The following is a 48,550-nucleotide window of genomic DNA, read 5'->3' on the forward strand; positions in this document are numbered from 1 at the left end:
GATCAAACTCTCCAATAAAGTTAGTTTGTCTAGCATCTAAAAATAAAAATTGACGTTCACGTTGTTTGTTTCGTTCAGTTTTCAAAGAACTACTTAGTCGCTCATTTGCGACTTCCTTATGTTAACATCTTCATTTTTCGATGTCAACTAAGTTTTTCAATTTCTTTTTTGTCGTTTTCTGCGTTTCCGCATCAGCGACGGTTATTAATATATCATGTAGAAAAATGAAATGCAATAGTTTTTCTAATAAAATTTTTAACTTAGTAAAAAAGCATAAAAACAGCACCTCTCTTCTATATAAGTATAGTTTTTTTAATCCAGCATCCATTTAACGAGTAATAATCTCGCGTTCCTTTTAATAGAAGGTTTCTCTCCCCTCAAATAAAGAAATAAAAAAAGCTTTGGAGAAATCTCCAAAGCTTAGTCTTGTTTATGGCGCATAGCTGGGAATAATAATACGTCACGAATAGATGGTGCGTTTGTTAATAACATAACAAGACGATCAATACCGATTCCTAACCCGCCCGTAGGAGGCATACCGTACTCAAGAGCTTCGATATAATCATCATCCATCATATGAGCTTCGTCATTACCTTGCTCGCGCTCTTTTAGTTGAGCTTCAAAACGTTCTTTTTGATCGATTGGATCATTTAACTCAGTGAATGCATTTGCATGTTCACGTGCAACGATAAATAACTCGAAACGATCTGTGAATCGTGGATCTTCGTCATTCTTTTTCGCAAGTGGCGAAATTTCTACCGGATGACCGTAAATAAATGTTGGTTGGATTAATTTATCTTCTACTTTTTGTTCGAAGAACTCATTAATAATATGACCAACTTCCATTGTATTCTTAATTTCCACATTATGTTCTTTTGCAAGTTCACGCGCTTCTTCTACACTCATTGGATTCCAGAAATCTGCTCCAGAGTGTTGCTTAATTGCATCTACCATATGAAGACGTGTCCATTCTGGCTCTAAATTAATTTCATAATCACCATATTGGATTGTTGTTGTACCCAATACTTTTTTCGCGATATGAGCAACCATATTTTCTGTCAGTTTCATAATATCATTATAATCAGCGTACGCTTCATATAATTCAATCATCGTAAACTCAGGGTTATGACGAGTTGATACACCCTCATTACGGAATACACGGCCGATCTCATAAACCTTTTCTAATCCACCCACAATAAGACGTTTTAAATGAAGTTCAATTGCGATACGCATATATAATTCCATATCTAACGCATTATGGTGTGTAGTGAAAGGACGAGCAGACGCTCCACCTGCAATCGCGTGCATCATAGGCGTTTCTACTTCAAGATAACCGTTGTCATCTAAATATCTTCTCATTTCACGAATGATTTTACTACGGGTAACGAACGTTTCACGGCTTTCCATACTTGTAATTAAGTCCAAGTAACGTTGACGATAGCGTTGTTCAACATCTTTTAATCCATGGTATTTATCCGGTAATGGACGAAGGGATTTCGTTAAAAGTGTAAATCCTATTGCTTTTACTGAAAGTTCTCCAACGTTTGTTTTGAACACTTTACCTTCAATACCTACTAAGTCACCTAAATCTGCTGTCGTAAATAACTCGTACTCTTCATCTCCAACAGTATCTTTACGAACATAAATTTGAACTTGCCCCTGTAAATCTTGAATATGCGCAAATCCCGCTTTTCCTTTACCGCGTTTTGTCATAATACGACCAGCGATAGAAACAGTGATTTCTTTCTCTTCTAATTCTTCTTTAGAGAATTCTCCATATAGACTTACTAAGTCAGTTGTTGAATTTGTGCGTTCAAATCGTTTACCGAACGGATCGATTCCTTGCTCACGCAAATTATGTAGCTTTTCACGACGAACAAGCAATTGGTCGTTTAATTCTTCGTGGTTCATGTTATCCATGATATTAATATCACTCCAGCTCTATTAATTTTTACAATATATACAGTATAGCATTTTCTACTCAACTAGAAAAACTGCCAGCAACTAACTGGCAGTTCTTCTTTCTTTCACGTAATTATAGGAAGTGTATAGAAGAATGTCAATCTCCTATGCCCCCTTATTAACCAACATAAATTGTTTGTTGTTTCGCTTCTACTTCTTCTACAAATGCACCTAATACATTCGCAAGGTCTTCACGTGTGTCGCAAGTATTGATACCATTACGCACACTCGCATTACCACGAACACCTTTTAAATACCAAGCTGCATGCTTTCTCATCTCTCTTACGGCAACATTTTCGTTCTTTAAATCGATAAGACGATCTAGATGCAACATACATACATCAATTTTCTCACGCACTGTTGGTTCCGGCATTAACTCACCTGTCTCTAAATACTTTACCGTACGATAAATCATCCACGGATCTCCAAGAGCAGCGCGACCAATCATAACACCATCTACACCAATTTCATCAAGCATACGCTTTGCATCTTGTGGTGTTTCGACATCACCATTTCCGATAACCGGAATATTTACAGCCTGCTTTACTTGTTTAATAATATTCCAATCCGCTTTACCTTCATACATTTGTACTCGTGTACGCCCATGAACCGCTATCGCTTGTCCACCAGCACGCTCAACAGCTCTAGCATTTTCTATCGCGAAAATATGTTCTTCATCCCAACCAATACGCATTTTAACTGTAACTGGCTTTTCAACAGCATCTACAACCGCCGCTACCATCTCATATATTTTATTTGGGTCTAAAAGCCACTTTGCTCCTGCATCACACTTAGTGATTTTCGGTACTGGGCACCCCATATTAATATCAATAATGTCTGCTGTCGTATATTTATCTACGTATTTCGCAGCATCCACAAGGGTTTCTTTCTCTCCACCAAAAATTTGTAAGCTTAATGGCTTTTCTCTCTCATCGATATATAGCATATCTAATGTTCTTTTGTTATTAAGTAATATTGCCTTATCACTTACCATTTCGGCACAAACTAAACCTGCACCAAATTCTTTTACTGTCAAACGGAATGCAGAGTTACACACTCCCGCCATCGGTGCTAATACAACCGGATTTTTCATCTCAATATTTGCAATCTTTAACACTCGATTTACTCCTTCCTTCATAGTCACTTCGGCATTAGTTCATCTATCGAGACCTTTAATGCTTTAGCAACTTCTACTACAAAATCTTGGGAAGGCGATCGATTCCCTCTCTCAACTTCACCTAAAACAGATACAGATACCCCTAATTCTTTCGCAAAACCTTCTTGTGTATAGCCTTTTAGCTTTCGAAAAGCACGAATGCGTCTTCCCCATTTTTCTGCTTCCATACCGTTACTCCCTCTCGCCTTTTCATTTCTTCTACTTGTGAACGTGAAATGTCTTGTTTTATATCTTGATTGATTTCTAACAACGGAACGATAACAAAAGCTCTTTCGAACATCCGCGGATGCGGAACAATAAGATTCTCTGCTTCAATATTTTCTTGATTATATAGTAAAATGTCAAGGTCGATGGTCCTCGGGCCCCATCTAATTCCCCTTTTTCTTCCTAGGTCATTCTCTACCCTTTGTGTTACTTTCAATAATTCTTGCGGTGATAAATTGGTAGAAATTTTTATAACTAAATTTAAAAAGCAATTTTGGTCAGTATAGCCAACCGGATCGGTTTCATATACAGACGAAACATCATCAACTTGGATATGCTGGTTTTTATTTAAAAACTGAATTGCTTCAGTTAAATAAGTATAACGCTCCCCAATATTGGAACCTAATGCAATGTACGCTATATTATTCATGGACGCTCTCTCGTAATTTCTACCGCTACAGCACGATAATGTCCTGGTATCGGCGGATCCGGTTTAATTACCTTAATTGTACACCGTGAAATACTCTCATATTGTTTCAATATATCTGTAGCGATATTTTCAGCGATACTCTCTACAAGCTTATAAGTTTTATCTTCAACAACTTTTCTACACAGCTCAAAAAGTTCCCCGTAATTGACAGAATGCTCTAAGTCGTCACTTTCTCCTGCGCGTTTTAAATCCAACTCCACCGTTAAATCTACTTTAAATCTCTGACCTAATTTATTCTCTTCTGGGAATACACCATGATAACCGTAAAACTCCATATCATGGATATAAATTTTATCCAATTACTTTACCCCCTTACCAATCATCGCATCCATCATCTTAGCCATACGCGCCATTTCTTTCACATCATGAACACGGATAAATTCACAGCCCTTTTCAATACCAAGACAAACGGTAGCACCCGTTCCTTCAAGACGCTCCTCCACTGGTAAATCTAATACATGACCAATAAAGGACTTTCTTGAAGTACCTAAGAGGACTGGATAACCCAGTACATTTAACTGTTCTAAATTACGCATCGCTTCTAAATTTTGTTCAGGTGTTTTCGCAAAACCGATACCTGGGTCTAAAATAATATTCTCATCTCGTACACCAGCATCTTTAGCAATTTTAATACTTTCATACAAATCAGCAATCATATCAGCCATTAAGTTGCGATAGTTCATATTATCTCGGTTATGCATTAAGATAATAGGTACATCATAATAGGCTGCAACTTCAGCAATCTTCGGTTCCGCCTTCGCTCCCCAAATATCATTAATAATATGAGCACCAGCTTCAATCGCTTGTTTTGCAACTTCAGCTTTATACGTATCGATAGAAATAGGTAATTTCGCTTCTTTCGAAACCGCCTGAATCATCGGAACGACTCGCTTTATTTCTTCTTCTACCGAAACTTTAGCAAAACCCGGGCGGGTAGATTCACCACCGATATCAATAATATGAGCACCTTCATTTTTCATTTCTTTCGCATGTCGCACCGCAGCATCTACTTCGTTGTAACTCCCACCATCAGAAAATGAATCTGGCGTTACATTTAAAATCCCCATAATTAATGTCTTTTCATTTAAGTTCAATGTATATTCGCCGCAGCGCAAATCATAATCCCACTTCAAACTACACATCTCCTCTTCGCAATTCATTTCTGCTCCACAATTTCTCTCTCTGCACTCCATAAAGATCCATAAGTCTTTTTGTAACCACTCCCACTTTACCCGGGAAATCTTTCTCCTCTATACGATAAAGGGGGACAATCTCTTGAATAGAGTTCGTTACGAACACTTCATCCGCTGAAAGCAATTCATCTTTTGTAAAGAAACCTTCCTTTACTTCTATATCTAGCTCTTCAGCAGCCTTTATAATAAACGCACGAGTGATTCCGTTTAAAATCCCTGTTTCTAATGAAGGAGTATATAAAATACCTCCTTTAACAAAAAAGAGATTCGAAACAATACCCTCTGCAACATAACCTGTTTCGGTAAGAAAAATACCTTCCTTATTCACAACATTTCCAATTTCGCGTTTCCCTAAAATATTATTTAAATAATGATGGGACTTCAAGCGAAATGCACCCTCAGGTGTATTTCTCACTTGCTTTAAAATAACTCCTTCTTTTTCCACTACATTCCCTGGAGCTGCTAAAGGTTTTATAAAAACAATAACAGACGGTTCTTCATATACTTCCGTTTGTAATCCTATTTCATCTATACCCGCCGATACATTTAAGCGCACATACGCATGCTTTAACTCATTCTTAACAAGTAGATTCTTTAAAATAAGCATCACTTCATCTTTTGTCATTGTCCATTTGATTTGCAATATATCGAGCGCATCCATTAAGCGTTCATAATGATCATCCAATAAAAAGGGATGACCATTATAAATACGAAATGTCTCAAAAACCCCAAGCCCATATAGGTAACCGTGGTCATAAGGAGAAATTTTCGCTTCACTCGCTTCTACATACGCGCCATTTACGTAAATTAACACGATGTCACACTTGGGCTATATTTGCGAATGAAATTCTGTAGCAACTCTTTCCCGTGAGAAGTCATAATAGATTCCGGATGGAATTGTACCCCTTCAATCGGCAACGTTTTATGACGAAGCGCCATAATTTCACCTTCTTCAGTCCAAGATGTTATCTCTAAACAATTCGGTAACGTCTCTTTTTTAACAATAAGAGAGTGATAACGTGTCGCGGTAAATGGATTTGGGATATCAGAAAAAATCGTCTGCCCATCATGATGCATTAAAGATGTTTTTCCATGCATCAAACGCTCTGCCCTGACAACATCCCCTCCAAATACTTGCGCAATTGATTGATGTCCAAGACAGACCCCAAAAATCGGAAGCTTACCTGCAAAATATTTAATAACATCCATACTGATTCCCGCCTCATTAGGACTACATGGACCTGGCGAAATCATTAAAAAATCTGGTTTCATATTCTCAATATCCGAAATAGTCACTTCATCATTACGCTTAACAACAAGCTCTTGTCCAAGTTCTCCAAGAAATTGCACTAAATTAAATGTAAAAGAATCATAATTATCAATCATTAATATCATTTCTCTCACCTAACCGTTTCTTCGCTACTTTCTTTTGCACGCCATAAAGCGATTGCTTTTTTTAACGACTCTTTATATTCATCTTTTGGATTTGAATCAATTACAATACCCGCTCCAGCTTGCACATGCGCTTGTCCATCTTTAGCAAGTAGTGTTCGGATTACAATATTCAATTCCGTATCTCCAGAATAACCAATCCAACCAATTGAACCCGTATAAATTCCTCGGCGAACAGGTTCTAATTCTTCAATAATTTCCATCGTACGTATTTTCGGGGCACCGGTAATTGTCCCACCAGGAAATACAGCCTTCACCAAATCGAAAGCATCTTTATCTGCTTCCACCTCACCACGCACATTAGAAACAATATGCATAACGTGTGAGTATTTTTCAATTACCATAAATTCATCTACTTCAACAGTGCCATATTTACAAACCCGGCCCAAGTCATTTCGTTCTAAATCCACAAGCATTACATGCTCTGCTCTTTCCTTTTCATTTTCAATTAATTCTTTCGCTAATTCTTCATCCTCTTGCTCACTTGCTCCTCGAGAGCGCGTACCAGCAATCGGTCTTGTACTGACTTCTTTTCCTTGCTTTTTAATTAGCAATTCAGGCGAAGCACTAACAATTTGAAAATCTCCAAACTCCAAGTAACCCATATATGGAGATGGATTAATTTCACGAAGACTTGTATATATTTCTAATGGATGTGTTTGTAATGTTCTTTCTTGTCTTGTCGACAAGTTTACTTGAAACACATCACCCGCTCCAATATATTCTTGAATACGTTCAACGGCCTTCATAAAGCCCTCTTCCGTAAAAGCGACTGCTTCATTTTTCTTTTCAGGACATTCAAACGGCATAATCACTTCAGGAGCTTCTTTCATCCAAAGACCCTTCCATTCACTTAATCGTTCTTCTGCCTCTTCACACTCATCTACATAATGCGTAATAATCCATAATACTTTCTCCTGTTGATCATACACAAACACGTCATCAAATAACAAAAAGAATATGTCAGGTATATTAATATCATCCTCTGCAAGAGAAGAAAGTTTTTCAATATAACGGATACAATCATAACTAAAGTATCCAATTGCCCCACCCTGAAAAGGTGGGTACTCCGGATTATAATCCGTTTTCCATTTCTCCATATACGCTTGCATTAAATCTAATGGATTCCCTCGCTCTATTGTTTCCTTACCACTTTCGCTTATATGTAACGTCTCATTCTTACCCTGAATTACCGCTATTGGATCCAGCCCAACAATGTTATAACGACCACCACGTCCACTTTCTAACAAAATATGTTGCGGCTTATCCTGAGAAAGAAATTTATATTGCTTAAAGAAATCTAACTGATATGGAATAGAAAGCGCTAAAGATTTTCTTCGTTGCATATCAACACCCCGTCTTCTGTTATCCCACCCTCTTAAGCCAATCAACTCAAACTACATAAAATTATTTATATAGAGAATGATTATACTTGAGGGCTAGTGAAAATAAATTAATTATACTACTTCTTATTTTACATGAAGTTTTCTAGTCATTCACTCTTTTCCTTTTTCCAATCAAAAAAGAAAAAGCATCCTTTTTTAAGGATGCTTTTCAAATCACATTCAATTATGACTCAAATTGATAAAGTGGTGTACTTAAATAACGTTCACCGTTACTTGGGATAATAACAAGTACCTTTTTCCCTTTACCTAATTTCTTCGCAACTTCTGTCGCTGCATAAACGACTGCTCCCGAAGAGATACCAACTAAAATACCTTCTTCTTTAGCCACTCTTCTCGCATATTCGAACGCTTGCTCCGTTTTCACTTGAATAATTTCATCATATACCTCTACATCCAATGTCTCCGGAACAAACCCCGCTCCAATTCCTTGGATCTTATGTGGTCCTGGCTTTCCACCAGATAATACTGGTGAATCCGCAGGTTCTACCGCGTAAATTTTGATATCTTTATAAGCTTCTTTCAGCACTTCACCGGCACCTGTAATTGTTCCACCTGTACCAATACCTGCGATAAACGCATCTAATTGATCCCCCATCTGTTCAACAATTTCTGGACCTGTTGTTATACGATGGATTTCTGGATTCGCTTGATTTTGGAACTGTTGTGGTATAAAGTACCCATGTTCTTCTGCTAATTCAGTTGCCTTTCGAATTGCTCCGCCCATTCCTTCAGGTCCTGGAGTCAATACTAATTCAGCACCGTAAGCGCGTAATAAATTACGACGCTCAATACTCATTGTTTCTGGCATTACTAAAATTGCCTTATATCCTTTAGCAGCTGCTACCATCGCTAAGCCAATACCTGTGTTACCACTTGTCGGCTCAATGATTGTATCGCCCTCTTTTAATAATCCTTTATTTTCAGCATCTTCAATCATAGCTAACGCGATACGATCTTTAACACTGCTTCCTGGATTCATAAATTCTAATTTTAAGTATACATCTGCGCTGTCTGATTCTACGATGCGGTTCAACTTAACGATCGGCGTTTTCCCGATTAATTCTGAAACTGATTGTGCCACTCGCATTCCTGTCACTCCTAACACCGAGTATTTTTATTGGTTTTATCTATATTTAGATTTTGTCAGAAAATTCCCTGTTTGTCAATCTATTCGGGCGGCTGATTCTCCGCCTAAACTTCTTTATTACAGGTTCTCAATTAGACTTGTAATATCTTCTTTAGCGAATTTATGTCGTTCATTACAGAAGTGACAGTGAACTTCCGTCTCTTCTTCTTCTGCACGAATTTGTTCTAGCTCCGCTTTACCTAAACTAATTAGCACGCTTTCAATACGCTCACGTGAACATGTACAATTAAATTGAACATCCATTGTTTCTAGCACTTTCACTTTATCTTCTCCAAGCACTTCATACAGTAATTCTTCTGGAGAAAGACCTTGTTCGATTAATTGTGATACTGGCGGGATTTGTTGAAGACGCTCTTCAATAAATGAAATTGTTTCTTCCTGCGCACCTGGCATAATTTGAAGAATGAATCCACCCGCCGCTAATACGCTATCATCTCCATTTACAAGAACACCAACACCTACAGAAGAAGGCGTCTGCTCAGAAACCGCGAAATAATATGTGAAATCTTCCCCTAGTTCTCCTGAAACAATGGGAGATTGACCAATAAACGGTTCACGCATACCGATATCTTTAATTACCGTTACAAATCCTTCTGTACCTACCGCTTGATATACACGTAATTTTCCTTGTTCCGTTCCTTCAAAATCAACATGCGGATTCGTTACATAACCACGTACATCCCCATTTGCATGAGCATCGACTAAGATAGGACCAATCGGGCCGTTACCCTCTACTTTAATCGTTAACTTCTGCTCGCCTTTTAACATAGCACCCATCATTGTACCCGCAGTTAAAGAACGACCAAGTGCCGCTGAAGCTGTTCTCCATGTATCATGACGTTTTTGCGCCTCACTTACTGTATTTGTTGTACGTACACTATAAGCACGAACCTCTCCATTAAACGCTAACGCTTTTACTAAATAATCTTTCATACTTATTTATTCACCCTTCTCATGTTGTAAATTTGCATTACGCTCATATAACATATACAAACCTTTTAACGTTAAAAACGGATCTACAATATCAATTACATTTGATTCTTCTGAAATTAATTTTGCCAATCCACCTGTTGCAATAACTTTCGGTTCTTGCTTAGCTTCTTCCTTCATACGCTTAACAATACCTTCCACTTGTCCAACGTATCCATAAAGAATACCTGATTGCATTGCACTTACTGTATTCTTCCCGATAACACTACCCGGTTTTGTAATTTCAATACGAGGAAGCTTTGCTGCCCTGCTATATAAAGCTTCTGCCGAAATCATAATTCCTGGCGTAATAACGCCACCCATATAATGCTTCTCTTCGTTAATATAACAATATGTAGTAGCCGTACCAAAATCAACAATAATAAGCGGACTTCCATATAAGTGGATTCCTGCTACTGCATTTACAATTCGGTCCGCGCCTACTTCACGTGGATTTTCATATTTAATATTCAAGCCAGTTTTTATCCCAGGCCCCACTACAAGCGGTTTAATTTTAAAATACTTTTCACACATACGCTCTAAAGCGAACATAATTGGCGGTACGACTGAAGACACAATAATACCTTTCACATCTTCAAAAGAAAGACCTTCATGCTCAAGTAACTGCTTTACAAGCATCCCATACTCATCTTCTGTTTTATGACGATCTGTTTCCATGCGCCAATGCTGACGAAGTTCCCCCTCTTCAAACACACCTAGTACCGCATTTGTGTTCCCTACATCCAATACAAAAATCATATTCTCACCACTTATCTTATTTAATCTATATTTGCGCAGTATGTATAAAACTTATAAAAACATCATATCACACATACTTATATAATCAGTTTTTCTATACTCATCATTGTACAAAAAGATTACTCTCTATTTCAATTTTAAATAATAGTTTCATTCAATTTTTTTTGCCACTTAAATTCATTCCACAAAAAAAAGGAGTGACTATTGTCACTCCTTCGTTTCTTACTTATCTTCTGTATCTTCATCGTCTTTCTTCATATTGATGTTTACTTTCACATCATCTGAAGATGTTGGACGCTCAGGTAATCTGCCATAATCATATAAATGATTAATTTGCTCTGCATCTAATGTTTCTACTTCAAGTAACGTTTTCGCGATAATATCAAGCTTATCTCGTTTTTCAGTAAGAATTTGTTTCGCACGAGCATAACAGTCTTTAATAATTATTTGCATTTCCACATCAATTTCATGCGCGATTGCATCACTGTAGTTTTGTTCTGAATGGAAGTCTCTTCCTAAGAATACCTGACCACCTTGTGAGCTACCAAATTGCATCGGTCCAAGCTTATCACTCATTCCGAATTCTGTAACCATACGTCTTGCAATACCAGTCGCACGTTGGAAGTCGTTGTGAGCACCTGTACTTGCTTCACCAAATACAATCTCCTCAGCTACTCGACCACCAAGTAAACCAGTGATTTTATCAAGTAACTCTGGTTTTGTCATGAAGTAACGATCTTCCTTCGGAAGCATTACCGCATATCCACCAGCTTGACCACGAGGGACAATTGTTACTTTATGAACGATATCTGCTTCATCAAGGACAACACCAATTACAGTATGGCCAGCCTCATGGAATGCAACGATATTACGTTCTTTTTCAGAGATAACGCGACTTTTCTTAGCTGGACCTGCAATAACACGATCCGTCGCTTCATCGATGTCACTCATATCAATTTTCTTCTTATCTTGACGCGCAGCTACTAAAGCAGCTTCGTTTAATAAGTTTTCAAGATCGGCACCAGAGAATCCTGGTGTACGAGTTGCAATTGCTCTTAAGTTGACATTCTCATCAAGCGGTTTATTACGAGCGTGTACCTTAAGTACAGCTTCACGACCATTTACATCTGGACGATCTACTGTAATTTGACGGTCAAAACGACCTGGACGTAATAACGCTGGATCAAGAATATCAGGACGGTTTGTCGCAGCGATGATAATAATACCTTCATTTGCACCGAATCCATCCATTTCAACAAGCAATTGGTTCAACGTTTGTTCACGCTCATCATGACCACCGCCAAGACCCGCGCCACGTTGACGTCCTACTGCATCAATTTCATCAATGAAAATGATACAAGGAGCATTTTTCTTTGCATTTTCAAATAAATCACGTACACGGGATGCACCGACACCGACGAACATCTCTACGAAGTCAGAACCACTAATAGAGAAGAACGGAACGCCTGCCTCACCTGCAACAGCACGTGCTAGTAAAGTTTTACCTGTACCTGGAGGTCCCACTAATAGAACACCCTTCGGAATACGGGCACCAACTTCAGCGAACTTACGAGGGTCTTTCAAGAATTCAACTACCTCAACAAGTTCTTGTTTCTCTTCATCCGCTCCAGCAACATCTCTGAAACGAATTTTTTTCTTTTCATCATTGTATAGCTTTGCCTTACTTTTCCCGAAGTTCATAACACGGCTACCGCCGCCCTGAGCTTGGTTTAATAAGAAGAAGAATAAAATGAAGATAATGACAAACGGAATGATAGAAGTAAAGAACGTTACCCAAGCACTTGTTTCTTCTGCTGGTTGATACTTAACTTCAGCCCCTTGCGCTTTATCATTAATTTTCTTTTGTAATTCCTCAGTATTTGGTGCATAAGTAACAAATTGTTCTCCTTGGCTAGAAGTCTTGAATTGTCCCTTTACCTCAAACACACCATTTTTCGGTTGAAGCTGCACATTACGCACTTCACCTTTTTCAAGTTGAGTAATGAATTTATCGTAGCTAACTGATGTCGTTTTTTGCGTCGAACCATTAAAATAGCTCACGATTCCAATTACTACTAAGAATATCAGTAAATAAAAGATGGTATTACGGAAGATACGATTCATTCCTAACCTCCTCTCACGGCATAAACACTATAGTAAATCGTAACATAAAAAAAATTTCCTATACAATTGTAACGCCTATATTTAATTAATTTGAGTAAACACTTGGTTTTAATACTCCTACATAAGGAAGATTACGGTACTGCTCTTTATAATCTAATCCATATCCTACAACAAATTCATGAGGAACAGTAAATCCAACATAATCTGCTTTCAGATCAACCTTACGGCCTGTTGGCTTATCTAATAAAGTAACAATTTTTACAGATTTCGCTTTACGATATTTAAACAGATCCACTAAATAGCTTAGTGTAAGACCGCTATCAATAATATCTTCAACGATTAAAATATCGCGACCTTCTACCGAAGTATCAAGATCTTTTAAGATTTTTACTTCGCCTGTCGAAACTGTAGAGTGACCGTAGCTAGATACAGCCATAAAATCCATTTCAAGATATGTATCTGTTCTCTTTAATAAATCTGCCATAAATGGCATTGCACCCTTTAGTACACCAATCGCAAGAGGTACTGTATTTTTGTAATCCTCTGCAATAACTGCACCTAGTTCGTGCACCTTTTCTTGTATTTGTTCTTCAGAAATTAATACTTTTTCGATATCTTGATTCATCATTTCATTATCCTCCCGGAAGACTCCTTGCTTTTGTAGTGAATAATCATGTATTTACCCTTCTTTGCTAGCTCTTTCGAAGTAGCAAACGCAGATCGTTTCAACAAGGGTACCCAAATAATATTTCCACTTGCGTCACAAACGATCGGCCATTCTTCTCTTTTTTCTTTTGGTACTTTTGCTTCGATAAAAACAGCTTTTATCTTTTTTGTACCATCCATACCTTGCATTGACATGCGATCTCCATTTTCCCTAGACCGAATACGAAGTGGATACGATATATCATTATACTTAGCAACAAATACTGTTTCATTCATGTTACTCGGTATATCTTCGCTCACCTCTGTTACAAGTTTATCCCCATTCGGCAATATAATTGTCCCAGGTACTGATAAATCTTGCGAAAAAGGAGAAACAATTTCTTGTTTAAATCCAAAACCACATTCTTCGTATGTGCGAACAATTTTCAAACCACCTGGAAAATCTAGTGAACCTGAAGGTTGTGCCCGCTTAAAAAATTCAATCACCTTGTCAATATGTATAGAAGAAAGCGAAGATGGAATCTTATATTCATAAAGATAGTTTAATATTAGTTGAATCCCTCTTCTTTGTAAAGGCATAGACATGGATTCAAAGGCAGGAATTGATAAGCTAATTTGTTTATCGCTTTTTTTTGTAATTACTTTATTCATTTTCTCAAAAGCTAATTCCTGCAAATAAGCCTCATCCTCTTGCATCTGCACGCTAAATTTTTGAAATTTCTCATGCATTTGTGGATTTTCTTCTTTCAAATAAGGAAGGACATATTTACGTAATCGATTCCTTGTATATACTTCTTTTTTATTACTCGGATCTATACGCGGAATAACTTTTAATTTATTACAGTAATCAACAATTTCTTCCTTAGTTACCCCAAGTAACGGCCTAATTAAATATCCATTATGAAAAGATCGCTTCACTGCAATTCCTGCGTATCCTTTCGGAGTACTCCCTCGTACAAGGCGCATTAAAATCGTCTCTACTTGATCATCTCCATGGTGACCAAGAGCTACATAACTCGCATCATATTTCTTCATTATTCTTTCCAAAAATGCATATCTGCATTCTCTAGCTGCAACTTGTGCATTCATTCCATATTGCTGTTGATATTGCGACACATTAATCCTTAGCGTTTCACAAATAACTCCTAGCTCTTTGCAAAGACCCTGTACAAACTGTAAATCCTCATAAGATTCATTACCTCTAAACATATGGTCCACATGTGCTACTACAATTTCTAGCTGTTTTTCTGCCCTTTTTTCTAACAAATAATATAAAAGAGCCAAAGAGTCAGGACCACCAGAAACCCCTACAACAATTGTTGAATGTTTCTTTAATACATCATGCTGCTTTACAAAGTCATCTACTTTTTCAACAAATGCATCTTTCAACTTCGCAATCACCTTTCATTAAACAAGAACAACAACATTAGTTACCTTGTATATAATGGTACAACTTTTACAAACATTGTGCAAAAAAAAGATGTACAAAATCCATATTTTTATCTTACATCCCTCCTGTATATTTAACAAAGTAATCACATTACCTTTTTAATCAAAAAAACCTAGGCATCTACCTAGGTTTTTTGATTATTTTATTGCGCCTGCATTCCTACTATTGGAATCGTAGCCCACTTCGGCATATTTTTCTTTACTTTCGCCACCACAATAGTCATATCATCATTTATATAACCATCACCAGAGCGAATTACTTCTTCCATAATAATATCAGCGATTTCCTGTGGGTCCTCTGTTTGTAGTTCTTTAATTTTACGTTTTATCCATAATTCATGATTCTCCACATGTTGCGCTCCCTCAAAGATGCCGTCACTCATCATGATAAGAAGATCACCCGTTTTTAATTGCTCACCAACCACATCAACTTCAACATCTTCAATGATTCCCATCGGCAAATTACTTGCCTCAATTTTCAAAATATTATTTCCGCGTTTAACAAAACTCGGCGTCGATCCAATCTTTAAAAACTTCGCACTCGCATCCCTTAAATCTACCATAGCCAAGTCAAGCGTTGTATACATCTCCTCTGTCGTCCTTAAAGAAAGAATCGAATTGATGGACTTAATCGCTATTTCTTCATCAATACCTGATTGAAGTATCTTTTGTAATAATTTTACCGTTTCCCTACTCTCCATATGAGCCCTTTGTCCATTTCCCATACCATCACTAATCGCAAGTGCATATTTACCAACGCTCAAATCCATCATCGCGTAGGAATCCCCTGAAATAAACCCACCACCTTTTGCAGCTGTGGCCAATCCTGTATCAAGAGAATACGTCTTCGCTGAACCAAATGATATTAAACTGTGCCCATTTGGATATGAGGATTTCTCTTCATGCTTAACGACGATATTCTCTTTTAAAATATCTGAAAGCATTGGAGCAACCAACTTCTCACATTCCCCATGTTCATTAGATGCAGCCGGAATCAACATTTCAATATCAATACTTCCTCTATCTAAACAATAAATATCAACATGCTCCACTTCGACACCAAAATCACGAAACGCTTGTAAAATTTGCTCCTCCTGCGCTTGATGGTTCTCTCTTTCTCGTTGTATCTCCTTAGCGAAATCCTCCATCACTTTTGATACACCTAGTAATTGCTCCGCTACAATTCTACGATTTTCCTTCATTTGTTTTCTTAATTTCTGCCCCTCATAGAAGTGATCTAATTCACCCGCTACTAAATCCGTTACTTTCTTCCCTCTCACACAATGCTTGTCCCATTCACGAACTAACTTCCGATTATGCTGCAGCGTTCCTTCTTCTGTTTCACTCATTATTTGTTTCATATAATCGTATGTTTTATCAAAATTAACTACCCAACATTGATCCTTCTTAAAGCATGTTTGACATGTTTTTGCAGTAATTGTACTTAAAAATAAATCAGCTTCTGTTTCTTTATCTTCCTCCTCCACATACCCGTATACAGAAAAGCTATTAGACAAAGCAGCAAATACATTAGCAAATTGATTGATTTTGTTTGCTGTAACATCGCGCACTCTTCTTAAATATTGTTGTTGATCCTGTGAATGTTCCTGTGTACCCGGCATAAATTTAGCAATACGATCCATAACAAGCTTCGGTGTTAATAAGAAGAAAACAATCGCTACACCAGATTCAATTAAAGTTGTTACAATACTTGTTTGCTTGTCTACATATAATGTAATTAAGCTTGTACCAATTAATAAACCTAAACTAACTCCTATACGCTTCCCTTCTTTTAACAATCCCCCAAGCAATCCTGAAAAGGCAAGGAGACTAAGTTGAGACAAGCTCGCCACATTTGCTAAACTTAATATTAACCCAGTGACAACTCCTACCGTGGACCCTGTAGCTGCCCCTGCAATAAAGGCAAATACTAATACTAAATATCTAGTGAAAATATGTTGAATAGAAGCATCATAAACAAACCAATCCGTTGTGCCCGTTAAAACAGATGCTAGTAATATAATTAAACAAACAATTTCTTCTGTTTCTAACGCTTGTTGCTTCCCTTTCCTTTCCACTAAAAGCGGAACACTTTGTAAAAATATCATCGTTAATACGAAGCTAAGCCCCGCTTCGATCGTACTGACGAGCAGATCATACATGGTGACGGTTTGCTGTGCAAAATATACAACAACTAAATGTGCGGTTAATGCGGAGATAAATACTTGGAATGGTACAAGTCCAACAGTTTTACGTGTAAACCGACTAAAGAAGATATTATAAATAAAGAAGGTAAAGATAGATGCAAAAGTAAAAAATAAATTATCTATTGAAACTGAAAGTGCTCCCCCCATTAGGGCTAAGAACGCGAGCGGCATTTTATCTCGCTTCATAACATAAACAGCAGCAAAAAACGGCAATGCAAACGGTAAAATGTTTGTTAATATATATGCTCGTCCCAAAAGAAAACCAATAACAGCAATAATGAATCCCCATCTAAAGAAAACTTTTTCAAACTTCATTCGCAACTTACTCGTCCACTTTATTGTTCCAAGCTGACTTTCATTCATCGCCAATGCACTTGTATTCATAGTATTCCTTCCTGCTTTAGGCATATTTTTAACACCACCTGCATAGTTTAATTACTGTTATTATAAAAGATGATTATTGGTTTTTTTGTCAAAACAACAGTTTTGACTTTTATAATCGTTCGACTTTTTATTCGAAATAAATCTACATATATACATAGTATTTAATTTATTTAAAGAGAGTTGAAAGAATGTTCAGAAAATATAGGGTGATTTTGTAGAAGTATTGTACGTCTTAATTTATATTTAACAAAAAAAGACCATGCAAATTTGCATGATCTTTTTAGATGACCCGTACGGGATTCGAACCCGTGTTACCGCCGTGAAAGGGCGGTGTCTTAACCACTTGACCAACGGGCCGTTAAATTAAATATAGCGGCGGAGGGGATCGAACCCCCGACCTCACGGGTATGAACCGTACGCTCTAGCCAGCTGAGCTACACCGCCATGTCGTCGTATTTAACGGACAATTAGTATATTACATCAGATATATTTTAAAGTCAATACATCTCAAAAACTTTTTTAAAAATATATTCTCTCACATAAAAAAGTACCCGAGTAATTACTCTGGGTACCTCTCTATATGTTAAGAATTAAACGGACTTATTATCCGCGACGTGCGCCACGGCCACCACGTTTAGATTCTGTGTTACGCTTTAAAGAAGTTAAACGATCTTCACTATCTTTTAAAAAGCGTGCCATCTTTTGCTCAAATGTTTCTTTTGGAGCTCGTTCGTTACCGCCACCGCGGTTATCTCTGTTGGAAGAACGATTATTATTACGTTGTGGACGTCCAGAACGTTGTTGATCACCACCACGTTGGTATTCACCACGCGGACGATCTCCTTCTGTTTTTTCACGTTCTTTCGCTTTCTTAATAGATAGGCCAATTTTGCCATCTTTTTCAACATTGATAACTTTTACTTCTACTTGGTCGCCTACTTTTAAGTGATCGTTAATATCTTTCACATAATTATCAGCAACTTCACTAATATGAACAAGACCTGTTAAGCCTTCTGGCAGCTCCACAAAAGCCCCAAAATTTGTAATACCTGTTACTTTACCCTGTAACTTGCTGCCTACCTCGATTGACATAAAAAAAATGCTCCTCCTTAGTGGTTAAAAAGTCAAATTTTACTTTATTATATATAATCCTAAAATGTAGTGTCAATAAGACATACTCTACTTAGAAACAGGAAAAATTATCTCCCCTTTTCCGGAGAAGAAATAATCCCTTCTAGCAATCTTTAAAACGTACTCTTCATCATTCAACTTTTGAACTTCATCTTTTAGATTCTTTTCTTTTTTCGTTAATGAATCCAGTTCTTTTTTCATGTCCTTAACTTTTGCTTCTTTTGCTTTAATGGAACTGTTTTGTTGATAAAACGTCACACTAATACTAGCAATAATTGTAAAAGCAAAGACAAGAAAAACCGCTAAACGGCGATAAAGTCGCTTCCTGTTCTCATCCGTTTGTATTATATGTTCTTTAACAGGATTTGGACTCTGTTTTTCGATTGTTCTTTGTCTCAGTTCCCTCATTTCCGAGGTCCCCCTAACTTCTTTTTTATACGCACCCATAATTGGAAGATATGTCCCTTCAATTTTGCTACATATTGCAGGAACCCTACATGCTTCATTATAAAAAGTTTAACACGATTAGGGAGAAGTTTCCATATGAGCGAAGCAATAAACCGAACAGGCGAGAAAAAAACTTTCCATATGAAAAGTAATATCCAAATCACCATTTTCCATAACACATGTCCAATTGAAAGCAGTATACGAAATAAGAATAATATAAATGCAATAAATAGCTGTGCTATAATAATAACAGGTTTTATCATGAGTAGCTGTATAATTCGAACAAAAAATTGTGTTGTTTGTACAAAAATATAGATGAGAAAATTTAACATCTTCATGTATAGTACTTTCAATAAGCTTTGATATGCTGCAAAACCACATAGTAACGCCAAAAATACATATATACGTAGTTCGGCTTCATTTACACGCAGTAATACATAAAAAACGAATAATGCTTGGACAATCCAAAATAGTATATCATGTATAAATACAAGCCAACGTTTACGCTCTTGGCGTTTTAAAAACCGTTGGTATGTATCTAAAGAAGCACCAATCCAAGCACCCATTCCAATCATCGAAAGCATTGTATACAACTGAATTGTTAGGCTCATTTAAACAGCTTACTAAAGAAGCCTTTAGTTTTCTCCCCTTGGTTCTCATCAATATACAGCATTTCATGAACTTTCCCTTTAATTGATACAACACCCTTTTCTACATCTAAATTCTTCATTTGCAAATTTTGACCACGAATTGTTAAAAAACCCATTACAGTCTCGAGTAAAAACTCTTCGCTATCAAAACTCTCTACTTGCTTTACACCAGTAATATCGATTACACGCCTGCCACGCATGATAATATCATGCTCTACAGAAACATTTTGTTGATTAGAAGACATAGGTGAGTAACCATTATTCACGAAAATCCCCCCATAGCTTTATACTAGCTAATAGTAATGTATGAAGGGCGAACCTATTTTAGAACAAGCCTTCTTCCGCTTTCACTTTTTCCTCACGAACAAGACTATACATGTTTGCTGCATCTTCTTTTTTAGTTGTTTCTTTCAATTCATTTACTTTCACAGTTACTATTTTTTGCCCGAAACGAATTGTTAATTCATCCTCTACCTTCACATCTGAACTCGCTTTTGCCACTTGGCCATTAATCGAAATTCTTCCTTGGTCAGACACTTCTTTTGCTAATGTTCTTCTTTTAATTAAACGTGATACTTTCAAAAATTTATCTAGACGCATATCAAATCCCCCTATTAACGCTCTGTTTGTTTTGCCTCTTCCCATAAAATATCTAACTGTTCTAATGATAAATCTTGCATTTCCTTATTCATTTCAGCTACTTTTGCTTCCATGTATAAAAAGCGAGCCATAAATTTCTCATTAGTTGAACGTAACGCTTCTTCTGGATCTAATTTATAATGACGAGCTATATTAACAAATGCAAATAGTAAATCACCAAATTCACCTAGCATCTTTTTCTCATCCATGTTTACAACTTCTTGTTGGAATTCTTGCCATTCTTCTAAGGCCTTCTCTATCATCGGCTGCACATCAACCCAATCAAATCCAACCTTTCCAGCTTTCTTCTGAATTTCATAAGCACGCATTAGTTGTGGCAAGCTTTTTGGAATACCCGCTAAAACAGATTCTTTCACGAATCCCTTTTCTTGTTTTTTAATTTCTTCCCAATTTGCAATCACTTCATCAGCATTATTTACATCCGTATCCCCAAACACATGCGGATGACGACGAACCATTTTCTCAGCTAAAGTCCGAATAATGTCATCTATAGAGAACCAACCTTCATCCTCTCCAATTTGGGCATGAAGCATAACTTGTAATAATATATCACCTAGTTCTTCTACTAAATGATCATCATCCTCTTCATCAATTGCTTCTAGCACTTCATACGCTTCTTCAATTAAGTATTTCTTTAAAGATTGATGAGTTTGCTTTTTATCCCATGGGCAACCATTCGGTCCACGAAGATCAGCAATAATTGCTCTAAGCACATCAAACTGCTGATATAAGGACGCACGTTCCTTAACCGGCGGTACATACACACTCGTTAAATTATTTAATTCTGTTTCGTGATCTAACATGTATAACGATACCTTTTTCACTTGCTCGAATGAAGTCCCTGCAGCTGTTACGATATACACTTCGTAATCATCTGGCAAAATCTCCATTAACGTTAGCTTCACATCTGAAGCGACGAATGCATCATACACTTGGCAAAAGATTAAATGTTGACGTAATTCTAATTGCCCTCTTTCAAATGATGTAGCATCAATTAATTGGAACCCTTCAATCGGATCAATTTTTAGACTTGCAAACATCGGATCAAGGAAACTTTGTCCACCTTCAATTCGCACTTCAATATTTGCTACTTCTCCTTTTTCCAAAAGTAGCTGAACTGTTCTTTCTGCTACAAGCGGATGACCTGGAACAGCATAAATAATTTCTGCGCCTTTAGCTTGTTCTAGCAATGTATTCGCAATTGTTTCATATACGATTTCAAATGTATCATGTGCCTCATATACATTATCAAAGGCCGTATACTTTATAGCTTCTTTCTCCAATTCTTCTATAACTGGGTGTTCCTTCGTTCTAACAAACATATGGTCTGCTTCTTTTATCTTTCGATATACACCCATCGTTAACTGATCTAACTCACCAGCACCTAATCCTAAAATAGTAATGATTCCACTCACAACCAGTCACCTCTATCCACTCTTCTTCAATGAACCTTCTTTTTTCTCTTGTTTCATAACGGTTCCTAATTCTTCTTTTGTAAATACACGTAATTTTAAAATTAAAAACATATATGCTAATCCACCGATAGCTACACCTAACAGCGCTTCAAGCGTCGCAATTCCTCTATGTCCTGTATCAATTACTAATCCGGACATTCGCAACATACGCATAAAGATTATTAATACAAACCCCATACCGATACCACTAATAGCTACACCTAACATATTCCGCCTATCAATAAGCGGCTCCGATACAGCTCGCATAAGTAACACACTATTTAGCAAGGCAATTACAATAAGCGCAACTAAAGTTGCAATTGCAGCTCCCTTTACACCAAAATACGGCATTAATATATAGTTTAAAACTAACTTCAAACAACCTCCAAATACAACGAATATTGCTGGTTTTAATGTTTGTCCCACTCCTTGCAAAATGGAAGCAGTTGTAATTGACAATGAACTAAATAAAATAGATAAAGATAAAATCGATAACACATCTGATCCATCACTATTTTCAAACAACATAATATTTGTAGGTTGAATAATACAAGTTAATCCAATAGCAGCTGCAAATCCAATAACAAATGTTATTTTCATTGCTAACTTTACCTTTTCTTGAATAAATGAAAGATCTCCTCTTTCTTTCGCCGCTGTAATAATAGGAATAAGTGACAATGAGAAAGAAGTTGTCATAACAGTACCTAATTGCATAAGCGGGATACTTCTATCATAAACACCTTTTAGTACCTTTGCATTTTCAACTTGCTCTCCCGCACGAATAAGCAAAGTATACAAGGAAATAGAATCCGCCATTTGTATAAAAATAAGGACTAAATTACTAACACAAATCGCTAATCCCTGCCAAAAAAGGATTCGAACAATCCTTTTTTTATTTCCAATTCCCTTCCAACTTTTGAAGAAAATAGCATGGAAATCATGACGCATATAAAGTAAAAGTACGATAATCCCAATAAGCCCGCCTGCAATTGAACCTAGCATGGCACCCGCACCAACTGTATATAAATCAAATCCATGAGCAATAAGGAATAGTGATAAAAATACAATAATAGAAACACGAATCGTTTGTTCAATTACTTGCGAAACAGCCGTCGGCATCATATTATTGAATCCTTGAAAATATCCTCTCGCTACAGATAAAAATGGCATTAGTAGGAATGAAAACGAAATAACGCGTAATAGTTTATCTAAATGTATATCGCCCATAGCCGATGCAATTGTTTTGGCCCCAAAGAATAATGTGAAAAATCCTATAAAGCCAATTCCTAATAAAAACCAAAAAGATACACAAATAATTTCTTCTGCTTCTTTTTGTTTTCCTCGTTCTAATCTTTCTGCGACCATTTTTGAAATAATAATGGGAAACCCATAAGTAGCTAAAATCAAACAAAATCCATAAAACGGATAAATTTGTTGGTAAATATAAAAACCAACATCACCCGCTATATTTTGATATGGAATACGGTAAAAAGCGCTTAATACCTTCGTAACAAAACTTGCGATTGTTAATATAATAGCCCCACGCCAAAAGGCTTGGTACTTCTTCGCTTCCATACAAGAAAACTCCTTTTTCTATTCTCACCCCTCGTATTATATCACAAAGAAAAACTGGCTCTCCTTCATATTCCTTACATTCACTGACTTCTTTCAACAGCAAAAATATTCAATGAAAAAAGGTAGCAAAGCGCTACCTTCGTTCAATATACTTATATCTCCAAATAGTTAATTTCTCAAATAGAAATATCATAATTAGGAAAGATTGCTACTTATAGAAATTACACTTCGCTACTGCTCCATTTGTTTCGCTAAAAAGCTTGCAGCTGTATTTACTGATTTATGCTCCACTTCACTTATAATAGCCTCTTTAGAGAAGATAACGACAGCTCCGATTGGATCTCCATTTGCAATAATCGAGCCAATTGTATAAGAGCTCACTTTTTCTGTTACTCCATCAATAATTGAAATTTCGCTTTCATCTGTCATAATTACAGACTTACGCTCTTCCATTGTCTTCTCAATTAAATCGCCAACACTTTTATTTAAGTATTCTTTTTTAGATGCGCCTGCTACTGCGATAATAGAATCACGATCGCATACAAGCACATTATGTCCTAAGCTATCGTATAAAGCTTCCGTATATTCCTTTGCAAAATTACCTAGTTCACTAATTGGAGAATATTTTTTCAAAATCACTTCTCCATCGCGATCAACAAATATTTCTAGTGGATCTCCCTCACGAATACGTAAAGTTCTACGAATTTCCTTCGGAATTACTACCCTGCCTAAATCATCAATTCGACGTACGATTCCAGTTGCTTTCATTCTAATGCTGCCTCACTTTCTACTGATGATCAAAGTGGTGAATTTACCTGTTCATGTAAAAATCACCAACTATTAAACATAGTATTTTACACATTAGTTCTTCTATGCACGTCGAATTGTATTTTTTATCTTATATTAGGCATTTATTACTTCTTTTTTTACATCTGGCAAGCCTTTTAATAAATTTTCAGCAATTGTTAACCATTTCGACGTCTCTAATCCATTCGTTTTCATCACAATTTTCAATTGTGACCCCTCCATACCAAGACCGATCATACGGCCAAAACTACTTCCTAGCATGAATAATTTTCCACCATCTATATTTTGGCTCGCTTGTTCAGAAAACAGGAATGTTACTTCAAATTTATTTTGCTTAATTAACTCAATTTGTTCTTTCATTGCCAACACTTTAATGTTTGCAATTTGTAATAAATAACCAACTTCTTGTGGATAATCACCAAATCTGTCGATCATCTCTTCCTGCAACTCTTCAATATCTTCAATTGCAGAAATACCTCTAAATTGTTTATACATCATAATTTTTTGTTTACTATCTGAAATGTACGCATCCGGTAAATATGCATCTACTTCTAAATCAATTTCAACATTAACGGTATTTTCAACTCCGTCTGTTCCTCTACGTTGCTCAATTGCATCTTTTAACATTTGAGAATATAGATCAAATCCGACAGAATCAATAAATCCATGTTGTTCTGCCCCTAACAAATTACCCGCACCACGAATTGATAAGTCTCTCATCGCAATTTTGAAACCAGATCCAAGCTCTGTAAACTCTTTAATTGCTTGCAGACGCCTCTCTGCAACTTCCGATAACACTTTATCACGTTTGTATGCAAAGTATGCATACGCGACACGATTAGAACGTCCAACACGACCACGAAGCTGATACAACTGTGATAATCCCATACGATCTGCATCAAATACAATTAATGTATTTACATTCGGAATATCTACACCCGTCTCAATAATTGTTGTACTTACAAGAACATCATGCTGCCCTTCTAAAAACGATAGCATAACAGACTCTAATTCACCTTCATTCATTTTCCCATGTGCGTATGTTACACGAGCATCTGGAACCAACATCGAAATTTCATCTGCTTTTCTTTCAATATCCTCCACACGGTTATATAGGAAGTAAATTTGACCGCCTCTTGCCAACTCTCGCTCTATCGCTTCTCGCATTAACGCCGGATTATACTCTACTACATATGTTTGTACTGGGAAACGATTCTCTGGTGGTGTCTCAATAACAGATAAATCGCGCACACCAAGCATAGACATATGAAGTGTACGTGGAATCGGAGTTGCCGTTAATGTTAACACGTCAACATTTGCTTTCAATTGTTTAATTTTTTCTTTATGTGTAACGCCGAATCTCTGTTCTTCATCAATAATAAGAAGTCCTAAATCTTTATAAGTAACATCTTTAGATAAAATACGATGCGTTCCGATTACAATATCCACCGTTCCATCTTTTAAACCTTTAATCGTTTCATTTTGTTGTTTTCGTGTGCGGAATCTACTTAGTAACCCTATATTAATCGGGTAATCTTGAAAACGCTCTCGAATTGTTTCATAGTGTTGTTGTGCAAGGATTGTTGTTGGTACTAAAATCGCAACTTGTTTTTCATCCATAATTGCTTTAAATGCCGCACGAATAGCTACTTCAGTCTTTCCATATCCTACGTCACCACAAAGAAGCCTATCCATCGGACGTCCGCGTTCCATATCTTTCTTAATCTCTTCAATAGAACGTAATTGATCCTCTGTCTCTTGATATGGGAATAAAGATTCAAACTCTTGTTGCTCTGCCGTATCTGGTGTATATGCATAACCTTTTGAGGCTTCACGCTCGGCATATAATTTAATTAGGTCATCTGCAATGTCTTGTACAGATTTTTCAACTTTCGTTTTGACCTTCTTCCAATCATTTCCGCCTAATTTATAAACTTTTGGTTCCTTACCTTCAGACCCTACGTATTTTTGCACTTGATCAATTTGTTCAATTGGAACGTATAACTTATCATTACCTTGATATTTAATATTTAAATAATCTTTATGAACACCATTAATCTCTAATGTCTCAATGCCTAAAAATTTACCTATACCATGATTTACATGAACTACATGGTCTCCAACTTTTAATTCCGAATAACTTTTAATACGTTCAGCGTTAGATAACTTTTGCTTACGTTGTGATTTTTTAACCTTCTTATGAAAAAGCTCCTTTTCAGTAATGACAACAAACTTTTGCATCGGCATTTCAAAGCCTGCATGTAAATCACCTACAGCAATTTGTAACCTTCCGGGCAATAAGATATCTGTCGCCTCTACAATGTCTGCATCAATATCATAATCACTTAAAATATGTTGTAGTTTTTTTACACGTTCATCATCTGTTCCAAGCACAACGGTCGTAAAATTACCTTCATTCCATCTATCAATTTCAGTTTTTAACAAATGCATCTGTCCGTGGAAATCTTGCATCGTTTTACATGTCACATTCACAATATTTTGAGGATGTGTGTGTGCTATATGGCGTAAGAATAACGTTAAATATACAAACCTTCTTTTTTTATTATGAAGAAACTCCTCAAACGAGTGGGAGAAAGATAAATCCTGAATAATTGTTCCTTCGCCAAGAAGTGAGATATACCATTCCGCTTCTTCTGTTTCAAGATGTGATGCTGTTTCTTGAATACGGGAAATCTCATCTAAAATCACAACACCATTTTCTGGTAAATAATCTATCAGACTAGCAGGTTCTTTATAGAAAATAGATAAATATTTAAACATTTGTTCTATACTTTGCCCGTTTTTCAACATTTCAAGTTCATAACTAACCGTCTCAAGCACAGTAGTCTTTAATTTATCATCGGAAAGCTTTTGCATCGTCTTAGTCAAACCTTCTTCAAGATGCTTAATTCCCGATTTCAATTCTTCCTGTGAAAATAAAAACTCTGTTGCCGGACCAAACCGAACACTTTCCCTTTTATCTTGAGAGCGCTGTTCTTCCACATCAAATAATCGAATAGAATCAACCTGTGTATCAAAGAATTCAATACGAAATGGTAATTCTTCAGTTAATGGGTAAATATCTAATATTCCCCCGCGTAGACTAAAATCTCCTGGAGCTTCTACCATCGACTTACGCTCATAACCAATATGATGTAAGGTATGCAAGAGTGCATCTAAATCAATCTCTTGCCCTAGATTGATTTCAATTTGCCTTTGCTTCCATAATTCTTTTATTGGTAAAAACCTACGCAGCCCTGCAACTGGCGCTACAATAATCCCATTCTCTCCTGCAGCTAAGCGATTTAACACTTCAATACGCTGTGCCTTCAATTCTGGACTTGCAACACCAACCTCCGATGCTATCAATTCATTTACCGGATATAGCCAAACATCTTTTTCACCAAGTAACGCCACTAAATCTTCATGTACTTTTTGTGCTTGGTATAAATTGTGCGTCACGATAAGTTGTGATTGCTTTGTCTTTTTATATAAAGCTGCCATTAATAATGAACGAGAGGATGTTGCCATACCCGATACAAGTTGTTCTTTCAACCCATCTTCTAGCCCATTAATAACCGATTGTATTTCTTCATTTTTATAAAATTGCTCTAATAAACCTATCATTTTCAAAACTCCTCTCAACATAAAGAGCAAGTTACTATATTTTATGCAAATATTTTGGAAAAAGAAAACAGAAAAATGCTTTGGACACGCCAAAGCGACAACATTTTATTGCAGAAATTTTTCATATTCATAATACTCAGGATAAGATGCGAGCGTTTCTTGACACGATTCACAAATCGTTTTTATATATATATTTCCATTCTCATGAAAATGAATCATATCCACTACTTCTTGCTCTGTTAGTTGAAACAAAACGTCGCTATATACTTTTTCTGCGATAATGGAGCCCACATTACTTCCACAATGTCTACAGTAATAATAACCTTCCATACTAGCCTCCTAAATATCCAATTGCTACTAGTATGGGATAAAACAAAATAAAATATTCCAGATTGTGCGCTTAACTATTAAAAGTATTCATGATTTGGAGAAAAGGTTTATTTAACCATTCCTCACATGCATCTGCTGCATTTTCAATGGATTGATTAACGCCAGATATTTCTTCAGATGTAAAACGTCCTAATACGTAATCCACTACTTTTATCCCATTTTTCGGACGATCGATTCCCATGCGGATACGTTGAAATTCTTGTGTTCCTAAATGTGAAATTGTTGACTTCACACCATTATGTCCACCCGCACTACCTTTCATGCGAAGGCGTAATTTACCTACAGGAATATCTAAATCATCGTACATAACAATGAAGTCCTCGACATCAATTTTATAATAATCCATGAGTGGACGGATACTTTCCCCAGATAAATTCATATATGTAAGTGGCTTTAGTAAGATTACTTTTTCCCCATTAACAAAACCTGCGCCAAATACCCCTTTAAACTTTTGTTCATTCAAAGAAATACTCCAACGTTTTGCAAGTTCATCGATTGCCATAAATCCAATATTATGCCTTGTTAATTCATATTCTCTACCTGGGTTCCCAAGTCCTACTATTAATTTCATTCTTGTACCACTACTTTCTTTTTTCGATACGAAAAGACGTAACCAAGCTTGGTTACGTCTCATTCTATCCAATTAATTGAATAATACACTTACAGATTCTTCTTCGTATACACGAATGATTGCTTCTCCGATTAATGGAGCAACTGAAAGTTCATGTACTTTATCAATTTTCTTCTCTTCTGGTAATACGATAGAGTTCGTTACAACTAACTCTTTAATATTCGAATTTTGAATACGCTCAATTGCTGGACCAGATAATACTGGGTGTGTACAGCAAGCATATACTTCAGAAGCACCGTTCTCAACAAGAGCGTTTGCCGCTAATGTAATTGTACCAGCTGTATCAATGATGTCATCAATTAAAATTGCTGTTTTGCCTTCGATGTTACCGATAATGTTCATTACCTCAGATACATTCGGACGAGGACGACGCTTATCAATAATAGCGATTGGCGCTTTTAGGCGATCCGCCATTTTTCTAGCACGCGTTACACCACCGTGATCAGGAGATACGATTACGATATCTTTAAGGCCTTTTGCTTCAAAGTAGTCTGAAAGAATCGGTACACCCATTAAGTGGTCGATCGGGATATCAAAGAATCCTTGAATTTGCGGAGCATGTAAATCTAGAGTGATTACACGAGTTGCACCTGCTGTTTCAAGCAAGTTTGCTACAAGTTTCGATGTAATTGGTTCACGAGAACGCGCTTTACGGTCTTGACGCGCATAACCATAGTAAGGAATAACGATATTAATTGTTTTTGCAGATGCACGTTTTAATGCATCAATCATAATAAGTAATTCCATGATATGTTCGTTTACTGGGAAGCTTGTAGATTGAATAATGAATACATCGCAACCACGGATACTTTCTTCAATGTTAATTTGAACTTCTCCATCACTAAAACGATCAACAGAACATTTTCCTAGTCCTACTCCAATGTGCTTTGCGATTTGCTCAGCAAGTTCCTTATTAGAGTTTAAAGAGAATACTTTCAAATTAGAATTTAGATATTGAGTCGACATCTAGATTAACCCTCCACATTATGATTTTTTCTTATTCAGCAATTGATCAACATAGTCTTCTTTGTTAACTTGACGTGCACGTGCTACTGATAATGCTTTTGATGGAACATTCTCTGTTATTGTAGAGCCTGCTGCCACATAAGCACCATCTTCAACTGTTACAGGAGCAACAAGGTTTGAATTACATCCAATAAATACCCCGTTACCAATTACAGTTTTAAATTTATTCTTGCCGTCGTAGTTCACCGTAATTGAACCACAACCAAGATTCACGTCTTCTCCAACTTGTGCATCCCCGATATAACTTAAGTGTGAAGCTTTACTTCTATTACCAAAAACAGTTTTTTTGATTTCTACGAAGTTTCCAACGCGCACTTCATCTCCAATAACTGAATCTGGGCGAATATGTGCAAATGGACCAACTGATACTTCTGTACCAAGTTTGCTGTCATGTACAGTAGATTGACGAATTACCGTACGATCTCCAATTTCACTATCGCGAATTACTGTATGCGGTCCAATTTCACAATCAGAACCAATTACAGTGTTCCCCTCAATAACCGTTCCTGGGTGAAGAACTGTATCACTACCAATAATTGCATCCGCAGAAATGTATGTGTTACTTGGATCAATAATTGTAACACCATTTACCATGTTCTTTCTGTTGATACGATTTTTCATAATAATTTCCGCTTGCGATAGAGCGACCCTGTCGTTAACACCTAACGTTTCATCGAAGTGCTCTGTTTGATAAGCTGATACAATATGACCTTCATTTTTTAAAATTTCAATAACGTCCGGAAGGTAATATTCGCCCTGTACATTATCATTTGAAACTTTAGAAAGTGAAGCAAATAAAGCTTTATTATCAAAACAATACGTACCTGTATTGATTTCTTTAATAGCTAATTCTTTTTCATTCGCATCCTTATGCTCAACAATCTTTTCAACATGACCATTCTCATTACGAACGATACGGCCATATCCAGCAGGCTCTTCTATGTACGCTGTTAGTACCGTCGCCATTGCTCCCGCTTCTTCGTGTTGCTGAAGTAATGCTTCCATCGTTTCAGCAGTTATTAGAGGTGTATCACCACAAATAACTAAAGTTGTTCCCTCTTCATTTGCAAGTACACTTGCAGCTTGATCGACAGCATGAGCTGTACCAAGTTGTTCTGCTTGTAATGCAAACTCACTTACGTTTCCTAGCTGTTCTTGTACCTTTTCAGCACCATGTCCAACGACTGTTACAAGTTTCTGCAATCCTAATTGAGATACTTCATTGACTACATGTTGTACCATTGGTTTTCCACATACAGGATGCAGCACTTTGTATAGCTTGGACTTCATACGTGTGCCTTTACCTGCAGCTAGAATCACTGCAAATCTGTTTGACATATAGACCCTCCATCGCAACCTATTTATCCATTAACGATATTATCCTAAATCATCATATATTTCAAGAAACACATTATAACTATTAAATTTTACCATAATTCTTATAAGATGTTTTACTCTTTAGTATCTTTTTTAAGGAATAAGCTATACTATTTTAAATAAAGATGAAAAAATTAGAAGTTTTTCATCTTTATTTTTTCAAAATATGAATTTTTATAATTAGAAACGTGTATTATTCAAAAAAAAAACAAACTCCTGTAAATGCTTACAGGAGTTTGCTACAAAATTATAAGACTTTCTTTCAAAAGCCCTTTTCATTCGAATTTTACGAAGCGCCTGCTTCTTCAAACTCAACCTCTTCTAACTCGCCTAAACGATGATACTCTGTTAAAACCGCATCTTGAATTTTAGAGCGTGTATTAGAATTAATTGGATGTGCAATGTCACGGAATTCTCCATCTGGAGTACGTTTACTTGGCATTGCTACAAATAATCCATTATTACCATCAATTACACGAATATCATGAACAACAAATTCATGGTCTAGAGTAATAGAGGCAATTGCTCTCATGCGGCCTTCTGTGTTTACGCGGCGTAATCTTACGTCAGTCACTTCCATCTTGTGTTCACCACCCTTTTCTAAATAAGCGATATATTTGTATAAATTCCACAAAATTTCTATTTTCCCTTTAATTTTTTAAAAATTTTTAAGATAAAAATTTTTATTGTAGTTGAATATAAGGATTAGTAGAGGTTATCGCTTACAAAGAGTTACTTAACTAGGGCAATTACTTCGATTTCAACAGAAACATCTTTCGGTAATTTTGCTACTTGTACACAAGAACGCGCTGGTTTATGAGTAGAGAAATAAGAACCGTATACTTCATTAACAGCATTAAAATCATCCATATCCTTCAAGAATACTGTTGTTTTTACCACCGTATCAAATGAAGCACCCGCTTCTGCTAATACCGCTTGTAAATTTTCAAATACTTGCTCTGTTTGTACTGTTACATCTCCTGTTACAAGTTCTCCACTTGCCGTTAACGGAATTTGTCCTGAACTATAGAACATATTATTTACAATAATCCCTTGTGAATATGGTCCGATTGCCTGTGGTGCTTTGCTTGTTTGAACAACTTTCATACTTTTCACCCTTTTATTATTTATTTTTACTCTTTAAAAATAGTGTACCAAAGGCAGTTTGTCCATCTATTTTGTAATTTATAAATAGGAATAAAAAAAGGTAAAGCTATCTGCTTTACCTTTTTACTCAGCCTCTACAAGCCCTTTATCAAATGGTGCAAGTGCATAATTCCCCTTTTCCACTTGAATCGCTTTTTCTTTCACATCAACTTCTGACAGACGAATTAATGATACAAAGTTATTAATAAGTCTTTCTTCAATATCCGTAGACTCTACTAATACGCCAATCCCAACAACATTAGCTTTAAACTCTTCTAGCATGCTCATCATACCTTGAATGGTTCCGCCAGCTTTCATAAAGTCATCAATAATTAAAACATTGGACCCTTCTGGAAGGCTACGCTTTGCTAAAGTCATCGTTTGGATTCGCTTAGAGGAACCTGATACATAGTTAATACTAACAGTGGGGCCTTCTGTTACCTTATTATCTTTTCTCGCAATTACTACCGGTACATCTAAGTAGTTCGCTACTGCATAAGCAAGCGGAATTCCTTTTGTCGCTACCGTCATAACCGCATCAATTGGTTGCCTAGCAAAAACAGAAGCAAATAAACGACCTGCGCCATTAATCTGGCGAGGATTACTTAAAAGATCCGTCATATATAAGTAACCGCCAGGCAAAATACGGTCTGGGTTTTCAAATAAGCTACAAAGCTCGTTAATAATCAGATTTGCCTCTTCTTCACTTATATAGGGAATATATTTCACTCCTCCTGCTGCTCCTGGTACCGTTTGCAATGTGCCGACACCTTGTTGTTCAAACGTTTGCTTAATAATAACTAAATCTTCACTAATGGAAGATTTAGCCGATTGATACCTTTCAGCAAAAAAAGTGAGAGAAACTAGCTGACGAGGATTTTGTAACAAGTAATACGTCAGATCGACCAATCTTGTACTTCGTCTAATTTTCATACTCTCACCTCAAATCACGAATATTCTAAACAAATCATAACGTATTATACGTCTTTATTCAAGCGTTTCTCGCTCTCCTAATAAACGCACTGCATATACTTGCTCGCAAAATCCTTTTAACCCGTTATATATGCGGTGCATTCGCGAATCATGGTGTACAAGACCAAATACAGTTGGGCCACTTCCACTCATTAATACGGCATCTGCCCCAAAGCGTTTCATCTGTGATTTAATACGTGCAACCTCGGGATGCATCGCAAACGTCACATCTTCTAAAACGTTACCAACAGTATCACAAATTCCTTTATAATCGCCATGGTTAATGACTTCAACCATTTTATCTACATTTGGATGAGTAACACGATTTAATTTTAAATTTCCGTACACGTCAGCAGTAGATACACCAATGTGGGGCTTTGCTAAAACAACCCAACAAGAAGGCGGAGTCTTTATATGTTCAATTTCTTCTCCTCTTCCAGTGGCAATAGCAGTTCCACCATATACACAGAACGATACATCTGACCCAATTTCTGCGCCAAGCTTTGCTAATTCATCGATTGTTAGCCCTAAATTCCATAACTTATTAAGGCCACGTAATGTCGCTGCTGCATCACTACTTCCACCTGCTAATCCAGCGGCTACTGGAATCGTTTTTTCAATAGTAATAGACACACCTTTTTTTACATTAAACTTCACTTTTAATAATTTCGCTGCTTGATAAGCTAAATTGCGTTGGTCGTCTGGGACATACCGATTATGGGACAAAATTTCAATACGGTCTTCTGCTAATTCCGTTAGCTCTAAACGATCTGCCAAGTCGATTGTTGTCATAATCATTTTCACTTCATGATATCCATCTTGTCTTTTTCCCAGTACATCTAACGACAGATTAATCTTTGCTGGTGCTTTCACTAGTAGCTTCAATCTATTCACCCACTCTATGTACTCAATCTTTTATCGTTTATTTTACCATAAATTTATAGTAAGACGATGACACTTCCCTAATTATATCGAAAAGCATTCAGAATGAAACTACTTATGTCAAATGATGGCACCTTTTAGCGTGCAAAAAGCCGAGGAATCTCTCCTCGGCTACCGTAGCATAGAAAGTATCTTACAACTACTGGTTTCGTTTCATTAATTGCTGTTCTGCAATTTCTATAGCACGTTTCACCATATTACCAGCATCTTTCGCACGAATTCCGCCCCATCCTTCTTTCTGAACAACATCATAAAAGCCAAGCTCTTTTGCAAGCTCTTCTTTAAATTGATTTGACATGACTCCTCTTCGTCTACTCAATGCAGAGTCCCTCCTTATTTTGCTACGGTATAATTAGTATGCAAAATAATATAGCTTTTCATTTATGGGAATATATGTAACAAAAAATACATTAATTATAAAATACTTCATTTTGAGATTCATCGTAAAATGTTAGCTCTACTGTCTCTGTTAAAACATCTGCATAACTATAAGATACACGTTGCAATGCATCTTCTTGCTGGTCTAATTGTACAACAAACACAGAACGATACGTTTCTGCAAGTACACCTGATTGCTCCACAGTTTTTCTTCTCCCACTATTTGCCTTTAACATAAGTCGCTGTCCAAGATGGTGATCTAATTCGCTTTTAATTTCATCTAAACGTTTTGACATATACTTTGCTACACCTCGCTGTAATTTAGATTGAACACTTAAAACACGATATATCTATCCCAATTATTAACCGCAATTCACAGACAATATCATTATAAAAGCATCATGCGTTCAAATAGATAGAAGAAATACTATATTCTAAAAGTATCATTGTATAGTCTGCACGTTCTTGCCGCTTTTTATCCAGACTCATTTAAATCATTTCCACATAAAAAAGCAAGATACGTATGTACCTTGCTCATTCGTCATAATGTTGAAAGGGCAATCCTGTTCGTAAAATCCCTCTTGTTTCAATTCCGCCTAGTCCCTTTTCGCCAGTAATTGTATTACGCACAACGTCCCATACATTTACTCTTTCCATAAATGAAGTGAAACTAATTTTGCCAACTACATATACAGGATCTAGAGCATGAATATTAATTCTAGACGGTGAACTAGCAAAATTAGCACCTGCTCGAATCAACGCCTCAAAGTGTGATTGACACGCTCCAGCAAAAATAACGAGTTGATCCAATGATGGATATTTTTTTCGCACTTCTCGAACAGCCTGTACAAAATGTCTAGAATGTCTATATGCCGCTAAATCTCCCATAACTCCTTTTGACTTTGTATATGCATCATGTCCTGTAATAACTAAAATGTCTGGGCGAAAATGATCTATTAAGTCTACTACCTTTTCATGCATCTCCGTTTCCTTACAATGAATACCTTGAACAGGAACGCCTATTTTATTATATAAATCTAAGCACTTGCGCAAATATAAAGGATCTCCATCTATATGCAATACACGTCCTGGCATTTGAAAATAATTCACTTCACTTGTATATCCACCAGTTGAAGTATGTTCATGTCTTTGTTTCATCAACACGTAATCTTGCTGAAACAACCGGTAAGTACGCTCCATCGTTTCTTTTTCACGCTTCACTCTATTTTTATGTTCTCGTTGATCTATACTAACTAAATCTGCAAGTGGTGCATCCGCCACAAGTCTAATTTCCTCTCCAAATAATATTGCCATATCGCCTTTTATTTCTATAATACGAAAAAGAATATCCCTATTATGAGAATATCGTTCAACTAATTCTCCAACATGTAAAGCCATTCTCCTACCTCCAAACTCCAAACTCGTTAGGCCATCTTACCTGTTTTTAAAGTATGAATTTAGGAAAGGAAAGGTGACAAAAGGGACAGCTCAAGTTGAACTGTCCCTTTCATATTCTTATGACAATTTATGAAGAATTAATGCATTACTTACTGTTGCAAACTCTTCGATAGATAGCGTTTCGCCTCTTCGCTTCGGATCAATTCCTACTTCTGTCAAAATTCGATCCAACAGCTCTTTATCTTTCGGGAAACCATTTAAATTATTTGATAAATTATTCATTAAAGTTTTACGACGCTGTGCGAAACTTGCTCGTACTACTTCAAAGAAGAAAGTTTCATCTGTCACTTCTACAACTGGTTTAGGACGCTTTAGAAGACGGATAATCGCAGAATCAACATTTGGTTGTGGCACAAACACTGTACGCGGTACAGTCATAACTGTTTCTACCTCTGTATAATACTGAATGGCAATTGATAAAGAACCATACTCTTTCGTTCCTGGTTTAGCAGCTAAACGATCCCCAACTTCTTTTTGCATCATAACAACAAATCCACGAACCGGTAATTTTTCTTCAAGCAATTTAAATAAAATTGGCGTTGTAATATAGTATGGTAAGTTAGCTACTACCATTACATCTTGTCCTTCTTCAAATTGCTCACTAAACACTTCATGTACATCTGCTTTTAGTACATCTTTATTTATAACTGTAACGTTGCTATATGGAGCTAACGTCTCGTCTAAAATTGGTAATAATCTCTGATCAATTTCAAAAGCCACTACTTTTTTAGCACGCTTTGCCAATTGCTCTGTTAACGCACCGATACCTGGTCCAATTTCAATTGCGCCACTTTCTGAACCGATTTCTGCGTGATCAACGATACGATTTAATACATTCGTATCAATTAAAAAATTTTGTCCTAAACTTTTTTTGAATGAAAATCCATACTTTTCAACAATGTCTTTCGTACGATTTGGTGTTGCGATATCCTTCATTTTTTTTCCTCCTGTATTACTTGCTTATAAGCTTCTGCAAATGATTCCTTTGAAACCTGAAACATTTGTAAACGTTTATGTAACTGTTTTGCGTTTGTATAACCAATCTTTAATAGCTTACCCACTCTTTCTCTGCGACTCTTTGCCATTTCTCCGCCCACTAAGCCCGCATCGACTAGATCACTCCAACTAATTTCACTTGTGTAAGCTTCCATTTCTTCATGTATATTCTCTAAAGCACGGCGAATCGACTCATTAGAAGCATGTTCGATTCCAACACCTTTTTTCCTTTTAGCAAGTGCTTCTTCCTTCGTTAAAAAAGCATGCTTACATCCAGGAACCTTGTCAGAAATAATTTTTCGAATACGCTCTCCAGGATAATCCGGATCTGTGAAAATAATAACGCCTCGTTTTTGCTGCGCTAATTTAACTTGCTCAATAACGTGATCACCGATTGCTGAACCGTTCGTTTCGATTGTATCCGCATCAACAGCACGTTTAATCGCAACTGTATCATCTTTACCTTCTACAACGATAATCTCTTTAATTTTCATGCTTGCCTCCACACTCTTTTCATCTCTACTTAGTAAAACAAAAAAATGACGACTTTTCCATTATTATTTTCCCAATCTTACATTTTAAAAAGTAGAAGAGAAAAATCTTTGTTTACTATCCTTATTGTAACACTTCTATCTCCATCTTAATTTATCCGCAGTATTTCTACACTTATGTTATGCGTAAATAGTGGGTTCTTATCACTTCTATTATCTCTCTTCTCAAAAAACAAAAAAAGAATGGGACTCCCCATTCTTTTTTATTCAACACCAAATAAGGCTTTGGCATTCTTTGTTGTTACTTGTGCTACTTCGTCATAAGAAATTCCTTTTAAATTCGCAATTTCTTCTGCTACCAGTTTTACATAACTAGGTTCATTTCGTTTCCCTCGAAATGGATGTGGTGTTAAATACGGGCAATCTGTCTCTATCAATAATTTTTCTAACGGCATCTCCATAGCAACTTCTTTCGGTTTCTTGGCATTTTTAAATGTTACTGGCCCACCTAATGAAATTAAAAAGTTCATATCGACACATCGCTGCGCTACTTCTACACTACCGCTAAAGCAATGCATAATGCCCCCTACTTCAGCTGCATTCTCTTCCTCTAGGATATCAACAATATCTTGAGTTGCATCGCGGTTATGTATAATAATCGGTAATTTCACCTTTTTCGCTAATGCAATTTGTTTACGGAATACTGCCTTCTGTATTTCCTTTGGAGACTTATCCCAGTGATAATCTAATCCCATTTCCCCAATTGCAACTACTTTAGGATGAGCCGCTAATTCTTCTAACCAAGCTAAATGTTCTTCTTTCATATCGATTGCATCAACAGGATGCCATCCAACTGCAGCGTAAATAAAATCATAAGCCTCTGCTAATTCAATTGCTTTCTTTATCGTTACTTCATCAAATCCAACAACAACTGTATATGTAACTCCCGCTTCTTTCATTCTCGCGATAACTTCTTGTAAATCTTCTTCAAATTGCTCTGCATTTAAATGTGAATGTGTATCAAACAACATAATAAATAACTCCTTTTATATTGAAATCAATTCTCTCATAAAAAAACTACACTCTTTCTAACTTAACGATAACAATACTTCAATTTTAATGCAAAAAACGGAATGTAAAAAGAAAAAAGACGCTTCACTAATGTTACACGTGAAACATCTCTTTTTTTGTCTCAATTACTTGATTTTTGTACCATTTGGTAAATTCTGGTCAATTGATGCTAATGACAATACGCCATTCTCTTCACCTGCTAAAATCATACCTTGTGATAATTCACCACGTAATTTTACAGGTTTTAAATTCGTTACACAAATAACCTTTTTACCTTTTAGTTCTTCTGGGGAATAGAATTTAGCAATCCCAGAAACCACTTGGCGCTTCTCTGTACCTAAATCAAGCTGAATTTTTAACAACTTATCTGCTTTTTTCACAGGTTCAGCGGATATTACTTCAGCTACTCGTAATTCTACTTTAAAGAAATCATCAATTGTAATTTCTTCTGCCTTTGGTTCTTCTGCTTTTTTCTCTTCTACTTTAGGAGCAGAACCTTGCATTTGTTCTTTAATATATCCCACTTCTACTTCCATTTCCAAACGAGGGAAAATTGGGTTTCCTTTTTCTACTTTTGTTCCAGCTGGAATACATCCAATTGTAGATAGGCTTTCCCAAGATTTATGCGCCTCTTCAGTAAGTCCAAGTTGAGCAAACATCTTACTTGGTGCTACTGTTAGGAATGGCATAAGCATAATACCTGTTTGACGAAGTACCTCAGCTAAGTGGGACATTACAGACGCAAGTTTTTCACGATCATTCTCATCCTTCGCTAATACCCACGGCTGCGTTTCATCAATATATTTGTTCGTACGGCTAACTAATTGCCAAATGGAACTTAGCGCTACAGAGAATTCCATATTCTCCATTGCCTCTTCTACTTTTTTCAATGTATCTTCGGCAAATGTCACTAGCGTTTCATCGAACTCAGTTACATTTGCTTTAAATGCAGGGATTTCCCCGTTAAAGTATTTATCAATCATAGCTACTGTACGATTTAATAAGTTACCTAAATCATTCGCTAAATCAAAGTTGATTCGTTCAACAAATCCTTCTGGTGTGAATACTCCATCAGATCCAAATGGAACTTCGCGAAGTAAGTAGTAACGCAATGCATCTAATCCGTAACGATCAATTAATGTAACTGGATCTACTACGTTTCCTTTTGACTTACTCATTTTTCCATCCTTCATTAAAATCCAGCCATGAGCAAAGACTTTCTTCGGAAGTGGTAAATCTAAAGCCATTAAAATAATTGGCCAATAAATTGTGTGGAAACGAACGATTTCTTTCCCAACTAAATGGACATCTGCTGGCCAGAATTTTTTATACTTCTCTTCATTTTCTGTTCCATATCCTAATGCAGTAATGTAATTAGACAACGCATCTACCCATACGTAAATAACGTGTTTTGGGTTACCTGGAACACGAACTCCCCAGTCAAATGAAGTACGAGAAACCGCTAAATCTTCTAATCCTGGTTTAATGAAGTTATTAATCATTTCATTTTTACGGGACTCCGGCTGAATGAAATGAGGGTTATCCTCATAGAACTTTAATAGTCGGTCTACATATTTACCCATTCTAAAGAAATAAGACTCTTCGCGAACAAGTTCTACAGCGTGACCACTATCTGGGCTTTTTCCACCAACTACTTTGTCACCTTCCATAATTGGATCTACTAATTGATGCGCTGTATAGAATGTTTCATCTTGTACAGAATACCAACCTTCATATTCATCAAGATAAATATCGCCTTGATCTACTAGCTGCTTGAAGATTTTCTCAACAACATCTTTATGACGATCTTCAGTTGTACGAATAAAATCATCATAAGAGATATCCATCTTCTCCCAAAGTTCTTTAATCCCTGATACAATGTTATCCACATATGCCTGTGGTGTAACATTTAGTTCTTCTGCTTTCTTTTGGATCTTCTGTCCATGCTCATCAGTTCCTGTTAAATAATGAACATTGTATCCTTGCATACGCTTATATCGTGCCATCGCATCTCCTGCTACTGTCGTATAAGCATGTCCAATGTGTAACTTTCCACTTGGATAATAAATTGGGGTAGTAATATAAAAGGACTTATTTTCCTCTTTCATCGTTTTGGACCTCCCGAATAACCTCATATGTATTTATAAACAGTATATCAAAAACTCATATATAAAGTGAAACTTTAATCCGTGGAGAGGGTTCATCCCCCATGGATTATTAGCCCACACCAATCGGGCTTTTACGAGCAGCCCGACTCCCACTTAACTTCTTTGCTCCGGCTAAATTTTGAAGTGGGAGTCTTACTGCTCGCAAATAGCGGGATAAAACGAGTTAATGCTCGATATCTTTATCATCTATTACTCATATTCAAAAAAAATATACAATATATTTCCCGAAAAGTATAAACATTACAAAAAATAATACAAAACAATTGTAGAAATGACTTACATTCTATCATATATAAGAAGTATAAAAATCTATAAATCTTTTTTTAAAATATAGAATTTAATAATTGACGGAAATGTAAATGATTGGTATCATATGTCCATAGGGTATTTTGTCGAAAAATGACGAATCAAAAAAATAGACTCGAAACTTATAAACTATTTATTTAGGAGGAAAAGAATTATGAAATCTACTGGTATCGTTCGTAAAGTTGATGAATTGGGTCGTGTAGTAATTCCAATCGAATTACGCCGTACTTTAGGTATTGCAGAAAAGGATGCTCTTGAAATCTACGTTGATGATGAAAAAATCATCTTAAAGAAATATAAACCAAACATGACTTGCCAAGTAACTGGTGAAGTATCTGATGGTAACCTATCTTTAGCTGAAGGTAAAATTATCTTAAGTAAAGAAGGCGCTGAACAAGTCTTAAACGAACTTCAAGATTATATCGAAACAGCAAAATAAGCTTCTCAATTATGAGAAGCTTATTTTTTATCCACATGATAGATTTGATATACGTCTCGTTTCGACAAATCTCGATCTTTAGCGACTGTTTTTATCGCTTCTTTTGAATTCATACCTTTTTCATTTATATAATGTTCAATATGATTATATACTGAAATAGCTTCCCACCATTGTTCTTCTGGAGTAGGTTCTTCTGTTGAACCTGCGACTAAAATACAAAACTCACCACGAACTTCATTTTGCTTCGTCCACTCAATCGCTTCTTCAATTGTTCCACGAATAAATTCTTCAAATTTTTTCGTTAGCTCACGACATAATACGATTTCCCTATTTCCTAATACTTCTTGCATAGAGATTAAAGTGTCATCTAAACGATGTGGCGCCTCATAAAACATCATTGTAGTTGGAATATAGCGTAGTTTTTCTAATTCAAGCTTACGTCCCTTTTTATTTCTTTGCAGGAAACCATAGAAATAAAAATGTTTTGTCTCAAGTCCTGATGCAATCAATGCTGTAAGGGCTGCATTTGCCCCAGGAAGCGGGATAACATGATATTGTTCTGCTACAGCCTCTACAACGATATCATAACCAGGATCTGAAATACATGGCATACCAGCATCGCTCACAATGGCTACAGTCTTACCTTCTTCTAACTTATCTAAAATTTTCCGTCCACTTACTCCTTTATTATGCTCATGATAACTCATAACTGGTGTTTCAATTTCAAAGTAATTACAAAGTTTCTTCGTTTGCCTTGTATCTTCCGCTGCAATAATGTCTGCCTCTTTTAAAATTCGGATTGCACGAAATGTCATATCCTCTAAATTTCCGATTGGAGTCGGTACTAAATATAAAACTCCCTTTTCATTTTGCTGAAAGCTTTTTTGCTGCCACATAGCGTTCTCCTTTTTGCATATATTCTTCTTTTTTTTTCCTCGTTAACTGCTTAAAGTGATACTCAGCTTGCATAGCCGTTCGTTTATCCTCGTGATCCTCTACATATTTTAAAACAACTGGAAGTCTAGCGCGTGTATATCTAGCACCTTTTCCACTATTATGGGTCTGAATCCGTTTTTCTATATGATTCGTGTATCCAGCATAATAACTTCCATCAGAACACTCCACCACATAAAAACAATGCTTATTCTTCTCCATATAAAATTGAACGAAGCTCCCTTGTATATTCATTGTTTTCTTCATATACAAAAAGAGGTGGTAAGATTTTTAAATCAGCATTCCCATCCTTAATTCCTTCAATTAACAATGTATTCGCTTCTTTACCAGCCTTAGGATAAACAAATCGCACACGTTTCGGTTCAATTTTGTATTTACGCATTAATGTGACGATGTCGAGCAAACGACCTGGACGATGTACAAATGCTACTTTCCCACCCTGTTTCACTAGCTGGCTACTTGCGTATACAACATCTTCTAGTGTGCACATAATTTCATGACGGGCTATCGCTAAATGTTCATTCATATTCTTCTCAGAAGTTTGTGGTGTTTGAAAATAAGGAGGATTACATGTTACAACATCATATTGATGACGTCCAAGTTTCTCCGGCATATCTTTCAAATCTCCATGGATTAAATGAATTCTTTCTTCTAAATTATTGTATTGAACGCTTCTTATTCCCATATCATATAAGCGCTCTTGAATTTCTACACCTGTAATTTTCCCTTTTGTCCTTGTACTTAATAAAAGAGGGATAACTGCGTTACCTGTACACAAATCAAGTAAATTACCTTTTTGAATTGGCACCCAAGCAAAATCTGCAAGTAAAACAGCATCCAAAGAAAAATTAAATACTGATGGACTTTGTACAATCTTCATATCTTGCGCTAATAAGTAATCTAAACGCTCATCTTCATATAAATTCATATATTGCTCCCTTTCTTACACTTAACCTATCCTATTTCATCTTCTATTAATGTAAAAATAAATTTCATTCTACTCTCATGTATAAAAAATTACCTTTCCAATTATATTGGAAAGGTAATCTCACTTTTTATTTAAAAATGACAGACAGAATAAACAATCTCCCTCTTTACGTACACTTCCATAATGTAGATTGCAAATATGAAAACCTTCTTGATATAGTCTCGCTAGATTATCGTAGCCTTCACCAATATCTGTCTTCGCCTTCATTTCTTTGCGTTTTTGAGTTTTTTGTTTTTCCTTGTTCTGCACTTCTTCAAAACGATGTCGCAAATTTTCATTTTCCATTTTTATATGTTGGTTTTCTTCCAATAATTCTGCAAGATGTTGTTTTAATTCCCCCAACTGTTTGTATAAATGTCCAATTTGCTCTTCCATACTAGAAACCGATGCAAAAATATCCTTTTTCTCCACAAGCACCCACCTCATTAATCTGTGGTTTGACTCGAAACGACCCCTTTATTCATTAATTCATCTAACGTATATTCTACTATCCGTTCCTTGTCTACTAGTTCCACTTGAATTAATCTTTCTAAAATATTTAATCCGATAACACGGCCAGTACCGTGCGGTGTTTGTATACGTTGATCTAAATCAGGAAGTTGTTCCTTTGCTGCCTCATATTCATCATTCTCATATTTTAAGCAACACATTAAGCGACCACATAAACCAGAGATTTTTGCAGGATTTAATGATAAATTTTGATCCTTTGCCATTTTAATGGATACAGGTTCAAAATCTCCTAAAAAAGTAGAACAACAAAGCATACGACCACATGGACCAATACCACCAAGCATTTTTGCTTCGTCACGAACGCCGATCTGTCTCAGCTCAATTCTTGTCCTAAAAATTGCCGCTAAGTCTTTCACTAGTTCCCGGAAATCAATCCGGCCATCCGCAGTAAAGTAAAAAATAATCTTATTACGATCGAACGTATACTCTACATCTACAAGCTTCATATCAAGATTATGTTCTCCTACCTTTTGTTGACAAACTTGATATGCTTCTTTCGCAGCATGCCTATTCTCTTCAACAATAGTACGATCATTTTCATTTGCAATACGAATAACTTTTTTTAGCGGTAATACAACGTCATTTTCATCAACTTGCTTTTTGGTAATAACTACTTTTCCGTACTCAATACCTCTTACCGTTTCTACAATTACAAACTCATTTTCTGAGATATCGAACTGATTTGGATCAAAGTAATATACCTTTCCGGCCTTCTTAAAGCGAACACCTACTACATCATACAAAACGGTCATCCCTCCTGCAACCGCAACACTAACTGTTCGAACACAAGCTGCGCATTTACATTAGCGTTGATTCTATTTTTTGCCTCTAATATATTAAAGAGAGCTGATACAATGCGCTTCTGAGCATAAGAAAAGGATTCAAACATCTCTTTCTGCTCATGAAAAACAAGACGATCTTCTTCTCCAAGTTGAACATATAATAAATCCTTATAAATAAGGAGTAACATATCTAAGCCTTGCTGTAATTGTTCTTTCTCTCCAAAGTGCTTCCCCCATTTTTCTTGTACAAAAAAAATAGAGGCCTTATCTTTTTCGAGCGCTTCACATAATTTTATCACTAAAGCTCTCGCTTGTGCAAACCATTCATCATTACACATTAATAAAGCTTCTTCAAAACTATTTGTAAGCTGCGCAGCAAGTGTAGATAAAGAAACTGTAATACCTTCTTCCTCTAACCTCTTAATTAACGATTCTGTAGGCAACGGCCTAAACGTAACAACTTGACAACGAGATAAGATTGTATTTAAAATCTGATGACTTTGTTCAGTAAGTAAAATAGCTGTTGTATCACTACTTGGTTCTTCTAAAAACTTTAAGAGCGTATTCGCTGCATTTGCTGTCATACGATCTGCATGCTCAATAATATATACTTTTTTATTTGCTTCTAATCCTGTTTTTGAAAACTCTTCTTGTAAATCATGAATTTGCTGTTTTTTAATAGATAATCCATCTGGTTTTACAATATGTAAGTTTGGGTAGTTACCTGAATCAATTCGGCGACAATTCGTACATAAATGACAAGGCTCTACACCATTTCTTTGTGAACAGAGAAAACTTTTTGCCATTTGAATTGCTGTGGCGAACTTCCCAGTCCCTTTCCCTCCCTCTAACAAGTAAGCGTGGGATATACGCTCTTTTGCAATGCTATTCATCAACATTTTGACACCGATGGGCTGTATAACAGAAAGCTGCTCCCACGTATTTATCATACTGCATACCTCACTTATTTCATTCTTTCCTTCTATTATAACAATTTATCTTCTATAATCTGAACAACTTCTTCTATAAGTTTTTTCATTGGTTGATCAGCATTTACTAATACAATGCGATTAGAGAAACGCTCTACAACTTGTAAATACCCTTCACGCACACGTTTATGGAAAGAGATATCTTCCATATCTAGTCGATTTACTTCACGTCCTGCATCTTTTCCAATTCGTGCTAAACCTACCTCTGGCTCAATATCTAAATAGATTGTTAAACTAGGCATACAATCTTCCGTTGCGAAACGATTAATTTCAAATACTTTATCCATACCTAAGCCCCTTGCATATCCTTGATATGCTAAAGAGCTATCTATAAAACGATCACATAGTACAAGATAGTTTTCCTCAAGTGCTGGCATAACTTTTTCCACTAAATGTTGTCTACGTGCAGCAGCATATAAGAGCGCCTCTGTACGTGCTTCCATCATCGTATACTCTTGTTTATGTAAAATTGTTCTAATATCTTCAGAAATTGCAATACCACCCGGTTCTCTGGTCGCCATTACCTTTTGTTCCTTTTGCTCAAAATATGGTAATAAACTTTTAATTAATGTTGTTTTACCCGAACCTTCTGGCCCTTCAATTGTTACAAATAATCCCTTCATCCTAAAACCTACTTTCTATATCATACACGTTCATATATTTCGTACTACCTTGAAAACGAGCCCCTGTTTTCTCTAAATGAGTAATTTGCTTTGTATGTTCTTGAGTAATTCTCTCTCCATACATGATCAATGGAATTCCAGGTGGATACGGAATCACCATTTCTGCAGCTATCATACCAACGGCTTCTTCTATAGATACTAACTTCGTTTCGTATCTCTCTAATTGTTTATACGTATACGGTAAAGGGGAAATCTCCCCTTTATAAGTATAACGAATTGATGCTGTCTTGTCTTTTACCTTATATTGCTGCATAGCTAATCGAATGATCTCTATAGCTTTCATATACCCCTCATTTACTTGTAACGGTAATATAAGTAGGACGTTATATGGATCTGCCATTTCCGTATATATACCGACTTTTTCAAATACAGACTGTAATCCATACCCCGATAACTGACAGCGAGTTTGCACCGTAACTTTTAATTCATCTTGCGATGGATATTGCAAAATGGCTATTTGTGGGATAGATCGCAATCCTTCTTTAAATCGGCGTAAAAACTCAACGATTTCATCATGACCCTCTTCCTTTATAACTGCTATTGCAAAACGTGCTATATCAAGAGAAGCCATAATTGGATACGATGGGCTACTAGATTGTAGCATACTTAAATAGGAGGAAACTTTTTCTTCGCTCACCAAACGGCTATTTATATGTAAATAAGATCCCATTGTCATCGCAGGTAATGTTTTATGTGCGGAATGAACCACAATATCCGCACCATAAACTAATGCTGACTTCGGGAAGGGGTCCCCTATACAAAAATGCGCCCCATGGGCTTCATCTACTAGAACAGGAATTTTATGTGCATGTGCGTAAGCGATACTTGCCTCTAAATCAATGCCCATACCATAGTAATTAGGATGTGTTAAAATAAGTGCTTTTGCATTTGGATACTTTGTAATTGCCTCCTTAATAACTTCATCACGAACACCTACTGGTACGTTATGTACTTCATCAATCCATGGATTTAAAAAGACCGGATTCGCCCCTGCTAATTTCAAACCATTAATGATCGATTTATGACAATTTCTTTGTACGAGGACAATATCATGTTCGCCGCAGCAAGATAAAATCATTGCTAAATTTCCAACTGTTGAGCCATTAATTAAAAAATAACTTTTGTGCACGCCGTATACTTCAGCTAATAATTGCTGTGCTTCATCTATACATTCAAACGGGCTATGTAAATCATCTAATCCTGTTAACTCTGTTACATCAATTGATAATATGTCCTTAAACCCCCCTGAAGCTTTCTGAGGGAAGTTTAAACCATTCTTATGACCCGGAACATGAAAAGATAGTAGTCGCCTTTCTTTAAATTCCATTAGCGCCTCATATAAAGGCATACGATTTTGATTCATATATATCTCTTCCTTATTATTCATTGTGTATCTATTATACAGATATTAGGGCAAAAAAAATAATAGGCATAATGCCTATTTAAAAATATGATACTTCTAATTTTCGCAGTTGTTTTAAATAATGTATATACTTCGGGTCATTTGTCTCAGTATTCACCAGATTTCTTTCGCACTCGTAACATATTAAATTATTATATACATATATTCCTTCCCCTCTTTTTGTCTCACAAACGATGCAAATTTCACTTGGTAATTTCATAATCTTTCCTCCCTTTTTAAATAAACATATTATATACCTCTATTCCTTAACAAATTTCTGGAAAATATACATCAATTTCTTATATAATATGATTTATTCTTGGGCAACGTGTTTGTATTACTTATGTATTCCCTTTACTTCTTTCATGTACTGTTTAAAAACAAAAAAACACAAGTCAAAAGACTTGTGTTTTTATCTTGCTTGGCGACGTCCTACTCTCACAGGGACAAGGTCCCAACTACCATCGGCGCTAGAGAGCTTAACTTCCGTGTTCGGTATGGGAACGGGTGT

General features: G+C 36.3%; 50 protein-coding genes, 2 tRNA genes and 1 rRNA gene. 1 reads left to right on the plus strand and 52 read right to left on the minus strand.

Annotated elements, in window-relative coordinates; translation table 11 throughout:
• Window positions 1–420: 420 nt before the first annotated feature.
• The 42 genes from lysS to metG all read right to left on the minus strand — a co-directional run bounded on the left by lysS (window position 421) and on the right by metG (window position 40,926).
• A complete protein-coding gene (lysS, locus tag ABH955_RS27480) occupies window positions 421–1,920 on the minus strand; it encodes a lysine--tRNA ligase (protein WP_002009709.1) in 1,500 nt (499 codons plus the stop codon).
• Window positions 1,921–2,080: 160 nt separating this feature from the next.
• Window positions 2,081–3,079: a tRNA dihydrouridine synthase DusB gene (gene dusB / locus ABH955_RS27485; RefSeq protein ID WP_002009708.1), complete on the minus strand. Its 999-nt coding sequence runs from the start codon at window positions 3,077–3,079 to the stop codon at window positions 2,081–2,083.
• A gap of 23 nt (window positions 3,080–3,102) precedes the next feature.
• Complete coding sequence (locus ABH955_RS27490) at window positions 3,103–3,306, minus strand: helix-turn-helix domain-containing protein (RefSeq protein WP_000387027.1); 204 nt, start codon at window positions 3,304–3,306, stop codon at window positions 3,103–3,105.
• Window positions 3,258–3,773, minus strand: a complete 516-nt coding sequence (gene folK, locus ABH955_RS27495) for a 2-amino-4-hydroxy-6-hydroxymethyldihydropteridine diphosphokinase (RefSeq protein WP_404491875.1) — start codon at window positions 3,771–3,773, stop codon at window positions 3,258–3,260. Before folK ends, ABH955_RS27490 begins: the two co-directional genes overlap by 49 nt.
• Window positions 3,770–4,132, minus strand: coding sequence for a dihydroneopterin aldolase (gene folB, locus ABH955_RS27500; protein ID WP_404491877.1), 363 nt, complete (start codon window positions 4,130–4,132; stop codon window positions 3,770–3,772). The genes folK and folB overlap by 4 nt, the downstream gene beginning before the upstream one ends.
• Complete coding sequence (gene folP / locus ABH955_RS27505; protein WP_113938516.1) at window positions 4,133–4,993, minus strand: dihydropteroate synthase; 861 nt, start codon at window positions 4,991–4,993, stop codon at window positions 4,133–4,135.
• On the minus strand, window positions 4,968–5,840 hold the full coding sequence (pabC, locus tag ABH955_RS27510; RefSeq protein ID WP_113938517.1) for an aminodeoxychorismate lyase: 873 nt from the start codon (window positions 5,838–5,840) through the stop codon (window positions 4,968–4,970). Before pabC ends, folP begins: the two co-directional genes overlap by 26 nt.
• Window positions 5,834–6,421: an aminodeoxychorismate/anthranilate synthase component II gene (pabA, locus tag ABH955_RS27515; RefSeq protein WP_002113273.1), complete on the minus strand. Its 588-nt coding sequence runs from the start codon at window positions 6,419–6,421 to the stop codon at window positions 5,834–5,836. The genes pabC and pabA overlap by 7 nt, the downstream gene beginning before the upstream one ends.
• 5 nt (window positions 6,422–6,426) lie before the next feature.
• Complete coding sequence (gene trpE / locus ABH955_RS27520) at window positions 6,427–7,824, minus strand: anthranilate synthase component I (RefSeq protein WP_404457989.1); 1,398 nt, start codon at window positions 7,822–7,824, stop codon at window positions 6,427–6,429.
• A 223-nt stretch (window positions 7,825–8,047) separates the two neighbouring features.
• Window positions 8,048–8,971, minus strand: coding sequence for a cysteine synthase A (gene cysK / locus ABH955_RS27525; RefSeq protein ID WP_002130221.1), 924 nt, complete (start codon window positions 8,969–8,971; stop codon window positions 8,048–8,050).
• Window positions 8,972–9,088: 117 nt separating this feature from the next.
• Window positions 9,089–9,964 carry a redox-regulated molecular chaperone HslO gene (hslO, locus tag ABH955_RS27530; RefSeq protein WP_002091564.1) on the minus strand — a complete coding sequence of 292 codons (876 nt, stop codon included), beginning with the start codon at window positions 9,962–9,964 and terminating at the stop codon, window positions 9,089–9,091.
• Between the two features lie 6 nt (window positions 9,965–9,970).
• The gene (locus ABH955_RS27535; RefSeq protein WP_002009692.1) at window positions 9,971–10,759 is read right to left on the minus strand and encodes a type III pantothenate kinase; all 789 of its coding nucleotides are present in this window, start codon (window positions 10,757–10,759) and stop codon (window positions 9,971–9,973) included.
• A gap of 222 nt (window positions 10,760–10,981) precedes the next feature.
• A complete protein-coding gene (gene ftsH / locus ABH955_RS27540; protein WP_002091565.1) occupies window positions 10,982–12,883 on the minus strand; it encodes an ATP-dependent zinc metalloprotease FtsH in 1,902 nt (633 codons plus the stop codon).
• 85 nt (window positions 12,884–12,968) lie between these two features.
• On the minus strand, window positions 12,969–13,511 hold the full coding sequence (hpt, locus tag ABH955_RS27545; RefSeq protein ID WP_002124550.1) for a hypoxanthine phosphoribosyltransferase: 543 nt from the start codon (window positions 13,509–13,511) through the stop codon (window positions 12,969–12,971).
• Entirely contained in the window at window positions 13,508–14,938 is a 1,431-nt protein-coding gene (tilS, locus tag ABH955_RS27550) for a tRNA lysidine(34) synthetase TilS (protein ID WP_404449617.1), read from the minus strand. Before tilS ends, hpt begins: the two co-directional genes overlap by 4 nt.
• Window positions 14,939–15,141: 203 nt before the next feature.
• Window positions 15,142–17,613: a stage II sporulation protein E gene (gene spoIIE, locus ABH955_RS27555; protein WP_002091571.1), complete on the minus strand. Its 2,472-nt coding sequence runs from the start codon at window positions 17,611–17,613 to the stop codon at window positions 15,142–15,144.
• A gap of 261 nt (window positions 17,614–17,874) precedes the next feature.
• A tRNA-Glu gene (locus ABH955_RS27560) sits at window positions 17,875–17,946 on the minus strand.
• A gap of 13 nt (window positions 17,947–17,959) precedes the next feature.
• Window positions 17,960–18,033 (minus strand) — tRNA-Met (locus tag ABH955_RS27565).
• 159 nt (window positions 18,034–18,192) lie between these two features.
• Window positions 18,193–18,681, minus strand: coding sequence for a S1 domain-containing RNA-binding protein (locus tag ABH955_RS27570; RefSeq protein WP_002063394.1), 489 nt, complete (start codon window positions 18,679–18,681; stop codon window positions 18,193–18,195).
• 87 nt (window positions 18,682–18,768) lie between these two features.
• Window positions 18,769–19,128, minus strand: coding sequence for a cell division protein DivIC (divIC, locus tag ABH955_RS27575; RefSeq protein WP_002124547.1), 360 nt, complete (start codon window positions 19,126–19,128; stop codon window positions 18,769–18,771).
• Complete coding sequence (yabQ, locus tag ABH955_RS27580; protein WP_113938522.1) at window positions 19,125–19,778, minus strand: spore cortex biosynthesis protein YabQ; 654 nt, start codon at window positions 19,776–19,778, stop codon at window positions 19,125–19,127. Before yabQ ends, divIC begins: the two co-directional genes overlap by 4 nt.
• Window positions 19,775–20,083: a sporulation protein YabP gene (gene yabP / locus ABH955_RS27585; RefSeq protein ID WP_001059101.1), complete on the minus strand. Its 309-nt coding sequence runs from the start codon at window positions 20,081–20,083 to the stop codon at window positions 19,775–19,777. The genes yabQ and yabP overlap by 4 nt, the downstream gene beginning before the upstream one ends.
• A 58-nt stretch (window positions 20,084–20,141) precedes the next feature.
• Complete coding sequence (locus ABH955_RS27590) at window positions 20,142–20,417, minus strand: RNA-binding S4 domain-containing protein (protein ID WP_002009677.1); 276 nt, start codon at window positions 20,415–20,417, stop codon at window positions 20,142–20,144.
• Window positions 20,418–20,431: 14 nt separating this feature from the next.
• Window positions 20,432–21,892 carry a bifunctional methyltransferase/pyrophosphohydrolase YabN gene (yabN, locus tag ABH955_RS27595; protein ID WP_404491879.1) on the minus strand — a complete coding sequence of 487 codons (1,461 nt, stop codon included), beginning with the start codon at window positions 21,890–21,892 and terminating at the stop codon, window positions 20,432–20,434.
• Between the two features lie 12 nt (window positions 21,893–21,904).
• Window positions 21,905–23,506 (minus strand): putative polysaccharide biosynthesis protein, encoded by a 1,602-nt coding sequence (locus ABH955_RS27600; RefSeq protein ID WP_404491881.1) that lies wholly within the window; start codon window positions 23,504–23,506, stop codon window positions 21,905–21,907.
• A 231-nt stretch (window positions 23,507–23,737) separates the two neighbouring features.
• Window positions 23,738–24,274, minus strand: coding sequence for a stage V sporulation protein T (gene spoVT, locus ABH955_RS27605; protein WP_002009670.1), 537 nt, complete (start codon window positions 24,272–24,274; stop codon window positions 23,738–23,740).
• 135 nt (window positions 24,275–24,409) lie between these two features.
• The gene (gene mfd / locus ABH955_RS27610) at window positions 24,410–27,940 is read right to left on the minus strand and encodes a transcription-repair coupling factor (RefSeq protein WP_404449609.1); all 3,531 of its coding nucleotides are present in this window, start codon (window positions 27,938–27,940) and stop codon (window positions 24,410–24,412) included.
• A 105-nt stretch (window positions 27,941–28,045) separates the two neighbouring features.
• Window positions 28,046–28,270 carry an anti-sigma-F factor Fin family protein gene (locus tag ABH955_RS27615; RefSeq protein WP_002091576.1) on the minus strand — a complete coding sequence of 75 codons (225 nt, stop codon included), beginning with the start codon at window positions 28,268–28,270 and terminating at the stop codon, window positions 28,046–28,048.
• A 70-nt stretch (window positions 28,271–28,340) separates the two neighbouring features.
• The gene (gene pth / locus ABH955_RS27620; protein ID WP_087943057.1) at window positions 28,341–28,901 is read right to left on the minus strand and encodes an aminoacyl-tRNA hydrolase; all 561 of its coding nucleotides are present in this window, start codon (window positions 28,899–28,901) and stop codon (window positions 28,341–28,343) included.
• A gap of 72 nt (window positions 28,902–28,973) precedes the next feature.
• The gene (locus ABH955_RS27625) at window positions 28,974–29,927 is read right to left on the minus strand and encodes a ribose-phosphate diphosphokinase (protein ID WP_002091580.1); all 954 of its coding nucleotides are present in this window, start codon (window positions 29,925–29,927) and stop codon (window positions 28,974–28,976) included.
• A gap of 18 nt (window positions 29,928–29,945) precedes the next feature.
• Window positions 29,946–31,325 (minus strand): bifunctional UDP-N-acetylglucosamine diphosphorylase/glucosamine-1-phosphate N-acetyltransferase GlmU, encoded by a 1,380-nt coding sequence (glmU, locus tag ABH955_RS27630; protein ID WP_002091584.1) that lies wholly within the window; start codon window positions 31,323–31,325, stop codon window positions 29,946–29,948.
• 325 nt (window positions 31,326–31,650) lie between these two features.
• Entirely contained in the window at window positions 31,651–31,944 is a 294-nt protein-coding gene (gene spoVG / locus ABH955_RS27635) for a septation regulator SpoVG (RefSeq protein ID WP_000454042.1), read from the minus strand.
• Window positions 31,945–32,096: 152 nt separating this feature from the next.
• Window positions 32,097–32,471, minus strand: a complete 375-nt coding sequence (locus ABH955_RS27640) for a RidA family protein (RefSeq protein WP_000869819.1) — start codon at window positions 32,469–32,471, stop codon at window positions 32,097–32,099.
• A 123-nt stretch (window positions 32,472–32,594) separates the two neighbouring features.
• Complete coding sequence (gene purR / locus ABH955_RS27645) at window positions 32,595–33,443, minus strand: pur operon repressor (protein WP_002091587.1); 849 nt, start codon at window positions 33,441–33,443, stop codon at window positions 32,595–32,597.
• 54 nt (window positions 33,444–33,497) lie between these two features.
• Window positions 33,498–34,367, minus strand: coding sequence for a 4-(cytidine 5'-diphospho)-2-C-methyl-D-erythritol kinase (gene ispE / locus ABH955_RS27650; RefSeq protein ID WP_012260164.1), 870 nt, complete (start codon window positions 34,365–34,367; stop codon window positions 33,498–33,500).
• 196 nt (window positions 34,368–34,563) lie between these two features.
• Window positions 34,564–34,743, minus strand: a complete 180-nt coding sequence (sspF, locus tag ABH955_RS27655) for an acid-soluble spore protein SspF (protein ID WP_002094215.1) — start codon at window positions 34,741–34,743, stop codon at window positions 34,564–34,566.
• Window positions 34,744–34,834: 91 nt separating this feature from the next.
• The gene (gene veg, locus ABH955_RS27660) at window positions 34,835–35,098 is read right to left on the minus strand and encodes a biofilm formation stimulator Veg (protein ID WP_002009653.1); all 264 of its coding nucleotides are present in this window, start codon (window positions 35,096–35,098) and stop codon (window positions 34,835–34,837) included.
• Window positions 35,099–35,336: 238 nt separating this feature from the next.
• Entirely contained in the window at window positions 35,337–36,200 is an 864-nt protein-coding gene (yabG, locus tag ABH955_RS27665; RefSeq protein ID WP_404449604.1) for a sporulation peptidase YabG, read from the minus strand.
• Window positions 36,201–36,317: 117 nt separating this feature from the next.
• Complete coding sequence (rsmA, locus tag ABH955_RS27670; protein ID WP_404491882.1) at window positions 36,318–37,196, minus strand: 16S rRNA (adenine(1518)-N(6)/adenine(1519)-N(6))-dimethyltransferase RsmA; 879 nt, start codon at window positions 37,194–37,196, stop codon at window positions 36,318–36,320.
• Window positions 37,193–37,750, minus strand: a complete 558-nt coding sequence (gene rnmV, locus ABH955_RS27675) for a ribonuclease M5 (protein ID WP_002029323.1) — start codon at window positions 37,748–37,750, stop codon at window positions 37,193–37,195. Before rnmV ends, rsmA begins: the two co-directional genes overlap by 4 nt.
• A 260-nt stretch (window positions 37,751–38,010) precedes the next feature.
• Window positions 38,011–38,778 carry a TatD family hydrolase gene (locus ABH955_RS27680; protein ID WP_404457998.1) on the minus strand — a complete coding sequence of 256 codons (768 nt, stop codon included), beginning with the start codon at window positions 38,776–38,778 and terminating at the stop codon, window positions 38,011–38,013.
• A gap of 165 nt (window positions 38,779–38,943) precedes the next feature.
• Window positions 38,944–40,926: a methionine--tRNA ligase gene (metG, locus tag ABH955_RS27685; RefSeq protein ID WP_235661827.1), complete on the minus strand. Its 1,983-nt coding sequence runs from the start codon at window positions 40,924–40,926 to the stop codon at window positions 38,944–38,946.
• Window positions 40,927–41,446: 520 nt separating this feature from the next.
• Here metG and ABH955_RS27690 point away from each other — a divergent pair.
• Complete coding sequence (locus ABH955_RS27690) at window positions 41,447–41,731, plus strand: transition state genes transcriptional regulator AbrB (RefSeq protein ID WP_000843037.1); 285 nt, start codon at window positions 41,447–41,449, stop codon at window positions 41,729–41,731.
• Between the two features lie 20 nt (window positions 41,732–41,751).
• Here the strand turns inward: ABH955_RS27690 and rsmI are convergent, their stop codons facing one another.
• The 10 genes from rsmI to rrf form a co-directional block, all read right to left on the minus strand.
• On the minus strand, window positions 41,752–42,627 hold the full coding sequence (gene rsmI / locus ABH955_RS27695; RefSeq protein WP_002143972.1) for a 16S rRNA (cytidine(1402)-2'-O)-methyltransferase: 876 nt from the start codon (window positions 42,625–42,627) through the stop codon (window positions 41,752–41,754).
• Entirely contained in the window at window positions 42,596–42,886 is a 291-nt protein-coding gene (locus ABH955_RS27700) for a GIY-YIG nuclease family protein (RefSeq protein ID WP_002130207.1), read from the minus strand. Before ABH955_RS27700 ends, rsmI begins: the two co-directional genes overlap by 32 nt.
• Window positions 42,873–43,613, minus strand: coding sequence for a tRNA1(Val) (adenine(37)-N6)-methyltransferase (locus ABH955_RS27705; protein WP_002063370.1), 741 nt, complete (start codon window positions 43,611–43,613; stop codon window positions 42,873–42,875). Before ABH955_RS27705 ends, ABH955_RS27700 begins: the two co-directional genes overlap by 14 nt.
• A 120-nt stretch (window positions 43,614–43,733) precedes the next feature.
• On the minus strand, window positions 43,734–44,084 hold the full coding sequence (yabA, locus tag ABH955_RS27710; protein WP_002009639.1) for a DNA replication initiation control protein YabA: 351 nt from the start codon (window positions 44,082–44,084) through the stop codon (window positions 43,734–43,736).
• A 14-nt stretch (window positions 44,085–44,098) separates the two neighbouring features.
• Window positions 44,099–44,926 carry a PSP1 domain-containing protein gene (locus ABH955_RS27715; protein WP_002009637.1) on the minus strand — a complete coding sequence of 276 codons (828 nt, stop codon included), beginning with the start codon at window positions 44,924–44,926 and terminating at the stop codon, window positions 44,099–44,101.
• 5 nt (window positions 44,927–44,931) lie between these two features.
• Window positions 44,932–45,915, minus strand: coding sequence for a DNA polymerase III subunit delta' (gene holB, locus ABH955_RS27720; RefSeq protein WP_404491883.1), 984 nt, complete (start codon window positions 45,913–45,915; stop codon window positions 44,932–44,934).
• Between the two features lie 35 nt (window positions 45,916–45,950).
• Window positions 45,951–46,577, minus strand: a complete 627-nt coding sequence (gene tmk / locus ABH955_RS27725) for a dTMP kinase (RefSeq protein ID WP_002009634.1) — start codon at window positions 46,575–46,577, stop codon at window positions 45,951–45,953.
• Between the two features lies 1 nt (window position 46,578).
• On the minus strand, window positions 46,579–48,000 hold the full coding sequence (locus ABH955_RS27730) for an aminotransferase class I/II-fold pyridoxal phosphate-dependent enzyme (RefSeq protein ID WP_404458003.1): 1,422 nt from the start codon (window positions 47,998–48,000) through the stop codon (window positions 46,579–46,581).
• A 79-nt stretch (window positions 48,001–48,079) separates the two neighbouring features.
• Window positions 48,080–48,259, minus strand: coding sequence for a sigma factor G inhibitor Gin (locus tag ABH955_RS27735; RefSeq protein ID WP_002091596.1), 180 nt, complete (start codon window positions 48,257–48,259; stop codon window positions 48,080–48,082).
• 199 nt (window positions 48,260–48,458) lie between these two features.
• Window positions 48,459–48,550: ribosomal RNA gene (gene rrf / locus ABH955_RS27740) — 5S ribosomal RNA — on the minus strand; the annotation flags it as partial.

This window comes from Bacillus sp. RC240 (assembly GCF_044907945.1).
GTDB classification, from domain to species: domain Bacteria; phylum Bacillota; class Bacilli; order Bacillales; family Bacillaceae_G; genus Bacillus_A; species Bacillus_A mycoides.

Coding starts and splice junctions, on each gene's coding strand:
- lysS (WP_002009709.1), bottom strand. CDS start 1,920: ATGGATAACATGAACCACGAAGAATTAAACGACCAATTGCTTGTTCGT.
- ABH955_RS27490 (WP_000387027.1), bottom strand. CDS start 3,306: ATGGAAGCAGAAAAATGGGGAAGACGCATTCGTGCTTTTCGAAAGCTA.
- folK (WP_404491875.1), bottom strand. CDS start 3,773: ATGAATAATATAGCGTACATTGCATTAGGTTCCAATATTGGGGAGCGT.
- folP (WP_113938516.1), bottom strand. CDS start 4,993: ATGAATTGCGAAGAGGAGATGTGTAGTTTGAAGTGGGATTATGATTTG.
- pabA (WP_002113273.1), bottom strand. CDS start 6,421: ATGATATTAATGATTGATAATTATGATTCTTTTACATTTAATTTAGTG.
- trpE (WP_404457989.1), bottom strand. CDS start 7,824: ATGCAACGAAGAAAATCTTTAGCGCTTTCTATTCCATATCAGTTAGAT.
- cysK (WP_002130221.1), bottom strand. CDS start 8,971: ATGCGAGTGGCACAATCAGTTTCAGAATTAATCGGGAAAACGCCGATC.
- hslO (WP_002091564.1), bottom strand. CDS start 9,964: ATGAAAGATTATTTAGTAAAAGCGTTAGCGTTTAATGGAGAGGTTCGT.
- ABH955_RS27535 (WP_002009692.1), bottom strand. CDS start 10,759: ATGATTTTTGTATTGGATGTAGGGAACACAAATGCGGTACTAGGTGTG.
- ftsH (WP_002091565.1), bottom strand. CDS start 12,883: ATGAATCGTATCTTCCGTAATACCATCTTTTATTTACTGATATTCTTA.
- hpt (WP_002124550.1), bottom strand. CDS start 13,511: ATGATGAATCAAGATATCGAAAAAGTATTAATTTCTGAAGAACAAATA.
- spoIIE (WP_002091571.1), bottom strand. CDS start 17,613: ATGCCTAAAGCAGGAAGGAATACTATGAATACAAGTGCATTGGCGATG.
- ABH955_RS27570 (WP_002063394.1), bottom strand. CDS start 18,681: ATGTCAATCGAGGTAGGCAGCAAGTTACAGGGTAAAGTAACAGGTATT.
- divIC (WP_002124547.1), bottom strand. CDS start 19,128: ATGAGGGAACTGAGACAAAGAACAATCGAAAAACAGAGTCCAAATCCT.
- yabQ (WP_113938522.1), bottom strand. CDS start 19,778: ATGAGCCTAACAATTCAGTTGTATACAATGCTTTCGATGATTGGAATG.
- ABH955_RS27590 (WP_002009677.1), bottom strand. CDS start 20,417: ATGCGTCTAGATAAATTTTTGAAAGTATCACGTTTAATTAAAAGAAGA.
- ABH955_RS27600 (WP_404491881.1), bottom strand. CDS start 23,506: ATGGAAGCGAAGAAGTACCAAGCCTTTTGGCGTGGGGCTATTATATTA.
- spoVT (WP_002009670.1), bottom strand. CDS start 24,274: ATGAAAGCAACTGGAATCGTACGTCGAATTGATGATTTAGGCAGGGTA.
- mfd (WP_404449609.1), bottom strand. CDS start 27,940: ATGATAGGTTTATTAGAGCAATTTTATAAAAATGAAGAAATACAATCG.
- ABH955_RS27615 (WP_002091576.1), bottom strand. CDS start 28,270: ATGGAAGGTTATTATTACTGTAGACATTGTGGAAGTAATGTGGGCTCC.
- pth (WP_087943057.1), bottom strand. CDS start 28,901: ATGAAATTAATAGTAGGACTTGGGAACCCAGGTAGAGAATATGAATTA.
- ABH955_RS27625 (WP_002091580.1), bottom strand. CDS start 29,927: ATGTCGACTCAATATCTAAATTCTAATTTGAAAGTATTCTCTTTAAAC.
- glmU (WP_002091584.1), bottom strand. CDS start 31,325: ATGTCAAACAGATTTGCAGTGATTCTAGCTGCAGGTAAAGGCACACGT.
- spoVG (WP_000454042.1), bottom strand. CDS start 31,944: ATGGAAGTGACTGACGTAAGATTACGCCGCGTAAACACAGAAGGCCGC.
- ABH955_RS27640 (WP_000869819.1), bottom strand. CDS start 32,471: ATGAAAGTTGTTCAAACAAGCAAAGCACCACAGGCAATCGGACCATAT.
- purR (WP_002091587.1), bottom strand. CDS start 33,443: ATGAAAATTAGACGAAGTACAAGATTGGTCGATCTGACGTATTACTTG.
- veg (WP_002009653.1), bottom strand. CDS start 35,098: ATGTCAAAACGTTTAGATGAAATTAAAAGCGAATTAGATCACCATCTT.
- yabG (WP_404449604.1), bottom strand. CDS start 36,200: ATGGCTTTACATGTTGGAGAATTAGTTGAACGATATTCTCATAATAGG.
- rsmA (WP_404491882.1), bottom strand. CDS start 37,196: ATGAAGGATATCGCAACACCAAATCGTACGAAAGACATTGTTGAAAAG.
- rnmV (WP_002029323.1), bottom strand. CDS start 37,750: ATGAAAATTAAAGAGATTATCGTTGTAGAAGGTAAAGATGATACAGTT.
- ABH955_RS27680 (WP_404457998.1), bottom strand. CDS start 38,778: ATGTTGTTTGATACACATTCACATTTAAATGCAGAGCAATTTGAAGAA.
- metG (WP_235661827.1), bottom strand. CDS start 40,926: ATGAAAGAGGAAAATAAGTCCTTTTATATTACTACCCCAATTTATTAT.
- ABH955_RS27690 (WP_000843037.1), top strand. CDS start 41,447: ATGAAATCTACTGGTATCGTTCGTAAAGTTGATGAATTGGGTCGTGTA.
- rsmI (WP_002143972.1), bottom strand. CDS start 42,627: ATGTGGCAGCAAAAAAGCTTTCAGCAAAATGAAAAGGGAGTTTTATAT.
- ABH955_RS27700 (WP_002130207.1), bottom strand. CDS start 42,886: ATGGAGAAGAATAAGCATTGTTTTTATGTGGTGGAGTGTTCTGATGGA.
- ABH955_RS27705 (WP_002063370.1), bottom strand. CDS start 43,613: ATGAATTTATATGAAGATGAGCGTTTAGATTACTTATTAGCGCAAGAT.
- holB (WP_404491883.1), bottom strand. CDS start 45,915: ATGATAAATACGTGGGAGCAGCTTTCTGTTATACAGCCCATCGGTGTC.
- tmk (WP_002009634.1), bottom strand. CDS start 46,577: ATGAAGGGATTATTTGTAACAATTGAAGGGCCAGAAGGTTCGGGTAAA.
- ABH955_RS27730 (WP_404458003.1), bottom strand. CDS start 48,000: ATGAATCAAAATCGTATGCCTTTATATGAGGCGCTAATGGAATTTAAA.
- ABH955_RS27735 (WP_002091596.1), bottom strand. CDS start 48,259: ATGAAATTACCAAGTGAAATTTGCATCGTTTGTGAGACAAAAAGAGGG.